This is a genomic window from Ruminococcus sp. AF17-1AC, from assembly GCF_003461385.1.
GTDB classification, from domain to species: Bacteria; Bacillota; Clostridia; order Oscillospirales; family Ruminococcaceae; genus Hominimerdicola; species Hominimerdicola aceti.
In genome coordinates, this window is the sequence record NZ_QTWZ01000010.1 from 1 (window position 1) to 57,671 (window position 57,671).

General features: G+C 45.0%; 50 protein-coding genes and 3 tRNA genes (1 of these 53 running past the window's edge). 26 read left to right on the forward strand and 27 right to left on the reverse strand.

All coding sequences use genetic code 11. The annotated features are described in order from the left end of the window. The first annotated feature begins 163 nt into the window (after nt 1–163). The 4 genes from DWW81_RS07985 (at nt 164) to DWW81_RS08000 (ending at nt 6,105) form a co-directional block, all read left to right on the forward strand. Nucleotides 164–1,264 (forward strand): peptidoglycan bridge formation glycyltransferase FemA/FemB family protein, encoded by a 1,101-nt coding sequence (locus DWW81_RS07985; RefSeq protein ID WP_041337421.1) that lies wholly within the window; start codon nt 164–166, stop codon nt 1,262–1,264. A 94-nt stretch (nt 1,265–1,358) separates the two neighbouring features. Continuing rightward, nucleotides 1,359–2,252, forward strand: coding sequence for a hypothetical protein (locus DWW81_RS07990; protein WP_147339772.1), 894 nt, complete (start codon nt 1,359–1,361; stop codon nt 2,250–2,252). Nucleotides 2,253–2,267: 15 nt separating this feature from the next. Further along, nucleotides 2,268–3,173 carry a DUF368 domain-containing protein gene (locus DWW81_RS07995; protein ID WP_325208510.1) on the forward strand — a complete coding sequence of 302 codons (906 nt, stop codon included), beginning with the start codon at nt 2,268–2,270 and terminating at the stop codon, nt 3,171–3,173. 520 nt (nt 3,174–3,693) lie between these two features. Then, entirely contained in the window at nt 3,694–6,105 is a 2,412-nt protein-coding gene (locus tag DWW81_RS08000) for a glycogen/starch/alpha-glucan phosphorylase (protein ID WP_117897294.1), read from the forward strand. A gap of 374 nt (nt 6,106–6,479) precedes the next feature. Here DWW81_RS08000 and rnr read toward each other — a convergent pair whose 3' ends face one another. The 9 genes from rnr to mscL form a co-directional block, all read right to left on the reverse strand. After that, on the reverse strand, nt 6,480–8,591 hold the full coding sequence (rnr, locus tag DWW81_RS08005; RefSeq protein WP_117897295.1) for a ribonuclease R: 2,112 nt from the start codon (nt 8,589–8,591) through the stop codon (nt 6,480–6,482). Between the two features lie 15 nt (nt 8,592–8,606). Next, nucleotides 8,607–9,368 carry a GNAT family N-acetyltransferase gene (locus tag DWW81_RS08010; RefSeq protein WP_117897296.1) on the reverse strand — a complete coding sequence of 254 codons (762 nt, stop codon included), beginning with the start codon at nt 9,366–9,368 and terminating at the stop codon, nt 8,607–8,609. A gap of 64 nt (nt 9,369–9,432) precedes the next feature. Next, nucleotides 9,433–9,687, reverse strand: a complete 255-nt coding sequence (secG, locus tag DWW81_RS08015) for a preprotein translocase subunit SecG (protein WP_022287545.1) — start codon at nt 9,685–9,687, stop codon at nt 9,433–9,435. An 84-nt stretch (nt 9,688–9,771) separates the two neighbouring features. Continuing rightward, nucleotides 9,772–11,208 carry a DUF389 domain-containing protein gene (locus DWW81_RS08020; protein WP_117897297.1) on the reverse strand — a complete coding sequence of 479 codons (1,437 nt, stop codon included), beginning with the start codon at nt 11,206–11,208 and terminating at the stop codon, nt 9,772–9,774. An 18-nt stretch (nt 11,209–11,226) separates the two neighbouring features. After that, on the reverse strand, nt 11,227–12,393 hold the full coding sequence (locus DWW81_RS08025) for a serine hydrolase domain-containing protein (protein WP_117897298.1): 1,167 nt from the start codon (nt 12,391–12,393) through the stop codon (nt 11,227–11,229). Between the two features lie 136 nt (nt 12,394–12,529). Continuing rightward, nucleotides 12,530–12,621: transfer RNA gene (locus tag DWW81_RS08030), tRNA-Ser, on the reverse strand. A gap of 86 nt (nt 12,622–12,707) precedes the next feature. Beyond that, complete coding sequence (locus DWW81_RS08035; RefSeq protein ID WP_117891525.1) at nt 12,708–13,301, reverse strand: hypothetical protein; 594 nt, start codon at nt 13,299–13,301, stop codon at nt 12,708–12,710. Between the two features lie 22 nt (nt 13,302–13,323). Further along, on the reverse strand, nt 13,324–14,958 hold the full coding sequence (locus tag DWW81_RS08040; protein ID WP_041337415.1) for a class I adenylate-forming enzyme family protein: 1,635 nt from the start codon (nt 14,956–14,958) through the stop codon (nt 13,324–13,326). Between the two features lie 290 nt (nt 14,959–15,248). Further along, on the reverse strand, nt 15,249–15,698 hold the full coding sequence (gene mscL, locus DWW81_RS08045) for a large conductance mechanosensitive channel protein MscL (protein ID WP_117897299.1): 450 nt from the start codon (nt 15,696–15,698) through the stop codon (nt 15,249–15,251). A 228-nt stretch (nt 15,699–15,926) separates the two neighbouring features. Here mscL and DWW81_RS08050 point away from each other — a divergent pair. The 5 genes from DWW81_RS08050 to DWW81_RS08070 all read left to right on the forward strand — a co-directional run bounded on the left by DWW81_RS08050 (nt 15,927) and on the right by DWW81_RS08070 (nt 21,688). Continuing rightward, nucleotides 15,927–16,002, forward strand: a tRNA-Gln gene (locus DWW81_RS08050). Nucleotides 16,003–16,027: 25 nt separating this feature from the next. Further along, nucleotides 16,028–16,103 (forward strand) — tRNA-Gln (locus tag DWW81_RS08055). A gap of 201 nt (nt 16,104–16,304) precedes the next feature. Continuing rightward, nucleotides 16,305–18,065 (forward strand): D-alanyl-D-alanine carboxypeptidase family protein, encoded by a 1,761-nt coding sequence (locus tag DWW81_RS08060; protein ID WP_117897300.1) that lies wholly within the window; start codon nt 16,305–16,307, stop codon nt 18,063–18,065. A 267-nt stretch (nt 18,066–18,332) separates the two neighbouring features. Further along, nucleotides 18,333–19,526, forward strand: a complete 1,194-nt coding sequence (coaBC, locus tag DWW81_RS08065) for a bifunctional phosphopantothenoylcysteine decarboxylase/phosphopantothenate--cysteine ligase CoaBC (protein WP_117897301.1) — start codon at nt 18,333–18,335, stop codon at nt 19,524–19,526. A 50-nt stretch (nt 19,527–19,576) separates the two neighbouring features. Further along, complete coding sequence (locus tag DWW81_RS08070) at nt 19,577–21,688, forward strand: glycoside hydrolase family 36 protein (protein WP_117897302.1); 2,112 nt, start codon at nt 19,577–19,579, stop codon at nt 21,686–21,688. A 281-nt stretch (nt 21,689–21,969) separates the two neighbouring features. On the opposite strand, the gene lnt is transcribed toward DWW81_RS08070, so the two are convergent. After that, nucleotides 21,970–23,397, reverse strand: coding sequence for an apolipoprotein N-acyltransferase (gene lnt, locus DWW81_RS08075; protein WP_181982703.1), 1,428 nt, complete (start codon nt 23,395–23,397; stop codon nt 21,970–21,972). A 60-nt stretch (nt 23,398–23,457) separates the two neighbouring features. On the opposite strand from lnt, the gene DWW81_RS08080 reads away from it, so the two are divergent. Together DWW81_RS08080 and DWW81_RS08085 are read left to right on the forward strand one after the other, a co-directional pair. After that, entirely contained in the window at nt 23,458–24,810 is a 1,353-nt protein-coding gene (locus tag DWW81_RS08080) for an HD domain-containing protein (RefSeq protein WP_117897304.1), read from the forward strand. After that, entirely contained in the window at nt 24,770–25,264 is a 495-nt protein-coding gene (locus DWW81_RS08085) for a VanZ family protein (RefSeq protein WP_117897305.1), read from the forward strand. The genes DWW81_RS08080 and DWW81_RS08085 overlap by 41 nt, the downstream gene beginning before the upstream one ends. Before the next feature lie 122 nt (nt 25,265–25,386). Here DWW81_RS08085 and DWW81_RS08090 read toward each other — a convergent pair whose 3' ends face one another. Together DWW81_RS08090 and sigK are read right to left on the reverse strand one after the other, a co-directional pair. Beyond that, nucleotides 25,387–25,803: an Hsp20/alpha crystallin family protein gene (locus DWW81_RS08090; RefSeq protein WP_117897306.1), complete on the reverse strand. Its 417-nt coding sequence runs from the start codon at nt 25,801–25,803 to the stop codon at nt 25,387–25,389. Nucleotides 25,804–26,077: 274 nt separating this feature from the next. Then, nucleotides 26,078–26,767 carry an RNA polymerase sporulation sigma factor SigK gene (gene sigK / locus DWW81_RS08095; protein WP_117897307.1) on the reverse strand — a complete coding sequence of 230 codons (690 nt, stop codon included), beginning with the start codon at nt 26,765–26,767 and terminating at the stop codon, nt 26,078–26,080. Between the two features lie 256 nt (nt 26,768–27,023). On the opposite strand from sigK, the gene ptsP reads away from it, so the two are divergent. The 5 genes from ptsP to DWW81_RS08120 all read left to right on the forward strand — a co-directional run bounded on the left by ptsP (nt 27,024) and on the right by DWW81_RS08120 (nt 33,004). Beyond that, nucleotides 27,024–28,691: a phosphoenolpyruvate--protein phosphotransferase gene (ptsP, locus tag DWW81_RS08100; protein ID WP_117897308.1), complete on the forward strand. Its 1,668-nt coding sequence runs from the start codon at nt 27,024–27,026 to the stop codon at nt 28,689–28,691. Nucleotides 28,692–28,972: 281 nt separating this feature from the next. After that, nucleotides 28,973–29,704, forward strand: coding sequence for a hypothetical protein (locus DWW81_RS08105; RefSeq protein WP_117897309.1), 732 nt, complete (start codon nt 28,973–28,975; stop codon nt 29,702–29,704). Next, nucleotides 29,697–30,653, forward strand: coding sequence for an ABC transporter ATP-binding protein (locus tag DWW81_RS08110; RefSeq protein ID WP_242989585.1), 957 nt, complete (start codon nt 29,697–29,699; stop codon nt 30,651–30,653). The genes DWW81_RS08105 and DWW81_RS08110 overlap by 8 nt, the downstream gene beginning before the upstream one ends. Next, the gene (locus DWW81_RS08115) at nt 30,646–31,968 is read left to right on the forward strand and encodes an ABC transporter permease (protein WP_117897310.1); all 1,323 of its coding nucleotides are present in this window, start codon (nt 30,646–30,648) and stop codon (nt 31,966–31,968) included. Before DWW81_RS08110 ends, DWW81_RS08115 begins: the two co-directional genes overlap by 8 nt. A gap of 184 nt (nt 31,969–32,152) precedes the next feature. Continuing rightward, nucleotides 32,153–33,004 carry a putative manganese transporter gene (locus DWW81_RS08120; RefSeq protein WP_117897311.1) on the forward strand — a complete coding sequence of 284 codons (852 nt, stop codon included), beginning with the start codon at nt 32,153–32,155 and terminating at the stop codon, nt 33,002–33,004. A 116-nt stretch (nt 33,005–33,120) separates the two neighbouring features. On the opposite strand, the gene DWW81_RS08125 is transcribed toward DWW81_RS08120, so the two are convergent. The 6 genes from DWW81_RS08125 to sfsA form a co-directional block, all read right to left on the reverse strand. Next, complete coding sequence (locus DWW81_RS08125) at nt 33,121–34,452, reverse strand: sensor histidine kinase (protein ID WP_242989586.1); 1,332 nt, start codon at nt 34,450–34,452, stop codon at nt 33,121–33,123. 25 nt (nt 34,453–34,477) lie between these two features. Beyond that, the gene (locus DWW81_RS08130; RefSeq protein ID WP_022287707.1) at nt 34,478–35,155 is read right to left on the reverse strand and encodes a response regulator transcription factor; all 678 of its coding nucleotides are present in this window, start codon (nt 35,153–35,155) and stop codon (nt 34,478–34,480) included. A gap of 430 nt (nt 35,156–35,585) precedes the next feature. Further along, on the reverse strand, nt 35,586–35,852 hold the full coding sequence (locus DWW81_RS08135) for a hypothetical protein (protein WP_022287708.1): 267 nt from the start codon (nt 35,850–35,852) through the stop codon (nt 35,586–35,588). A gap of 215 nt (nt 35,853–36,067) precedes the next feature. Next, on the reverse strand, nt 36,068–37,462 hold the full coding sequence (locus tag DWW81_RS08140) for a C40 family peptidase (RefSeq protein ID WP_117897312.1): 1,395 nt from the start codon (nt 37,460–37,462) through the stop codon (nt 36,068–36,070). 172 nt (nt 37,463–37,634) lie between these two features. Further along, complete coding sequence (locus tag DWW81_RS08145; RefSeq protein ID WP_117897313.1) at nt 37,635–38,798, reverse strand: stage II sporulation protein P; 1,164 nt, start codon at nt 38,796–38,798, stop codon at nt 37,635–37,637. 59 nt (nt 38,799–38,857) lie between these two features. Beyond that, nucleotides 38,858–39,544 (reverse strand): DNA/RNA nuclease SfsA, encoded by a 687-nt coding sequence (gene sfsA, locus DWW81_RS08150; RefSeq protein ID WP_117897314.1) that lies wholly within the window; start codon nt 39,542–39,544, stop codon nt 38,858–38,860. 222 nt (nt 39,545–39,766) lie between these two features. On the opposite strand from sfsA, the gene DWW81_RS08155 reads away from it, so the two are divergent. From DWW81_RS08155 to dnaJ, 6 genes are all read left to right on the forward strand, one after another. Further along, complete coding sequence (locus tag DWW81_RS08155) at nt 39,767–40,591, forward strand: hypothetical protein (RefSeq protein ID WP_117897315.1); 825 nt, start codon at nt 39,767–39,769, stop codon at nt 40,589–40,591. 29 nt (nt 40,592–40,620) lie between these two features. Further along, nucleotides 40,621–41,370, forward strand: a complete 750-nt coding sequence (locus DWW81_RS08160; RefSeq protein WP_117897316.1) for a hypothetical protein — start codon at nt 40,621–40,623, stop codon at nt 41,368–41,370. Between the two features lie 222 nt (nt 41,371–41,592). After that, nucleotides 41,593–42,651 (forward strand): heat-inducible transcriptional repressor HrcA, encoded by a 1,059-nt coding sequence (gene hrcA / locus DWW81_RS08165; protein WP_243004731.1) that lies wholly within the window; start codon nt 41,593–41,595, stop codon nt 42,649–42,651. Next, the gene (grpE, locus tag DWW81_RS08170) at nt 42,644–43,246 is read left to right on the forward strand and encodes a nucleotide exchange factor GrpE (RefSeq protein ID WP_117897317.1); all 603 of its coding nucleotides are present in this window, start codon (nt 42,644–42,646) and stop codon (nt 43,244–43,246) included. The genes hrcA and grpE overlap by 8 nt, the downstream gene beginning before the upstream one ends. Nucleotides 43,247–43,309: 63 nt before the next feature. Beyond that, nucleotides 43,310–45,184 (forward strand): molecular chaperone DnaK, encoded by a 1,875-nt coding sequence (gene dnaK / locus DWW81_RS08175; protein WP_117897318.1) that lies wholly within the window; start codon nt 43,310–43,312, stop codon nt 45,182–45,184. 157 nt (nt 45,185–45,341) lie between these two features. After that, the gene (gene dnaJ / locus DWW81_RS08180; RefSeq protein ID WP_117897356.1) at nt 45,342–46,493 is read left to right on the forward strand and encodes a molecular chaperone DnaJ; all 1,152 of its coding nucleotides are present in this window, start codon (nt 45,342–45,344) and stop codon (nt 46,491–46,493) included. Between the two features lie 86 nt (nt 46,494–46,579). On the opposite strand, the gene DWW81_RS08185 is transcribed toward dnaJ, so the two are convergent. The 5 genes from DWW81_RS08185 to DWW81_RS08205 form a co-directional block, all read right to left on the reverse strand. After that, on the reverse strand, nt 46,580–46,951 hold the full coding sequence (locus DWW81_RS08185) for a metal-dependent transcriptional regulator (RefSeq protein WP_022287718.1): 372 nt from the start codon (nt 46,949–46,951) through the stop codon (nt 46,580–46,582). A 184-nt stretch (nt 46,952–47,135) separates the two neighbouring features. After that, on the reverse strand, nt 47,136–47,288 hold the full coding sequence (locus DWW81_RS08190; RefSeq protein WP_242989409.1) for a hypothetical protein: 153 nt from the start codon (nt 47,286–47,288) through the stop codon (nt 47,136–47,138). Between the two features lie 113 nt (nt 47,289–47,401). Continuing rightward, nucleotides 47,402–47,977: a M15 family metallopeptidase gene (locus tag DWW81_RS08195; RefSeq protein ID WP_117956729.1), complete on the reverse strand. Its 576-nt coding sequence runs from the start codon at nt 47,975–47,977 to the stop codon at nt 47,402–47,404. Nucleotides 47,978–48,421: 444 nt separating this feature from the next. After that, a complete protein-coding gene (gene fabG, locus DWW81_RS08200; RefSeq protein ID WP_117897321.1) occupies nt 48,422–49,153 on the reverse strand; it encodes a 3-oxoacyl-ACP reductase FabG in 732 nt (243 codons plus the stop codon). A 65-nt stretch (nt 49,154–49,218) separates the two neighbouring features. Further along, nucleotides 49,219–49,413 (reverse strand): hypothetical protein, encoded by a 195-nt coding sequence (locus tag DWW81_RS08205; protein ID WP_117897322.1) that lies wholly within the window; start codon nt 49,411–49,413, stop codon nt 49,219–49,221. Nucleotides 49,414–49,550: 137 nt separating this feature from the next. Between DWW81_RS08205 and DWW81_RS08210 the strand changes: the two genes are divergently transcribed. Next, nucleotides 49,551–50,099, forward strand: coding sequence for a hypothetical protein (locus DWW81_RS08210; protein WP_117877304.1), 549 nt, complete (start codon nt 49,551–49,553; stop codon nt 50,097–50,099). A gap of 88 nt (nt 50,100–50,187) precedes the next feature. Here the strand turns inward: DWW81_RS08210 and DWW81_RS08215 are convergent, their stop codons facing one another. The 3 genes from DWW81_RS08215 to DWW81_RS08225 all read right to left on the reverse strand — a co-directional run bounded on the left by DWW81_RS08215 (nt 50,188) and on the right by DWW81_RS08225 (nt 53,392). Then, on the reverse strand, nt 50,188–51,660 hold the full coding sequence (locus DWW81_RS08215; protein ID WP_117897323.1) for a hypothetical protein: 1,473 nt from the start codon (nt 51,658–51,660) through the stop codon (nt 50,188–50,190). Then, on the reverse strand, nt 51,657–52,217 hold the full coding sequence (locus DWW81_RS08220) for an RNA polymerase sigma factor (RefSeq protein WP_117897324.1): 561 nt from the start codon (nt 52,215–52,217) through the stop codon (nt 51,657–51,659). The genes DWW81_RS08215 and DWW81_RS08220 overlap by 4 nt, the downstream gene beginning before the upstream one ends. A gap of 176 nt (nt 52,218–52,393) precedes the next feature. Next, on the reverse strand, nt 52,394–53,392 hold the full coding sequence (locus tag DWW81_RS08225; protein WP_181982704.1) for an aldolase catalytic domain-containing protein: 999 nt from the start codon (nt 53,390–53,392) through the stop codon (nt 52,394–52,396). 366 nt (nt 53,393–53,758) lie between these two features. On the opposite strand from DWW81_RS08225, the gene DWW81_RS08230 reads away from it, so the two are divergent. Genes DWW81_RS08230 through DWW81_RS08240 form a run of 3 tightly spaced genes read left to right on the forward strand, consistent with a single transcriptional unit; the run spans nt 53,759 to nt 56,503 of the window. Further along, nucleotides 53,759–54,136: a GntR family transcriptional regulator gene (locus DWW81_RS08230; protein WP_046439432.1), complete on the forward strand. Its 378-nt coding sequence runs from the start codon at nt 53,759–53,761 to the stop codon at nt 54,134–54,136. Continuing rightward, nucleotides 54,133–55,047, forward strand: a complete 915-nt coding sequence (locus DWW81_RS08235) for an ABC transporter ATP-binding protein (protein ID WP_117897325.1) — start codon at nt 54,133–54,135, stop codon at nt 55,045–55,047. Before DWW81_RS08230 ends, DWW81_RS08235 begins: the two co-directional genes overlap by 4 nt. After that, a complete protein-coding gene (locus tag DWW81_RS08240) occupies nt 55,028–56,503 on the forward strand; it encodes a hypothetical protein (RefSeq protein ID WP_117897326.1) in 1,476 nt (491 codons plus the stop codon). Before DWW81_RS08235 ends, DWW81_RS08240 begins: the two co-directional genes overlap by 20 nt. Nucleotides 56,504–56,572: 69 nt before the next feature. Here the strand turns inward: DWW81_RS08240 and DWW81_RS08245 are convergent, their stop codons facing one another. After that, nucleotides 56,573–57,671, reverse strand: partial view of a 2-hydroxyacyl-CoA dehydratase gene (locus DWW81_RS08245; protein WP_117897327.1) — the 3' portion only. It continues 167 nt past the right edge of the window; the window shows 1,099 of its 1,266 coding nt (coding positions 168–1,266); its start codon lies off the right edge, out of view; the stop codon is at nt 56,573–56,575.

A 57,671-nucleotide genomic window follows, 5' to 3' on the forward strand; every position in this document is an offset into this window, starting at 1 on the left:
TCTCTCTTTTCTTTTTTCTTAATTTTGTCCAATATCTATTGTAGCACTACAACTCCTCACTCCTCACTTAAACTCCCCCCTTGATTTTTCCCGTAATATGTAGTATAATGAATGAGATAGTGCATAATAACAGAAAAAATCTTACAGAGAGGATCTTTATAAAATGGAAATAATCAATAAGTCCGATGAAAAACTCCTTGCAGAATATGAACAGTTCGCAAGCACCAGCAAATACGGCAATTTCATGCAATCCCTCAAATGGCCGAAGGTAAAGGACAACTGGGGCTGGGACGCTGTTATCTCCCGTGACGCTGACGGCAATATCCGTGGAACTTGCCTTATCATAATCAAAAAAGTGCCTATCTTCGGTGTTACTTTTATGTATGCCCCTCATGGCCCTGTTTGCGATTGGTCTGATAAAGAGGTCATGACCGACCTTTTCGAGGGCGTAAAAGTGCTTGCAAAGAAATACAAATGCTACCAGTTTATGTGGGACCCTTGCTTTGAGGAGGGCGACGACAAGTGTACAAAGCTTATCGAGGACATGGGCTTCAAGCACATACACAAGGCGGCTGAGCTGACCACTATTCAGGCTCGTAATAACTATATGCTCAGAAATATCGAGGGCAAGACCCCTGACGAGGTAATGGCGACTTTCAAGCCTGACTGGAGAAACCGTATCAGAAAAGCCCCTAGAAAGGGCGTTTACTGCAAGGCTTGCGGCACTGAGGCTCTTGACGATTTCTACCCTCTTATGCAGGCAACAGGTATCAGAGATGGCTTCTCTATCCGTTCAAAGGAGTATTTTGTAAAAATGCTCAATGGTCTTGGTCCTGAACACTGCCGACTTTTCATGTGCTATGTTGACGAGGACGGCAAGCAGATACCGTTGTCAGGTGCAGTAACAACACAGTATGCAGGTAAGACCTGCTATGTTTACGGTGCTTCAGCAAACCACCACAGAAACCTCTACCCTAACTATCTCATGCAGTGGACGATGATAAACTGGGCTTTGGAGGGCAAAAACTATATCTATGATTTTCAGGGCATACCATTCTACAACGATGAAACAAACCCTAACTACGGCGTATACAAGTTCAAAAAGGGCTTTAACGGCGAGGTCGTTACCTATGAGGGCGAATTTTTCTACATTTTCAAGCCTTTCATGAAGAAAGTCGTAGACTTCTGCGAAAAGATAGTTATGGATAGACACGAACGCAAAAGACAGAAGCTTCTCAAAAACAGAAATAAGGATATGCAGTAGACAGCAATAGATTAAATTTAAAAGTTTATGAACAGTTTATACATTTTTACCCATTCTTTACACAGACAACATTTGATTTTTACTTATATGTGATATGATTTACAAAGAGGTGAGCAAGGTGCATAAAGGCGTTATAAGGACCTTGTGGCTCATTGCCGCATTGAGCCTGATGCTTAGTTATGCTGTGATGTGCATTGCATGGCTTTCAAAGGGCTGTCGCTATGGAGCGCAGTTTTGCATAAACGTTTTTATGAGAGCGCTTCCTCTTTGTCTTATATTCCTGTGCATCATCGAGCTTGCAGGGCTTTTCATATGGGTCTTAAAAATAAAAAAGCTCGAAAGGCTCTACGCTAAAAAGGGCGGCTGTGACGAATATTTTGAGCTTCTTGAAAAATATCTTCTCAGGCAGAACAAAGATAAGGGTCACGGGCTTTTGAAGCTTGCCGCTGTTTACATTTCAGAAAAACGCTTTGAAAACTGTTTTCTCACACTTGACCGTATAGCTTTTGATAAGCTTACCCCCTCAGATCAGAACAAGTATTTTGAACTGCTTCTTTACGGCAGGCTCATGTCAGGTGATATTTCTCAGGCAAACGAGATATTTGTTTCGGCAGAGCATTACTTCAAGCGAGGTCTTCTCGGTAAACGCAATGGACAGATGCTTTTCACCCTTGGTCTGCTGGAGTATTTCAACGAACGCTTTGAAGCGGCGGTGAAGTTTTTTGACAGCGCAGAGAAAAGCCGTGACGCCGACAAGACGCTTAGGTGCAACTGTGAGCTTTACAAGGGCGAGTGTTTTCTCGCTCAGGGTGATGTGAGATCGGCAAAGGCTTCGGCTGAAAAAAGTGCGGCGCTCGTTAGTGACGATAAGCAGGAAGCACAGCTTGGAAAGCTGATGACACAGGTAGAAAAAGCTTACATCAGAACAAAAGAAAAGTCTGCTGATACGAAAGCAGACAACACCACGGAAGGAGGATATGCCTTTTAAGGCATAGAAACAAGTATGATAATAAACGCACTCAGAGGCTTTTGCATGGCTCTTGCGGACAGTGTCCCCGGAGTTTCGGGAGGAACTATAGCGTTTCTGCTAGGCTTTTATGACAGCTTCATAAATTCCCTTAACGACATTATGGGACGTGACAATGCAAAGCGTAAAAAAGCATTTTTCTTTCTTATAAAGCTTGGCGTGGGCTGGGTGATCGGTATGCTTCTTGCAGTAAGCGTGCTTGCTAACGTGTTTGAAAGCGGCATCTACAAGGTAAGCTCGCTGTTTCTGGGCTTTATCATTCTGGCGATACCGGTCATGATAATGGAAGAAAAAGAGAGCATTAAGGGCAAATATTACAACATCGTATGGGCTGTTATCGGCATTGCTATCGTTGTGGGCATTTCCCTTATAAATCCCTCCGGCAGCGGTGCTGACGTTTCTCACATGAATATAGGCACAGTGATATTCGTTGTTCTTGCAGGAATGTGCGCAATATCTGCAATGGTGCTTCCCGGCATTTCAGGCTCCACCATACTTCTCACATTCGGTCTTTATATGCCTGTTATCACGGGAATAAAAGAGTTCCTTCATTTGAATTTCGAGTATTTCGGACTTCTCTGCTCTTTGGGTATCGGCATTATCCTCGGGGTGTTCGTTACTCTCAGGCTTATCAAAAAGGCTCTCGAAAAGTTCAGAAGCCAGACTATCTACTGCGTTATCGGCATGATGATAGGCTCGCTGTACGCCATAGTTATAGGTCCTACAACGCTTAAAGAGCCTAAAGACCCTATGTCATTCGGCACATTCAGCATCGTATTTTTTATTATCGGTGCAGCGATCGTGTTCGGTATTCAGGTAGCAAAGAGCGTGTTTGACAAGAAACAGCTTGCAAAGGCTGAAGAAAAGATAGAAGAAGAATAGAACTTTTGTTATCAGGACGGTTAAGGCTGTCCTGATTTTTTATTCAAACACATATCATATGACCTATATGCCCACCTAGCAAATTCATATTCTTGTGATTATATAAAAACTACCGCCCCTACTGCCCCATTTTGCTGTTCATTCTTCCAAAATCAGCATTTTATACAATTGAACGCCTTGACAATTATGCAACTATACCATATAATAAAATTAGGCAAATACTATATCCTGTATTATATTCCAAACATAATATGACAACTATTGCAGAAATAACATATCAGCGTCTATGATTTCTACAAATCATACGCCTGCCCTATGTAGAAAGTGTTTAAATTTTAGGGGCGTTTGGCATTTTTTCTTGCAAAAATTGTCGGCTTGTGGTATAATTATCAGGAGCAGGGGCGTGCTATTCCCCTCAATGGGTGAAAACTTTCCTTATTTCTTAAACGTTTTCGCCAATACAGTAATAAAGGTGCAGAGCGCAAAGCTCGGCTTGAAAGTATATAGGAGGTAAAGATTTATGGCAAATAATGCTGTAGAAAAAACAATTTCCACGCAGGAACTTAAAGAAAAGCTTCTTGACGTTCTTCACAACGATTTCCAGACAACACCTGAGGATGCTTCCGACCAGCAGGTATACGAGGCTCTTTCTAAGATCGTTGTAGGAATTCTTAAAGCTAAGAGAAGAAAGTTCACCGTTAAAACTCAGTCTGAGGGCAAGAAGAAGGTCTACTATCTTTCAATGGAATTTCTTATGGGAAGAAGCCTTAAAACTTCTCTTTATAACCTTGAAATGCAGAAGCAGGCTACAAAGGTTCTTAAGGACATGGGCATTTCTATAAACGGCATTTACGAGTGCGAGCCTGACGCAGGTCTTGGCAACGGTGGTCTTGGAAGACTTGCTGCCTGCTATCTTGACGCTCTTGCTGCCGACGGCTATCATGCTACAGGCTATTCTATCTGCTATGAATACGGTATCTTCAAGCAGAAGCTGGAGGACGGCTGGCAGACCGAGCTTCCTGACAACTGGCTCCCGGGCGGCTCTGTATGGCTCGTTCCTGTTCCGTCAAAGGCTGTCGAGGTTCGTTTTGACGGCGAGCTTAAGGAATACTGGGACAATCAGTATCACTGCGTAACTCACGAGAACTACACATCAGTTATGGCTGTTCCATACGATCTGTTCGTATCAGGCTACAACAGCGAGGCTGTTTCAAAGCTCAGACTTTGGAAAGCTGAAATGGCTGACTTTGATATGTCAATGTTCAATCAGGGCGACTATCAGAAGGCTCTTAGCAAGAACATCATTTCACAGGCTATCACAAAGGTGCTTTATCCTAACGACAACCACGCAGAGGGCAAGTCACTCAGACTCAGACAGCAGTATTTCCTTTGCGCTGCTTCTATCGGCGATATCGTAAACCAGCACATGAGCGTTTACGGCACACTTGACAATCTCCATGAAAAGGTAGCTATCCACATCAACGATACTCACCCGACACTTGCTATCCCAGAGCTTATGAGAGTTCTTCTTGATGATTGCGGCTATTCATGGGACAAGGCTTGGCACATCGTTACAAACACATTTGCATACACAAACCACACTGTAATGCCTGAGGCTTTGGAGAAGTGGGACTGCAACCTCCTCAAGAGCGTTTGCCCTAGAATCTTCTCTATCATTATCGAGATAAACGAGCGTTACTGCAAGGATCTTTGGGAGAGATACAAGGATCAGGCTAAGGTTTCACATATGTCTATCGTTGAGGACAACAAGGTGAAAATGGCTACTCTTTGCGTACACGCTTGCCACAGCGTAAACGGCGTTGCAAAGATACACTCTGAAATCATCAAGAAAGAAACATTCAAGGACGAGTATCTTGACACACCAACAAAGTTCAAGAACGTTACAAACGGTATCGCATACAGAAGATGGCTTTATCAGTCTAACGAGGGTCTGACAGATCTTCTTTGCGAGAAGATAGGCGACGGCTTCCTCAAGAATGCCGCTGAGCTTTCTAAGCTTGCTGTATTCAAGGACGACAAGGACGTTCTTGACAGACTTGCAAAGATCAAGCTTGACAACAAGAAGAGTTTTGCAAAGTATGTAAAGAATCAGTACGGCGTTGTTCTCAACACTGACTCTATCTTTGACGTTCAGGTAAAGAGACTGCACGAATACAAGAGACAGCAGCTCAACGCTTTGAACATCATAGCACAGTACAATTACCTCAAGGCTAATCCAAACGCTGATTTTGTACCAAAGACATATATCTTTGCTGCAAAGGCTGCTCCTGGCTACTACATGGCAAAGCAGATCATCAAGCTTATCTGGAACATTTCTCAGGAGCTGAAAAAGGACAAGAAGCTCAACGAGAAGCTCAACGTTATCTTCCTCGAGGACTACAACGTATCACTTTCTGAGATACTCATGCCAGCAGCAAACATCTCTGAGCAGATCTCACTTGCTGGTACAGAGGCTTCAGGTACAGGTAACATGAAGCTTATGATAAACGGTGCTATCACACTGGGTACTCTTGACGGAGCAAACGTTGAGATACACGAGCAGGTAGGCGACGACAACATCATCATCTTCGGTATGAACGTTGACGAAGTAAACGCTTGCAAGTCAGGCTACAAGCCTATGGACATCTACAACTCCAACGCAGTTGTTAAGCAGGCTATCGACACACTTCAGTACGGCATCAACGGACAGCAGTTCAACGAGATCGCTGACAGCCTGAAGAACTCTGACCCATACATGGCTCTCAAGGACTTCGATTCTTACCAGAAGGCACAGGCTTACGCTTCTGAGTGCTACAAGGATCAGACAAAGTGGCAGAAGATGAGCCTTGCAAACATTGCAGGCGCAGGAATTTTCTCCGCAGACCGTTCTGTTGAGGACTACGCTAGAGATATTTGGGGTCTTTCAAAGTAATTTATTAATAAAAAAATTATCGGACAGTTGCTTGGTGCGACTGTCCGATTTTTTGTACATATACGCAATTCATGAAACGATAAATTTGTAAGACCAAAAGATGAGCGAAAGGAACGGGACGCCGAGAGCGTCGTCCCCTACATGGTTCGAGCGATGTTTATACAATGTGAAAATCAACATAAATAGTGATGTGCGAGAAAAGCGGGCTGTCGAGGGCGCCAGCACCTACATTGTTTGTGCGATGTTTATTCAATGTGAAAAGCAACATAAATAGTGATGTGCGAGAGAAGCGGGCTGTCGAGGGCGCCAGCCCCTACATTTTTTTAACACACAAAAAAGGACGGCTTTTTTTCACCGTCCTTTTGATTTCTAATTTAGTCCTCGTCAGCAAGTGCAAAATCTATCTTGCCAGAGTTTACATTTGCGTTTATCACCTTTACTCTGATAGCGTCGCCCACACGATATTCCATTCCGTTTGTAAGGTTTTTCAGGCTTACCATATCGTCGCAGACATACTCACCGTCAGGCATATTGTCCGTGTGAAGAAGTCCCTCGCAGGTGTCAGGAAGTGCGATAAAAAGACCGAACTCAACGGCTGAAACCACTGTTCCCTGAAACTCATCACCGATATGAGCGTTCATATACTCAGCCTTGTAGCAATCCTCACAGCTTCGCTCCACCTGCATTGCGGTAAGCTCCGTCTTTGTGGACTGGTCGGCTGAGGCGTAAACGAACTTGTTGAACTTTGTGGCGCACTCCTCTGCACTGCTGCCGCTGAGAAAAGCTGACATTATTCTATGGATAGTCAGGTCAGGGTAACGTCTGATAGGAGAAGTGAAGTGAGCGTAATCTTCCAGCGCAAGTCCGAAGTGACCTACAGGCTCGGTGGAATATCTTGCCTTTGACATACTTCTCAGAACGATATTGTTCATGATAAGGTCGATATCAGTACCCTTTGCGGCTTTGAGTATCTCCGACATATCCCCAGGGCAAGCCTTTTCGCCCAGCTTATACTGGACGTTGAGCTTGACAAGCGCTTCTCTCAGGGATTCAAGCTTCTCATCTGACGGCTCTTCGTGGATACGATAAACGAACGGCAGGTTATTATCCATGCCAAATCTTGCGGCACACTCATTCGCCACCAACATGAAGTCCTCGATAATCTCTTCACTTCTTCCACGAGTACGCTGCTCAACGCCAACGCAGATATCCTCGTCATTGATGATGAGCTTGCTTTCAGAAGTTTCAAGTTCAGGACAGCCACGGTTTTTCTTGTTTTTATACAAAATATCCGCAAGCTCTTTTATCAGCGGCAGCTGGTCGGAGACCTCGGCATACTTTTCTTTAAGCTCAGGGTCGTCACTGCCTGCCAAAAGTGAATTTATCTCAGAATACACGCCCTTTACACGGGAGCGGATAACGGTTTTTGCAAACTTATACTCGGTGATATTGCCCTGCTTGTCAAGCTCACAAAGACAGGAAAACGCCAATCTGTCCTCCTGCGGATTGAGGGAGCAGATACCGTTTGAAAGCTCTTTCGGGAGCATTGGTATAACACGGTTTGCGTAATAGACGCTTGTGCCACGCTTGAAAGCCTCGTTATCAAGCTGTGACTTAGGCTGAACATAATGGGAAACGTCAGCGATATGAACGCCAAGCAGGTAGCCGGTTTTGGTACGCTCTACGGAAATTGCGTCGTCGATATCCTTTGTATCTGCGCCGTCAATGGTGAATATCGGCTTGTCACGGAGGTCAAGGCGGCTCGGTATCTCATCTTTTATCCTTGAATAATCGGACACTTCCCTAGCTTCATAAATGACCTCGCTTGGGAAAACAGGGGTCAGACCATTGACCTCCAGAACGCTCATTGCGCAGGCTGAGGCTTTCATGGAGCTTCCATAGCTTGAAACTATCTCGCAGACGTGTTCAGAGTGCCTGTTTCCACGCTTTGTGACCTGTGCCACCACCTTATCGCCCTCGTGAAGCTCAAGCCTCATAGGGTTCTCAAAGGTCATTGCATATTTTGACAGCATATCAGGAACGATTTTCAGCACTCCGAACTCGCTCACAAGCTCCCCTGTGAACTTAGCAAAATTCTCCTCCACAATGCTCATGACCTCGCCCTCGGTGCAAGCTCCCTCGCCCTTGAAGGTTCTCACAAGGACGATATCGTGTGGCATTGCGCCTTTGAGGTACTTGCCCACAACAAAAATTTCCTCGTCAGTGTCAAGATTTTTCACGAATCCATAGGTCTTGTTGAGCCTTACCACCTCGCACTTGACGAATTTCTTAGGGTCAACGAGCCTTATGCCGAATTTATCTTCCATTATCTCGCCGTTTTTCTTCATTTTGTCAACGGCTTTTGTGAATTTTTCAAACTCAAAGCCCTTTCCTCTGCATGATCTCAGCAGTTCTTTGAAAGTCAGCGGCTTTTTGCCTGCTTTTTTTAACTTTGAATATATTATTTTTCTGTAATCTAACTTCATAAATTTCCTTTCTTTTTACTTATATTCCAACGCTATGTATTCATCTCTGAACACAAAGCCCATTTTCTGTGCTATTGAAAGCGAGGTGAGATTTCGTGCGTCCCAGTGAGGTGTAAGCCCACGGCGTACACATTCCAGCAAAAACGCCGCCGCAGTTATCTGTGCAAGACCTTTCAGACGGTATTCTTTACGGGTTGAAACTTCTATCTCAACGCCTTTATCGTAGTATGAGAACGCAGAAGTTCCGCTGACTATCCTGCCATTATCAGTGAGCACATATCCGAAGCCATGGGCTGAAAAGTCCGCAAAGTCTTTAAAATTGCACACAAAGGACTCCGACCACTGCTCTGCCAAGGCTTTCTTATAAAGTTCTTCATCTATCATTGACAGTTTAAGCTGTCCCATATTTTGTACTCTTGATAATGTTTCACGCAGTTTGTCGGTATCAAAGTCGTTTTCAGGCGGACAGGTGTGATATCTTTTGACTATTTTAAGCTGTCCGTCGCAGGCACACAAGGCTTTTGCAAGCTCCTCGCTGTCAGGAACTATGACTGCGTTTTTGTTATCGCTGCAAAATTTGAGCATATCAGCCCCAAAGCTTTTGTCACCTGCGGCAAAATAAAAGTCGCCGCAGCATATGACCGCCGCAGTTGGTGCGGTGGTATCGTCGCAAAAGGCATTGCCGAAAATGCCGTCAAAATATGAAAACATCAGCGAGTCATAAAGATCCGCAAAAAGCGGTCTTATCTTATTCTTTACACCGTCTGCACATTTCATTACATTCTTTTCCCCATTCTTACTTTCTGCAAAGAAAAAGCCCTGCACGGAGCAGGGCGGGTAATTATTTCTTGATCTGATAAATAATATTTACAGCAAGAGTTATCACGAATATCAGTATCGCACTTATCCTTGTCAGTCTGTTAAGCTTAGCGTCCTTGGTGTTTGAACCGTTCTTTCCATAGAAAGAATCGTTATATCCACCGCCGATAGCAGATGTAAGACCCTGCTCTTTGGTGTCCTGCGCAAGAACTACAAGTATGATAACGAGGCTGGCTACGATCAGCAGTGCGCCTGCAACGATCTCAATTACGCTCATTTTTGTTCCTCCAAAACATAATTATACATTTTAATATATTATAGCACACATCTTCTCAGATTGCAAGGGGTTTTCAGAATTTTTTCAATTCTTTTTCTTTTTGTCGGTGCTTTCAGCCTTTGAGGTGGTATCTTTCTGCTTCTCCACCTGCTGGATAACTGTGACGTTTGACACGTCAAGACGTTTTTTCAGAAGCTCTGTGACAGTTTTGAGCTGTTCATCGGTAAGAGCCTTGTTCTCATATAGCACCACTGTTACGCCATTAACTGTTGTGGGCGAGCCTACTGAATGACTGCTCATGTGACCGCCTGCCGCACCTGTTATGTTTGGATAAACGATAGCAAGCTCCTCGGCGATATCGCTCATGTCTATATCATAGCTCTGATAGCTGTCAAGCTGTGCTTTCAGATTTTCATTCTCAGCTTTAAGGTCGTCGTTTTCTTTCTGTGCAAGCACCTGTGCCACCTTGTTCTGTGTTTCCTCATCGTCGGCATTCTTTTCAAGCATCTTTTCGACCTCGTCAGCGGTAACACCGCTTTCCACCTCGGTCTGTGTTATCACAAGCTTATAATCTCCCAATCCGAAAGCTTTCAGCTCGCTTTGAAGCGCCTTTGTATCGGCAGTGCTTATCTTCTTGCCAAGAAGTGCCACTTCTATCATACGTTTATCGGTATCTATTGTTTTCTGCACTATCTGAGTGCCGTCAAAGTCAAAATTCTCGGTGATAAACTTCTCTGCACTGCTGTTATCCATTGTCTTTTTCACAATATCATAGCCAAGATAAATACTAGGCAGCATGGTAATAACTGTGATAAAAGCGATATTTCTGTGTATCTTTTTCAAAGCCTTCGGGGAAATATCGTTGCCGTGAGGCAGCCTTAAAAGCTTCAGTACAACGATAGCCGCAAGGCAGATGAAAAAGCTGTTTATGAAAAAGAGATACAATGCACCGCCGAAATAGTCAAGGCGGTGTCTTGCCAAGCCGTAGCCTGCAGTACAAAGCGGAGGCATGAGTGCTGTTGCGATAGCCACGCCTGGGATAACGTTGCTTTTCTCCTTACGGGTCTGACCTATTATGCCGGCAAGTCCGCCAAAAAGGGCAATAAGAACGTCCCACGCTGTAGGTGTGGTTCGGGCGAGAAGCTCGGAAGAGGCTGTGGTGATAGGTGAGATAGTAAAGTAAATAGTCGAGGTGATAAGGCAAATAACCACCTGTATGCAAAGTCTTATCGCCGCACCCTTTGAAAGAGTCAGGTCATTTGTGGCGATTCCGTAGCCTATGGCTGTTATACCGCCCATAAGAGGCGAGATGAGCATAGCACCGATTATAACGGCGGTGGAGTTCATATTAAGACCTATGGAGGCTATAAGTATGGCAAGCATAAGGATACACATATTAGTACCCTGAAGTTTCGCACCGGATATTATGGTGTTATGTATCTCATCAGGGTCAGCCATATCCCAGCGCAGACTGAACATATTTCTAAGCCCTTGTATAAATCTGCCTTCCTGTAATTTCAAATCTCAGACCTCCTCTGCTTATTTTACTGCACCCCATGCGATGTTCTGCAAACGCCTTGCAGAATCGGTAGTGCCTGCGCCTGTCTGCTGGATAAAATAGAGTATGCAGAGCTGTTCTTTTGGGTCAAGGCTGAAATAGCAGCCCATCCAGCCGTCCCAGCCGAAAGAGCCTTCTGACTGGATAAGTCCTGCGGCGGAAGGGTCTTCAAGGATACGCATGAAGCTGCCGTAGCCGTGACCCTTTGTGCTATCCCAGTTAAGGGTCTTGCGCTGTTCAGGTGTAAGACCGTTTCTTGTCATGAAATCGACCGTGTTTCTGCCGAGTATCCTCACGCCGTCAAGCTCGCCCTTGTTCATAAGCATTTTAGCAAACTTTGCATAGTCCTCTGCAGTGGAAACAAGACCTGCTCCGCCCGACTCAAAGGCAGGAGGTACAGTGTAATCAGTAAGGCAAAGGTGGAAGTGAGTGAAAGGCTCGTTTCCGCCATTTTTGTATTCATAGCACTGGGCAAGTCGGCTGTACTTTTCCGCTGGGATATAGAAGCCTGTATCGTTCATACCGAGGGGTTCAAAGATCTCTTTTCTAAGAAAATCTCCGAACTTCATGCCGGAAACCACCTCGATAACAGCACCCATGATGTCAGCAGACGCACCGTACATCCACTTTTCCCCGGGGGAGAACATAAGAGGACGCTTGCCCATTTCCTTGGCAAAGCTTACGGTATCCAGAAGCTTTTCGCCCTTGAGATATTTTTCAGACTGCTCGCCCCAAAGCGCACCCATTTTCTGACCTGCGGGAGTGCCGTCAGGATAAGGGATACCGGAAGTCATGGTGAGCAGGTCGCCTATGGTTATATCTCTGTCGGCAGGACGCTCACCGTTCTCATCAAGAACCACAGGGTCGGAAAACTCAGGGATAAACCACTTGAGCGGGTGACGAGTGTCGAGCAAGCCACGCTCGATAAGTATCATTGTGGCAGCGGCTGTAACAGGCTTTGACATAGAAAAAAGTCTGAAAATGCTGTCAGTTTTCATAGGGATATTTTTCTCCTTGTCAGCAAGACCAAAGCTTTTGAGATAGACAGTTTCACCTTTATGGATAACGCTGAGAACTGAGCCTGAGAAAACACCGTTGGTTATCTCTTTTTGTGCAACAGCGTCGAGATATTTAAAATTTTCGTACATGATAGACCTCCGTGTTATGATGTTTGATATATAGGATTATAACACAGTTCGGGTGGAAATGCAAGATTTTGTGTGGCAACAAAAAAATCCGCCCTACCACAGTAAGGCGGAATTAAGTGCAGGGGCAAGCCCCTGCTGGCGGAGATGGAGAGATTTGAACTCTCGCTACGGTTTTGCCGTACTACCGCATTTCGAGTGCGGACCCTTCAGCCACTTGGGTACATCTCCTTGTGTCAACTATACTATTATACAAGTAATCACAAAAAAAGTCAAGCCCTTTGTGCAAATTTAAGCACAAAGAGCTTGTCCATCATCTATTGCTGAGCACGCCTCTGCATTTCCTTAACATATGCAAGCGTTTCAGGCGTGTAGCCTACCATTGCGTTGGGACAACATTGGGAAAGCAATTGCATAAGCCCCATGGCGGTATCCTTGCCCTTGGCATATACGTTAAAACGCAGTATATTCTTCTTGTGCTTCGTGCAGACGATTATCTCGTTGGTGTAGCTAATGAAATTCATACTCGCTGTGTGCTGGTAAATGCCGTAGGCTTCCTCTCGCCAGCACATCTGAAATGGCGCTTTCTTGTTGGCAAGCACCCTGTCGGATACGATAATATGATCGTCCTGATATTGTATATTGGCGTAAAGCTCGTCAGCCTGCTGTAAAAGATCGGGATTGGCTTTGAATATGCCGCTCTTTTCAGGGTGCGTCCTCCGTGACGTACCAAATATAAGAAATATAACACCAGGCGTAAGCGCAAAAAGTCCAAGTATCAATACGCCGTATTCACCGGCTACTACCGCCGCAAATGAGATAAATCCACCCATTAGCGTGAGTATCACACCGCCAGCTATCATTGCTATCATTCTTTTTCGTATGTTGGCAAATACTACTTCTCGTCCCATTTTCGTTACCCCTCTTTACTTTTTATCCGTGATTCTGCTTTGCCACAAGGCTCTCTCCGCAGTATATCTTCCTGAGCTTCGGCTTCTCTATCTTGCCCGTCGGGTTTCTCGGTATGTCTGCAAAAATTATCTTGTGCGGACGCTTGTATCTCGGAAGCTTCTGACAGAACGCCATTATCTCTTCCTCTGTGCATGGGTGGTCTGGCTTTAGTTCGATTATTGCCGCCGCTATCTCGCCCAAACGCTGGTCAGGCAATCCAATTACTGCCACGTCCCTGATAGCGTCGTGACTTCTCAAAAAGTCTTCTATCTGTACAGGGTAAAGATTTTCTCCACCACTTATAATAACGTCCTTTTTGCGGTCAACAAGGTAAATAAAGCCGTCCTCGTCCTCCTGAGCCATGTCGCCCGTGAAAAGCCAGCCGTCTTTAAGAGTTTCAGCTGTCGCCTTTGGATCTCTGTAGTAGCAGGTCATAACGCCGGGACCTTTTACGCAAAGCTCGCCCACTTCGCCACGCTTTACAGTGTTGCCCTTATCATCAACTATCTTGACCTTCCAGCCAAAGCCTGCCTTGCCTATTGCGCCTACCTTGTCAATGTTATCCACACCAAGGTGTACACAGCCTGGACCTATAGATTCGCTAAGACCATAGTTAGTGTCATATTTGTGGTTAGGGAAAACCTTTTTCCAGCGTGCAATAAGTGACGGCGGAACAGGCTGTGCGCCTATGTGCATAAGCCTCCACTGTGAAAGCTCATACTTTGAAAGTGTCACCTCGCCACTGTCGATAGCGTCAAGGATATCCTGCGCCCAAGGCACAAGAAGCCATACTATAGTACACTTTTCCCTTGATACAGTATCAAGTATAAATTCGGGCTTCACGCCCTTGAGAAGCACCGCCTTGCCCCCTGAGATAAGGCTTCCGAACCAGTGCATCTTCGCACCTGTGTGATAAAGCGGAGGGATACAAAGGAAAACGTCCTCCTTTGTCTGACCATGATGATTCTGCTCAACTCTTGCGGCGTGCATAAGGCTCTCGTGATTGTGCAGGATAGCCTTCGGGAAGCCTGTTGTGCCTGACGAGAAGTAGATAGCCGCATCGTCCTCATCAGTAAGCTCTATGTACGGAGTAGTGCTTGCACAGTTTGCAGTGAGCCTGTCATAATGCTCTGCAAATGACGGACAGTTCTCGCCAACATAGAAAAGAAGTCTGTTCTTGCTTATCTCATCAGCTATCTCCTCAACTCTGCCGATAAATTCAGGGCCAAATACAAGAATATCCACCTCGGCAAGGTCAAGACAGTATTTTATCTCTTCAGGAGTGTATCTGAAATTCAGCGGCACTGCAAGCGCACCCGTCTTGAGGATACCAAAATAAATAGGCAGCCATTCAAGACAGTTCATAAGCAGAATACCCACCTTGTCACCCTTTTTTACCCCACGGGATAAAAGCAGATTGGCAAAGCGGTTAGCCTTTTCGTTGAAAACGCTCCAGGTTATCTCACGGCGATAATGACAGACTGGGTTAGGCTCGATAAGCTCATATTCCTTCCAAGTCACACGTCTGGTTTCTCTGATCTCAGGATTGACCTCTACCAGAGCAACATCGTTTCCGAACTCTCGTGCGTTACGCTCCAGTATCTCGGTTATAGGCATACAAAAACTTCCTTTCATAATTAAAAGCTTGAAAGCTAGAAAACTTAAAAGCTTAAAAGTATTCACAAACATATATGTTATTATTTTATCATATGATGACAAAAAAGTAAAGAGATTTAAAACAGAATAAGTGACAAAGTGAAAGATAAATAATTGTGGAGTTTTTACAGAAGAAAAGTGTTTGCCCCTACCTGAATTTGAGCGAATACCGTCAAAAAAGATAACCGCAAAAAAAAGACAGCCCCACATGGGAGCTGCTCCTTAACTTAAAAAGTGTACCGTTTCAGATCTTATTCTTCTGCCTTTTCTTCCTCTTTGCTCGCCTCAGCCGCCTGCTGTGCCTTGAGAAGATCCCTGATCTCTGTAAGAAGCACTATGTTCACCGGTGGCTCTGCAGGCTTTTCAGGCTCTTCATGCTTGCCAAGTGACGCAAGCTTGTTTATGACCTTCATTATTACAAAAATAACGAACGCCATGATTATGAAGTTGATGACTGCCGTCAGAAATGCGCCGTAGTTTATGTACTGATTTCCAAGCAAATGTATCTTGCCCTCTACGTCAGCGCCGCCTATACAGCCTATTATCGGGTTGATAAAATTTTCCGTAAACGACGTCACGATATTCTGAAACGCAGCGCCTATGATAACGCCCACTGCCAAGTCCATGACGTTTCCTTTGAGAGCAAACGCCTTGAACTCATTTACAAACTTCTTGATAAAACCTTTTTTCTTCTCTTCCATAACGGTTACGACCTTTCGTTTTTTGTTCCGAGCCACGCTCTTATGGTCATTTTATCACATATTTTGACCATTTTCAATAGTTTTTCTACAAAATCGTACGGTTTTACGTCGTTTCGCACATATATGTTAATACACTGTAAATGCTTTGTAAACAAATATGAAAAGGTATTGCATTTCCCGAAATGGTGTGCTATAATGATTAAGCTGTTTGAGTGAGGGACATGACGATGGGATATAGCCAAGAGGTAAGGCAGCGGACTTTGACTCCGTCATTCCGATGGTTCGAATCCATCTATCCCAACCAAAAACAAGCTAAATCGAACAAACATTGGGGTGTCGCCAAGTGGTAAGGCAACGGACTCTGACTCCGTCATTCCGAAGGTTCGAATCCTTCCACCCCAGCCACAAAAGACCGTAGATTTTTTCTGCGGTCTTTGTTTTTTTATACATTCTTTCAGCAACCAAAAGAGAGGTTTTGCAACTGAGTATAAGTAAACATAAAAAACAAAATGTGAACAAAAATAATTTGGGATTGCGTGTTTACAAACTGGTAAAAATGTGTTATACTTAAAGTGCAAAAGAATTTCATCAAAGGAGGTCTGAAAAATGAAAAAGATAATAAACAGAAAAAATGCAGCGGCATTGGCTTGCGCCGCTATGATGATATGTGCGGCAGGTGCTGTGCCTGACAGCGTGCTAAGTGTGAGTATGCCTGTGCAGGCGGCTGAAGCTGCGGTGCAGACAAGTCTGCCTCAGGTCACAGGGCTGACATCTAAAACGCCTGATATAAGCTCCATAAGACTTAGCTGGAACGCCGTGAATGGTGCGGACGGCTATTCTGTTGGAATGCGTTCAAAGGGTCAGTATCCTGAGATAGCAGACGTTACGGACACTACATATCTTGTTACAGGTCTGCCTGCGGCAACAAGGGAGAACTTCAAGGTAAGAGCCTATAAGATAGTGAACGGTCAAAAGGTCTACGGCGACTATTCAGTAAACTACAATTCCGCCACAAATCCCCGCCCTATAAGCGGTCTTAAAGCTCAGACGGGCAATGCTTCTGTTAGCCTTTCATGGAAAAAAGTGGGCTGTTCAAACTATCGTGTCTTTATGCTGAAAAACGGCAAATGGAAGCAGATAGCGCAGACGAATACAAACAGCTACACTGTCAAAGGACTTGACGCAGGAAGCTATACATTTAAAGTAAGAGCCTGCAAGCGTGACGATAAGGGTGCAAATCACTACGGCAAATATTCGCAGGAGATAACGGCACAGGCTGTCAAGGTGGACAAGGTCACTGGTCTGACATCTAAGACACCTAACACAAGCTCTATAAAGCTTAGCTGGAACGCTGTGAACGGTGCGGACGGCTATTCTGTTGGAATGCGTTCAAAGGGTAAATATCCTGAGATAGCTGACGTGAAAGGCACGACCTACACTGTCAAGGGTCTGCCTGCGGCAACAAGGGAGAATTTCAAGGTAAGAGCATATAAGATAGTAGACGGAGTTAAGATATACAGCGACTATTGTGAAAACTACAATTCCGCCACAAATCCAAGGAAGGTAACAGGAGTAAAAGCTTCTGACATCACCGCTTCTACACTTGACCTTAACTGGAAGTCTGTAGGCTGCACAAGCTACAAGGTGTTTATATACACAAACGGCAAGTGGAAGAACATAGCTTCATCTACGGTAAATTCCTGCGCAATAAACGGACTTTACGCAAAGACTACATACAGATTCAAGGTAAGAGCCTGCAAGACGGACGATAAAGGTTCAAATCACTATGGAGCATATTCCGAGGAGATAACCGTCAAGACCCCAGACCACACTGTCGAGGTCATAAACGGCATGAGCTATGTTGACGGAGTTCTTTTGGCGAACAAAACATATTCCCTTCCTGCAAGCTACGACCCAAAGGGTCTGACCAAAGAAACATCTGCGGCATTCAAAAAGATGCAGACCGCTGCATATAAAGACGGCATAAGCCTGTGGGTATGCTCAGGCTACCGCTCTTATTACGATCAGAGGTACCTTTATAATATGTACTGCAACCGTGACGGCAAGGCTGCGGCAGACAAATACCCCGCAAGACCCGGCTACAGCGACCATCAGACGGGCATGGCAATAGACGTAAACAACGCCAGCGACTCATTTAATGGTACAAGAGAAGCCAAGTGGCTTGCCAACAACTGTGCAAAATATGGTTTTATAATTCGTTATCCAAAGGGCAAAGAGGCTTACACCGGTTATCAGTATGAGTCTTGGCACATAAGATATGTAGGCACGCCTTTAGCACAAAACATAACCAACAGCGGACTTTCTCTTGAAGAATACTTCGGGATAACTTCGCAATACAAGGATTGACATATGGTTCAGACCGCTGTTCACGGGCATCTGTGAACAGCGGTCTTTTGTTATTATCCATGCTCACTTATCACTTGAAATCTTGCATTTCACCATGATCTGTGTTATACTATATTTAAGGTAATACCGCACAAAGATCGTGCGTCAGATGCGTAGTCAGATTTTTTGTCAGATCGCATAAAAATTCCGCAGGCAGATGGCGTGCAAAGCCGTCAGGCGGGCTTTGTGCGGTGTTGCCTTATATATTCCACTAAGGAGGTCATCTCTATGCTTCTTTCAGGTAAGACGGTCGTTCTCGGCGTCAGCGGCAGTATTGCGGCTTACAAGATCCCAACTTTAGCAAGGCTGCTCAAAAAGCAAGGCTGCAATGTTCAGGTACTCATGACACAGAACGCCACTCAATTTATAAACCCTATCACTTTTGAATCCCTCACAGGCAACAAGTGCCTTATAGATACTTTTGACAGAAATTTTCAATACAGTGTTGAACACGTTGCTCTTGCAAAGCAGGCTGACCTTGTTATGGTCGCTCCTGCTTCCGCTAATGTTATCGGCAAGATAGCATACGGCATTGCTGACGATATGCTCACTACCACTGTCATGGCTTGCCCTTGCAAGAAAATGATATCCCCTGCCATGAACCACAATATGTATCACAATCCTATTGTGCAGGACAATATCCGGAAGCTTGAGCGTTTCGGCTACGAGATGATCGCTCCTGACAGAGGTATGCTTGCAAACGGTGATGACGGCGACGGCAGAATGCCTGAGCCTGAGGTGTTGTTTGAATACATTCTTCGGGAGCTTGCTTTTGAGAAGGATCTTGCAGGCAAAAAGGTGCTTGTTACGGCTGGTGCGACCATGGAGGCTATCGACCCTGTGAGGTACATCACTAATCATTCAAGCGGAAAAATGGGCTGTGCGGTGGCTAAGGCGGCTATGCAAAGAGGCGCAAAGGTGACGTTGGTGGCAGGTCACATGGAGGTTTTGCCGCCTATGTTCGTGGACGTTGTGAACGTAAAGTCTGCGGCGGATATGTTTGAAGCTGTCACAAATCTTGCTCCTGAGCAGGATATTATCGTAAAGGCGGCGGCTGTGGCTGACTACACGCCTGTTGCGGTGGCTGACAACAAGATCAAGAAGTCTGACGATGACATGAAGATAGAGCTAAAACGCACGCAGGATATCCTCGGCTATCTCGGTCAGCACAAGCGTGACGGTCAGGTCATATGCGGTTTTTCCATGGAAACGCAGGACGTTATCAAGAACTCTGAGAAAAAGCTCACCAACAAAAACTGCGATATGATATGCGCAAACTCACTAAAGACCGCTGGCGCAGGCTTCAAGACGGACACTAACGTTATCACCCTTATCACTGAGGGCGGTGCTGTGGAGCTGCCTATTATGACCAAAGAGCAAGCCGCTCACAGGATACTTGACGAGCTTGCGGCAATGATATAAGTATACGATAATATGTACAGATAAATAGATCACGAAGGGAAATACCCAATATGAAACGTATTGAGATATATGAAAACGGCATTAATATAGTATTTGAGATAACAGACGACAACGAGGCGAAGCTTCTGCACTTCTCTGCTCTGCCTTTTGATGAAGCCAAGACGGCTTCATACATGGGGTTGAAAGCTTTCAGACCTGTAGAGATACAGGCGAGCGGTATCGACCGCCCTGACGAGCGTCACGGCAACAAATATATTGTGACCGCTCCGGGCTGGAGAATGAAGTTCAAAGACTTCCGTGATGTGAACAATGACCATGGCAGAAAGCTTGAGCTTGTGACATTTGATGAGGACACAGGTCTTGAAGCTGTGTCCCACTATCAGTTTTACACCGGCACGTCTGTTGTACGCTGTTGGACTACCCTTACAAACAAGGGCAGCGAGGTACAGACCATTGAATATATGTCCTCCTTTGCGCTGACGGGCGTAGAAAAAGAGGGTCTTAAAAAGCCTGAGGACAAGATGAAGATATGGGTATGCCACAACTCATGGCAGCGTGAATTGCAGTGGCAGGACTACACCCTTGAACAGGTGGGGCTTGCTTCATCTGCTAAGCCTACGGAACAGCGTTCGTCAAAGGTATTTGCCTGCACAAACGTTGGAAACTGGTCGGCAAAAGAATACATACCAATGGGTGTGCTTGAAAACACAGAAGCAGGCTCGGTGCTGTTTTGGCAGATAGAGCAAAACGGCTCTTGGCACTGGGAGCTTTCGGACGTGGGCGGACACTTCTATTTGCAGCTTTCTGGTCCGTCGGAGATAGAGTCCCACTGGTATAAAAACCTTGTGCCTAATGAGAGCATAGAAAGCGTGAAATGTGCAGTAGGCTCGGTGACAGGAAGCTTTGACAAGGCTATGGGCGAGCTGACGAAATACCGCAGAAAAATACGTCGTCGCAACAAGGATAATCAGAGGCTTGCGGTAATATTCAACGACTACATGAATTGTCTGTGGGGCGACCCAACGGCTGAAAAGGAGTTTCCACTTGTGGACGCTGCGGCAGAGGCAGGCTGTGAATATTTCTGCATTGACGCAGGCTGGTATGCTGACGGCTTTTGGTGGGACGAGGTCGGCGAATGGAAAGAGAGCAGAAAGCGTTTTCCTAACGGCGTAAAGGAAGTTGCCGACTATATTCGCAAAAAGGGCATGATACCCGGACTTTGGCTTGAAATAGAGGTCATGGGAATAAAGTGTCCGCTTGTGGACAGCGTTTGTGATGACAGTTGGTTCTTCACACGTCACGGCAAGAGGGTCTATGACAGAAGCCGTTATCAGCTCGATTTCAGGAATCCGAAAGTCCGTGCTCACGCTGACGAGGTAATAGACAGGCTCGTTTCTGAATACGGCATAGGCTATATAAAAATGGATTACAACATAGAGCCTGGCATCGGCACTGAGCAGAACTGCGACAGCGTTGGCGAGGGTCTGTGGGGTCATGAAAAGGCTTACCTTGAATGGCTTGACGGTGTTTTTGCTCGTCACCCTGACCTTATTATAGAAAACTGCTCCAGCGGCGGACTCAGAATGGACTATGCGATGCTTTCAAGATACTCCATTCAGTCCACCTCAGATCAGGACGATTACAAAAAATACTGCACCATTGCAGCGAACTCCCCTACTGCCCTTTGCCCTGAGCAATCGGCTATCTGGGCTTATCCTATCACATCAGGTGACAGGGAGGAAGTTGTTTTCAACATGATTAACGCAATGCTTTTGAGAATACATCAGAGCGGTCATCTTGGCAACATCGACCCTGAACGCAAGGCACTCGTTAAAGAGGCTATCAGCGTTTACAAGAAGATAAGGGCGGACATAAAGGAAGCAGTGCCGTTCTGGAGCTTGGGACTGTCCAAATTTTCGGACGACTGGGTATCTCTCGGTCTGAGAAACGGCAACAAGGCTTATCTTGCCGTATGGAGGAGAGAGGGTAAGAGCGACACCTGCGCTCTGCCTATCGACTTCCTCAAGGGTGTTGACGCAAGGGTGAAGTGCATTTATCCTGATTTCAGCGAAACCCCTGTGGAGTTTTCAAAGACAACGGGCAATGTTTCCGTTAAGTTTGACAGACCTTATATGGCTAGACTTTTTGAGATAGAGTGGTAAAAATACGAGCTTGGTAGGGTTTCTGTAGTTTGTGCAAAAAAATGCGGGCGAACAATGTTCGCCCCTACATATGAATTTGTGCTTTGGCACGATCTTGTAGGGGAGCGGCGCAATTTCTGTTCGCAAGCTCACAGAAATACGACGTCCCGCTCCTCGAGGTTTCGCCTTATAATTTATCGCACAAACCCTGAAACCCGACAAAGGGCGGTAGGGGCGAACACTGTTCGCCCGTCGGATATCGGAGTTGTCTGATACACCTAATAAGATTGTGTTGCTCAAAGTTACCTGCCAATAAGGGTAACTTTTCCCCACACCGCACCTTTTGATTTGTCCGATTTTACGGACAGCTGCTCGCCTGTGGGAGATATTATCGCTGATATTCCGCAGTTTCCTGCACGGAGGACATATCTTCTGTTCTCAACGGCTCGCATTATGCAGTGGCGGTAATGCTGTTCACGGGCGGAGCTTTTGCCGAACCATGAATCGTTGGTGGAAACGCAAATTATCTGTGCGCCCTGCTCTTTCTGTCGGCTCACAAGGCTTGGAAAAATGGACTCTATGCAGATAACAGAGCCTATGGTCATGCCGTCTGAGGCGAGGGGCTTGGTGTGTCTTTCGTCTGCACATTCGCTCATAGTGTCAAGGTGGAAAATGCCTGCAAAAGGTGTCTTTTCACCGAAAGGCACAAGCACTTGTTTCAGGTAGGGCGAAGACGCAATGCCGTTTTTATCATAGGCGAAAAGGGCGTTGTAATCCTTGCCGTTTTCAAGATAGAACGAGCCTGTCACAAGGGTACACCCATGGGTGTCGGCAAAGTCTGATATAAGGGAAAATTCTTTTAGCTGTTCGTCATAGTCTTTCGACACGGCAGTTTCAGGAAGCAGAACAAGGTCAGTACCCCACCGCCAACAGCTTTCCATTATAGAAAGATAGGAGCGTGCTGAGTCAAGGGCTTTACGGTGTGATTTTTCCCTGCCCTCCAGACTATCCTGTGCGCAGATAACGTCTATCTGAGGGTAGATGTTATCAAGCTTTTTGTCGAGGTTTATGGAATAAAGTCCGTAGCTTAAATTTGCCCCCTGCAAAAGCAGTGCAAAGGCGGTGTAGGCAAAACGCTTTTTGCCGGTATATATCTCCCCATGCAGACCGTTGAGCAGGAAAATTATAAAGCTTGTAAGGCGGCAGCTTATAAGCGTGGCGGATTGCAAAAGCAGTGGCGAACTTGTTACAGCTAGCCATGCCGCAGACCACGGAAACGCCAAAATCGGAACTTTCTCTTGAAGCCACTCCCCTGCTGTCAAAAGCAGGCAGAGCAAAACTATCTCAGACAAACGGTGTTTGAGATGCGGTCGCAGGGGCAGGAAAAGGCTCAGTGGAAGATACATAAGGATACACTCCCACAAGGTCAGACCTAACCACGCTAAAGTGGCAAGAGGTATAGAGACAAAGGACGGCAGAGGACATATTTTCCATATGGTGAGCATAAAAGTGAGCTGAAAAAGATAATATGGTACAAAAAAGCACAGAAAATCAAGCCTGAAAGCCCTTCTTTCATGGCAGACTGACAGGCAATGCACCATTGGCGCAAAGATAAAAAACGCAAGCCACGGCAAATTCAAGATAGATTGCATAAGTGCGCTCACTATACCCGTGAGGGCGAGGAACGCTCTCCGTGAGATTTTAGGGTCAATTATTTTCGAGATATTCATGTAAATATTATGACCCGAAAGTCGCACATAATTCACAAAACTATAAAGGGAGGCAGTAAATTGGAGATCTTTATTCCGCAGTTTGTCAGAACGGCTCTTGACAGGCTGAATGAGTGCGGCTACGAGGGTTATATAGTCGGTGGCTGTGTAAGAGATAGTTTGCTTGGCAAAAAGCCTCATGATTACGATGTCTGCACAAACTGCACCCCTGACAAAATGCTTGAAGTTTTCGCAAATTTCCGCACTATTGAAACCGGGCTGAAGCATGGCACGCTCACTGTTTTGATAGAGGGCGAACCGGTGGAGATAACCTGTTATCGCAGTGACGGAGAGTATATAGGGCATAGAAAGCCTGCTCAGGTGACATTTGAAAGCTCACTGGAAGAGGACTTAAAACGTCGTGACTTTACTGTGAACGCTATGGCATACTCACCGAAAGAGGGGCTTATTGACCTTTACGGTGGACAAGGCGACCTTGAAAAGGGCATTATAAAATGCGTTGGCGAGCCTGAAAAGCGTTTTGACGAGGACGCTTTGAGGATATTAAGAGGGCTGAGATTTTCTTCATGCCTTGGGTTTGAGATCGAGGAAAAGACCTCAAAGGCTATCCTTGAACAACGTGAGCTTTTAAAAAGCATTTCCGCCGAACGCATTGCGTCGGAGCTTAAAAAGCTTCTCTGTGGAAAGGGTGCAAGGAAGATATTGCTTGACTATCGTGAGGTCATAGCGGTGTTCATACCTGAACTTCGGGAAAGCTTTGATTTCAGGCAGAACAATCCCCACCATTTTCTTGATGTTTACGGTCACATTTGTTTGAGCGTTGAGAACGTCAGACCACAGTGGCAGATGAGGCTTACTATGCTTCTTCACGATATCGGCAAGCCGAGAATGCACACTGTTGACGAGAACGGCATTTCGCACTTTAAAAAGCACCAGTTCCAGGGGGCTTACATGGCGGAGAAGATATTAAAAAGGCTCAGGATAGACAATGCGTCGGCGAAATATATTTATGAGCTTATATGGGAGCATGACAACAGGATAGCTGCCACGAAAAAATCGGTGCGAAGATTTATGGCTCAGCATGACTTTGACTTTGTTATGGATTATCTGGAGGTGCGCAGGGCTGACACATATGCCCAGTCTGACTACAAACGGCAGGAAAAGCTTGCAGAACTTGACCATATCGCAGAGCTTGCAATAGAGATAAAAGAGGACAACGAGTGTATCCACATTTGCGACCTTGACATAAACGGCAAGGATCTTATACAAATGGGCTTGGGCGGAAAGGATATCGGCATTGGACTTGAGCTTGCATTGAATGGTGTTATAGACGAAAAGGTGGAAAACAAAAAAGAGGAGCTGAAAGGCTACATTGAAAACAACTTCAAAAGGCAGGATAAAGATAATACTTAAAGGGTCGGCACTTGTGCTGTGGTGCGTGGTGATATTCATGTTTTCGGCAAACAATGCTGACGAGTCCAACAAGCAATCAAATGCGGTGTTTAACACAGTGATAGAATTTGTCAACCCTGTATATGACAGCCTTGACACTACAGCGCAGGCGGAATACAAGGACACCGCAACGTTCATCATAAGAAAGCTTGCGCATTTCAGCGAATACGCCTTGCTTGGAATATTGGCGTTCATCAATTTTTCAAAGGTGAAAAAGCTTGTATACAGAGGGCTTTTTGCGGCGTTGTTCTCTTGCATCTACGCTTCAAGCGATGAGATACATCAGCTTTTCGTGCCGGGGCGTGCAGGGCAGGTGCGTGATGTTCTTATCGACACAAGCGGTGCAGTGGCAGGAATTTTACTTGCCATACTAATACGAAAAATATGGCTCAAAAGCCGTGAGAAAAAATCGTGATAACAAAAAAATATCCGTGGGGGCATTTCGCTCTCACGGATATTTTATTCTAGCAAAACCTATTGCAAATCATATCGTGACCCATTGGTATCACCTCATTCAAAGCCTTGGCTTTACCTAAATCACTTTATCTCAAGTCTTTTGGTTTCAGGCTTTACCTCCTGCATCTTTGGCAGGTCAAGGGTCAGGATACCATTCTTGTACTCTGCGGAGATATTGCCCGTATCAATGCCTGTAAGGTCAAAGCTTCTCTGATAAGAACCGTATGTCCTCTCACGGCGGATATACTTGTCTTTCTTATCCTCTGTCTCTGCCTTATGCTCAGCGGTAAGAACAAGATCGTTGCCTGAGATGTCAAGCTTGATATCGTCCTTATCAAAGCCCGGAAGCTCTGCTTCCATTACATATTTGTCGCCCTCGTCCTTGATATCGGTCTTGAAGCTCTGGAGTGCATTTTCTCCAAAGAAATCATTCTCAAAATCATGGAATGCGTTAAACAGGTCGTAGCTCTTTCTTTCAAATGGTGTAAGTCCAAACATATAAATTCCTCCTTGATGTGTTATATCTTAATTTATCTTGTAAGCTTTTATAATTTATTCTGCTCTTCCATTGGTATCATTTCCTTTCTTCATTGTCTTTATGATACCCCTGCTATGTGTTCATTGTGTGAAGATATTGTGAACATTAGCTGAATTTTAGCACTCTCGCTATGTGAGTGCTAGCATAATAGCTTTATGAGTGCTAAAACAATGTCATGACATGATATGATAATCAGCGGGCGAACGCTGTTCGCCCCTACTGCGTCAACGCCTATCACTGCTTATCGAAGCGGTCTTTAAGAAGCTTCAAGGCTTTCTTTTCTATCCTTGAAACATAGGAACGTGAGATACCAAGGCGTTTTGCGACTTCTCGCTGCGGCAGCTGCGGCTGACCGAAAAGACCATAGCGCAGAGTGACTATCTGTCTTTCACGCTCATCAAGAGCGCTTTCGATATAGCGGTAGAGCTGTTCACTGCGAATGGAAAGCTCTATTTTGTCGGCAACGTCCTCTCCGTCCGGGATTATGTCGATAAGGCAAAGCTGATTGCCGTCCTTGTCCGAGTCAACAGGCTCGTCAAAGTGGATATCGTTGGCAGACTTTTTCTGGGAGCGGAAGTGCATTAGTATCTCGTTCTCCACGCACCTGCTCCCATAGGTGGCGAAGCGACAGCCTTTCTTGTGGTCAAATGTTGACACAGCTTTTATTAGACCGATAGTGCCGATAGAGATAAGATCCTCCTGATCTGTGGAATTTGAATAATACTTTTTTATAATGTGTGCCACAAGACGGAGATTGTGTTCGATAAGCTTATCCTTTGCCGCCTTGTCACCCTGCGCCATTCTCTCAAAACACTCACGCTCCTCCTTTGCTGAAAGCGGTTTTGGAAACACGCTGCGGCTGTCAAAATGCAGTGCAAAAAACAGAAAATTCCCCGTAAGCAGTTCAAACAGTGCTGAAAACATATTTGTCCCTCCTTATATAAAGTATCGCTCATACGCTTTTTAATCATATGATTTTTAGGGATTGTACTATTCTGATTTTGACATAAGGTTGCAAAATGTTTCTGATTTGTTAAATTTGCTGAAATATTGATTGTCTTGTTTGCTAAAATCACGAATATTGTTAATAATCTGTAAACAGACGATATTTTACTTTTATCGTTAATCAAATGGTGATATAATTGTATTAGATAGGTATGTTTTTTGGGGGTGAGCGCTCATGACAAGCATAAAAGGACGATCGGTATTCGGAAGCATTGCAAGAGGAAAGCTGACCTTTTATCATCGTGACGAATTTATCATCAACAAGATAAAAGTGTCCGACCCTGAACTTGAATACAAAAAATATGTCAAGGCTAAAAACGCTGCTCTTGTGGAGCTTGGGGAGCTTTATGACCGTGCAAGGTTAAGCGTTGGGGAAGGCGACGCTCAAATATTTGTGATACACCAAATGCTTATCACCGACGAGCAATACGACAGCAGTATTCGCACAAAGATACTTGACGAGCATTTCAATGCCGATTATGCAGTCGCAAGCACTTCAAGAAGCTTTGCGGAAATGTTGGCACAAATGGACAGCGAATATATGCAAAGCAGAGCGGCTGACGTCAAGGACGTTTCAAACAGACTTTTAAGACACATATTAAACTGCGCCGACAAGCTTCCCATACTCAGAGAGAACGCAATTATCTGTACCGGCGACCTCATGCCCTCAGAAACCCTGCTCATGGACAAGGCGAAGATAAAGGGCTTCTGCACAAGGTCCGGTTCTGTGAACTCTCATACTGCGATACTTGCGAAAAATCTTGGCATACCTGCCATTGTGAACGTTGGAACGGAGCTTTCTGACGAATATGAGGGCAAGGAAGCCGTCCTTGACGGCTACAGCGGAACGCTTTACATAGAGCCTGACGAGCATACTCTCAGACAGCTTGAATACAAGGAAGCCGTTGAGGGCAGGAAAAAGGAACTTCTCACAAGGCTCAAAGGAAGAAAAAACATCACTCGTGACGGACATGAGATAAAGATATATGCGAATATACTCAACTCTGAGGAGCTTGAATCGGCGGTAAAAAACGACGCAGGTGGGATAGGTCTTTTCAGAACGGAGTTTATGTGCTTTGACAGACCTGCTTTTCCTGACGAGGATTTTCAGTTTTACACCTACCGCAAGGCATTGGAGGCAATGGAGGGTAAAGAGGTCATAATAGGCACTTATGATATAGGTGCAGACAAGATACCAGATTGTGCAGACATGAGTGCTGAGAGAAATCCCTCTATGGGCTGTAGAGGCATACGATTTTGTCTTGAAAGAGAAAGCATATTCAAAACACAGCTAAGGGCGTTATACAGAGCGTCTGTTTACGGACAGCTTTCAATACTTCTGCCTATGGTCATAGACGTGAGCGAGATACTGAGAGTGAAAGAGCTTATCGTGCAGGTCAAGGCAGAGCTTATAAAAGAGGGCAGGAAATTTGCCGACAATGTTAAGCTCGGGGCAATGATAGAGACCCCTGCGGCGGTGATGACAAGCGATATCATTGCTAAAGAGGTGGACTTTTTCAACATTGGCACTAACGACCTTGAACAGTTTGCTTTCGGTCTTGACAGGCAGAACCCATGCTATGACAGGGTATCACCGAAAAATCACAGGGCACTGCTGAGAATGATAAAAATGGTGTGCGACAACGCACATGCAAACGGCATAAAAGCAGGCATCTGCGGTGAGATAGCAGGCGACCCAACGCTCACAGAGATATTTCTGGAGCTTGATGTGGATATGCTGTCGGTAGTTCCGTCAAGGGTACTGCCGCTGAGGAAGGCGGTAAGGAGCATAAGTCTTAAAGACCCGAAAAAGGCAGAGAATGACCTGAAGCTGTTTTTATAAAAAGGATAATTTTCCTCATTTCATATAGGCGGTGGGATACGTTATCGTGCGTGTTCCACCGCCTTTTTGCTTTGCTTGCAAATACGCTAATAAGGAGAGCGAACTGTTCGCCACTACAGATATTTAAACAAAAAACGTATTTTATCTTATGGTCTGTATGGTTGTCTTATGAAAATCTTAAGCGTTTCTTAAAGCGGTTGACAGTTGGAAAGGGCTATGATAAACTTATATACGACACCAATAATACGTCTGAAAAAGGTAAAACACAAGGAGGAGAAACAGTGAAACTAAGAAACATAAACAGAGGTTTGGTTCTTGGCGGTGTACTTGCGCTGGGCGTTGTATGCTACTCAGTGTATGATAACAACCAGTTCAAGACTTCCAAGCCTGAGATAGAACAGACCATGAGGGATTATATCGCAGACTTGACAAGTGCAAACGTTGGAAGCAGTGATAAGTTAAAAAGTCAACTGACAGATTTTGTGAATAAGCATTATACTGACTACACCACTTCTGACAATGAGTACGCTTCGTCAAAGTCTGGACTTCTGGACGAAATAAACCAAGCTGAAGTTGCAACGCAGGGAGGAGATATCACCTCGGCTGAGTATGACATAAAAGAGATGTCAATAAACAAGAGTGGAGCTGACGGAGCTAAGGTCATTATGATATACAATGTGTGCTATGACGTATCAAAGGGCGACCCAACTTTTCTCACAACCAACGGCATAAACACCATGACAAGCGGTAACTACACAAATTCCGACAACTATGAGCCTAGCAAATCTTCATACAAGGCGATTTTCAGTTATGAATATGCTGAATTTTATCTTTTGCGTACCTCTGACGGCTGGAAGATAGCAACGTCCAGCGACTATGGATATGGCGAGGATTACAACTTTGATGATAACAACAGTGACAGCGTGGCTGATGAAAGCAAGGCTGAGTCTGAGATAGTTTCGGACAGCAGTGCAGAAAATACCGACAGCGAGGGGGCAGACAGCGTTGAGTGATATTATTCTGAAGATAAAGGGACTTAACAAGACCCTTGGCAAAAAGCAGATACTTCACAGTATCGACATGGAATGTTACGGCGGCGAGGTCTACGGCTTTCTCGGTCCTAACGGTGCAGGAAAGACCACGACTATAAAGATAGCCGTAGGGCTTTTACAGCTTGACGAGGGGGAGATATCCATTGACGGAAAGGATATCAGAAAAGACTTTGAGGGCGCAATGGCGAACGTTGGAGGCATTGTTGAAAACCCTGAGATGTATAAGTATCTTTCTGGAATGGAAAATCTCCGTCAGTATGCAAGAATGAGAGATGGAGTAACTGAGGAGCGTATCAAAGAGGTGGTGGAGCTTGTAAGGCTTTCAAACCGCATTAATGACAAGGTGTCGAAATACTCTCTGGGTATGCGTCAGCGTCTTGGCGTTGCGCAGGCTATCCTCCACAGACCAAAGCTTCTTATCCTTGACGAGCCTACAAATGGTCTTGACCCGCAGGGCATAAAGGAGCTTCGTGACATACTCAAAGAGCTTGCTCACAAGGAAGGTACTTGCGTTGTGGTATCGTCACATCTCATGAGCGAAATGGAAATGATGTGCGACAGAGTGGGCATTATCGCAAACGGAAAAATGATAGGCTCATACACAATGGAGGAGCTTATCTCACAGTCTGACAGCTCAATTGCTGAATATGTACTTGAAGTTGACGACCCGCAAAAGGCTATGAGTCTTATAAAGCTCGCAGACGAGGGCAAGCGTATCGACAAGGAAACAGGTGCAGTTGTCCTTTCTATCCCTGTGGAGATAGAGAAGAAAAAGATAGCCTCGGTGAGCAAGACGCTTATCGAGGGCGGAGTTTCACTTTACACTGTTCACCGCAGAGAGAACAAGAAGCTTGAGGACGTATTCATCGAGCTTACAGGAGGAAAGGAAGGGGGCGTACAGATTGGCTAGATTTTTCAGACTTGTGAAAAACGAGTACATAAAGGTTTTCAAAAAGCTATCCACAAAAATAATGATCGTGCTTATAATAATATGTGCGCTTGGACTTTCAGGCATTGCACTTTTTGCAAAGCACAACATGGAGAGCAACAACTATTCAAGCTATGACGCAACTGGTGATTATCAGCAAACCATAGATTGGCTCAAAGACACAAACGGCGACCCTAACGAGATCGCAATGTGGCAGTATCTGATCGACAACGATATCGACAGCGATGATTGGAGATATGATGTACTGTCAGCCATGTTTGCAGACGGCACCGGTGATATGTCAGGAATAAAGAAGTATCTTGACGACAACGATTGGCGTGGCTTCTGTCAATACAGGCTGGATAATGACATACTCACAGAGGGCGAAAAGTGGGAATATCAATACAGGTTGGACAAGGATATTTCCTTTGACAAGTCAAACGAGAAGAAAAACGATCTTATCATGACAGTTGCAAACGCAAAAAACACCATTGCGACCATGGGCGACGCAAAGTCTGACGGTCAGAACAGCAGAGCAAAGCTGGAGGATAATATAAAACTTGCACTCTATCAGCTTGACAATGATAAGCTCGACAACACTGCAAACCAAATGACGCTGTTTGAAACAAGCGAGCCTGAGCAGATAACATTCTGGACAGTGTTCCTCACAAGCACTTCCCTTGTAACAGTAGTCGCACTGCTTGCTATCGTTATCGCAGGCGGTATTGTATCCTCTGAATTTTCACAGGGAACTGTCAAGTTCCTGCTTATAAACCCTGTTAAACGCTGGAAGATACTCATGTCAAAATACTTCACTGTCATCACAGTGGGTTACATAATGCTTTGCATACTTTTCGTTGTGATGATACCTATTACAGGGCTTATGCTCGGCTTTGACGGCTTCTCAACGCCTTATATCTATGTAAGCGGCGGCGAGGTAAAGGAAATGCCTACACTGCTTTATGCGGCAGAGCAATATCTGATGAAAAGCGTTGAAATGGTGGTAATGTCAACACTGGCGTTCGCTATCTCGTCACTTGTAAGAAGCACAGCTCTTGCTATCGGCGTCAGCGTATTCACAATGTGCATAGGCTCAACGGTCACACAGCTTTTGGGTCAGCTTGGACAGGATTGGGCAAGATTCCTTGTGTTCGCAAACACAGACCTTGCTTCTATCTCAAAGGGCTACTCAATATTTGCTCAGCACAGCGTGACATTTGCCGTAGGCGTTCTTATAGCACACATGGTGGTGTTCCTACTCACTGCATGGGACGGCTTTACAAAGCGTTCTGTATAAAACAGAATAAAAACATCAAACGGGCGGAGAAACTTCGCTCGTTTTTTTGTTGCTGAAAAGGGTAAACAAATGAACAGATTATCATATAAACATAAGATTGACAAGGCTGAATAAATATTGTATAATAGTCGAGTTGACATAAAGACCGTTTTAAAACCATAGATAATTTACAGGAGATAGATATATGTTTGAAACTTTAGTTGACGTTTTTCTTGACGCATTAATAGACAGCCTTAAGATCCTGCCTTTTCTGTTCGGAGTTTATCTGCTTATAGAGTATATAGAGCATCGTTCTGCCGACAAGCTTGGAAAGGCTCTTAGAAAAATGGGACCTTTTGGTGCGATAGGAGGAAGCATACTTGGAGCAGTGCCCCAGTGCGGATTTTCCGTTGTGGCTTCCAACCTTTATTCAGGCAGGCTCATCACTATGGGAACTCTCATTTCGGTATACCTTGCCACAAGCGACGAGGCAATACCAATGATGATAGCAAACCCTGCATTTGCCGGCAAGCTTTGGCAGCTTATTCTCATAAAGGTAGCTGTGGCTATAATAGTAGGTGTGCTTGTTGACCTTATCTTAAAGCTTATGGGCAAAAAGCAGGACGAAGAGCCTTTCAAGGAGATATGCGAGGACTGCGACTGCGAACACCACAGTATTTTGCACTCGGCACTTCACCACACTGTAAGCATAATACTTTTTATATTTGCGGTAAACCTTATTCTCGGTGCGGTAATGGAGTTTGCAGGAGAGGACACAGTAAAGACCCTGCTTATGTCTGACAGCATAGTTCAGCCGTTCATAGCAGGAATAATAGGCTTTATCCCGAACTGTGCGGCTTCTGTTGTTCTCACTCAGCTTTATATCGAGGGCGTTGTGAGCTTCGGCTCGCTTATCGCAGGACTTTGCACAGGAGCAGGAGTGGGACTTCTGGTGCTTTTCAAGACCAACAAGCACAACATGAAAGAGAATTTCGCCATAATGGGAATACTTTATGTTTTCGGTGTGGCAGCAGGCTTTGTGGCAAGTCTGTTCTAAAATATGATAGACAGATAAAAGGAGCAATTCGCAATGAACTGCTCCTTTTTGTTTGCAAAAATTCTTCGTATGTATAATGGGTTGTGATAGGCGGGCGACCCACGGTCGCACCTACACTACATCATATCCTCAATAAGATAAGGCAGGCTTATGCGGAAGCAAACGCCGCCTTTTTTCATATCGTTTTCTACCTCTATGCTGCCCTCGGAAAGCTCGATTATCCTTTTTACAAGTGCAAGTCCAAGACCGTTGCCCTCTGTTGCACGGGAGCGGTCGCCCTGATAGAACTTATCAAATATCTTCGCCTTTACGTCAGGGGCTATAGACGGACCGTTGTCCCATATCTCCGCCGAAATATTCTTCTCGCTGCGGAAAAGCTTCACGCTTATCTTTCCGCCCTCCGGGGTGAACTTGATAGCGTTGTTGATGATATTCTGCCATATCTGCGCCATAAGCTCCTCACTGCCCACATACATGATATCCTCAAGGTCGATATCAAGGTCGATTTTTTTCTTCGACCACTCAGGTTCAAGCACAAGAAGTATTTTTCTTATCTGCTCGTCAAGAGAAAATCTTGTCTTTTTGCCCACTGTTTTCTGATTTTCAAGCTTTGTGAGCCTCAAAATATTTGACGAAAGCTTTGAAAGCCGTGATGTTTCGTCGATTATTATCTGCGTGTATTCCTCACGCTCCTGCTCGGTTATATCGTCAGATTGCAGAAGCTTTGCAAAGCCCTGTATGGAAGCCAGAGGCGTTTTGAACTCGTGGGAAACGTTTGAGATAAAATCGCCTCTCAGCGTTTCCGTACCTGCAAGCTCCTCAGCCATTTTGTTAAAGTTCTGCGCAAGTATGCTGTATTCAGGATCAGACGGCTCTCTTACTCTTACCTTAAAATTGCCCTTTGCTATCTCAGCCGCCGCCGCACTAAGATCTCGTATAGGCTGTATAATGCTTCGGCTCATGAACGCTGTTATAATAGTACCGATAACGATACAGACCATAAAAGCTATGATGACAACAAGGTTTACTACCCAGTAAACGCTGTCGCTTGAAAAGCTGTCTATGATAACGAACTTATCATAGACCTGGGAGATTATAGTTGCGTTAGGCACAACACCCTCTGAGGACACATAATATCCCTTATGCACGATATCCGCAAAATGGTCGTGTACTCTTGAATCGTTTTTATCCACCACTGACAGACTATAGGCTGAATTGTTCACAATGGAAACTATCTCGTCAACAGTAAAACCGCCCTTTTCTTCAAGCTGATCCATTGCCATGGAAAGCTCCACCAACTGCTGTTCGGCATTGCTTTTCATTACAGGACTGCACACCATTACAAGCACTGACACCGATATAGAAGCCGACACCAGCATCACAAAGAAAAACATAAGAGTCAGCTTAAACTGCAAACTTGTTTTATTTTTGGTCTTTTTCTTATCCAAACCCCTCACCCCTCAGGCTTATCTATCACTGCTTTTTCACAGCCTTATAGCCAAGTCCACGAACCGTGACAATATCGAATGACTCACAGCTTCCGTAACGCTCTCTCAGCCTTTTAACGTGAACGTCAACAGTACGCTCGTCAACGTCCTTATCCATACCCCAAAGCTCGTCAAGGAGCTGGCGGCGTGTGAATATCTTGTCAGGGTAGCTGAGCAGTTTAAAAAGCAGTTTAAACTCCATTTGCGGTATAGTTTCCGCCGCTCCGCCGTCAACCGCCACGCTCATAGCGTCATAATCAAGCACGCAGTTTCCCACAGTAAGAGAATGTTCCGACGCCATTTTTGAACGCCTTAAAAGCGCACCCACACGGAGTATCATCTCATTTATATCAATAGGCTTTACCATATAATCGTCTGTGCCGGCAGAAAAGCCCTCCTGCTTGTCCTCGAAGGTCTCCTTTGCGGTGACCATAAGTATAGGCAGATTGAAATCAGCCTTTCTGAGCTGTCTTGTAAGCTCATAGCCGTCCATATTCGGCATCATTATATCTGAAATTATAAGGTCTATATTCGTTTTTTCAAGAACGTCCAAAGCCTCCAGACCGTCATTTGCAAGAAAAGTCACATAGCCATGCTGTTTAAGTGCGGCAGACATGAGCTTTCTAAGGCTTGCGTCGTCCTCCACCACAAGTATCTGAAACATAAAATATCCTCCCTCGTAAAAAAGAATTCCCCAATAATGACATTATAGCTTATAATTGTGAACTGGTGATTAACATTTATTTTTTTCAAAAAACTCTCCGAAATCTCCTGAAAATTCATATTCGGTTCACACAGAACTGGTATTATATAATCACAGCAGAAGATACAAAAAAAGCTTTGGTAATTGGTAAAACTTAAAGTCAGGTTTTTATCTTCTTTCCCTCTGCGATTCCCCAAGTCGCTGATACATTTCCTCGTCTTTAGGTTTTACCAAATACCAAAGAATCCCTTTCATAATTCTATAAAAAATTAATGCTCATTTCAGCCGATGGAAGTGGGTATTAATTTTTTTTGCTCTTTTAGATACGACAAAAAAACCGCAGAAGCCATATAAAATGACCTCTGCGGATATTTTTTGCCTTTATTAGCCGTTAGCTGCAAAGCTTTTCACGAAGCTCAGCCGCCTTTCCCAGAAGCGCACAGATGTAGCTGTCCACATCAGGCTTTGCAAATCCACCGAGCGCTGAACCTTTAAGCTTTCGCTGACCTGTTTCTCCGGGGATAACAAAGTTATCACCGTTCTTTTTCTTTTCGATAGCCGACTCCAGCATATAGATCTCGCTGGTTATGGTGTCGATATATTTTAATGTATCAAGCTTATCATAGCCGCCAAAAAAACACGTTTTCAGACTATCCATTTTTCTTCCCCCTGCCTTACTGCTGTTTTGTACAGCAATTGTTATCAAAGCCTACAATCTTTATTTGATTTAATTATATCACAAATACGTAGCTTTGTCAATAGGTTTGAAAATGAATGTTCACATTTAAGTAATTTTATATGAATTTTCGTGGCGTTTTCTGTTGAATCATTATAGATATAAAAAACGCAGCCCTTGCAGACTGCGTTTTTACGTTATAAAAGTCTTTTGATTATAGTGATATTGTTGTATCTTGAAAAATACTCAACATTTGAAATAACGATACCAGTGGCAGTGTTCTGGGCGTGTACCATTTTGCCGTCGCCGATATAGATAGCAACGTGGTAAATGCTCGAGATCGACGCTCCGCCAAAGAAGATAACGTCGCCCTTCTTCATGTTGTTATATGAAACTGTAGTACCGTATAAAGCCTGCGAAGCCGCATAGTGCGGAAGATTTATTCCCACCTGTGCGAACGAGAGCATCACAAGACCCGAACAATCCGTTGCACCAAACTGTGAACCGCCCCATACATACGCTCCGCCCACCATGCTTTTGGCATATGAAACAACAGTGTCTATCTTAGAACTGCTTGAATAATCAGGCTTAGGTGCAGGCGCTGCTGTTGTTGTGGTAGTGGTCTTTTTGCTTGTTTCAGGCTTTGGCTTAGCTGTTTCCTGCGGAGTTGTAGTAGTCTGAGCCGTAGTTTCGTCAGGCTTTTCCGTCTGAGCCGGCTTCTTCGTGGTAGTGGTCTTTTCACCGCTGTTACCACTCTTTTTGGTGGTGGTAGTCTTTTTCTTGGTGGTGGTCGTAGTCGTGGTGGTATTCGCCTTTGAGGACACCTCCGAATACTTATTGTCCACCTGCTGTGACTTATCTTCAAGGTCGCTCTTATCGTTCTTTATCTGCTCGATAAGCTTGCCCGACTCCTGCTCCATTTTCAGAAGCTCCGCCTGCTCGCTCGCCAAAGTTTTCTGCTCCTTGGCATATTCCTCAGCCTTTGCTTTGAGCTGTTTTATCTGCTCATCAAGCTCCGCCTTGGTCTTTTCAAGCTTTTTATACTGATCCAAAAGCTCGTTAAGCTCGTCATTATCGTGCTTTGCAACTCTCGTCACAAGCTCTATCCTCATAAGAACGTCATAAAAATCAGATGAATTTATCAGCACATTTGTGTACGAATTTGCTCCGCCTGCAACATACATTGCACGAATACGCTCCATAAAATCGTCCTTGCCCTCGTTTATTGCAGTTTCCTGCAAGTCAAGGCTGTGCTGAGTGTCAAGCTGTTTGCCGTCAAGCTCTGCCATTTGATCTTCAAGCTCAGAGGAATATTTCTCTGAATTTGCTATTTTTTTCTGTATGGACTTATATTTTTTCTTTATAGCCTCAAGGTTGTCCTGCTCGTCGACAAGCTTTTTGTCAGCGTCAGCTATCTGCTTATCAAGCTCCTGCTGTTGCTTTTTCAGCTCTTCAAGCTGACTGCTGTATGTATCGTTATCCGCCAATGCGATATCACTTACGCTTCCGTCAGAAAAACCAAAGGCGGCAAAAGCTATGCACAGAGCCATACAGCCTGCGGCTATTCTTTTCATGGGGTAAAATTTTTTCATAATATCAGTTCTCCAAAATATAAGCGTATTATATATTTCTCACGCTGTAACGTTTATGTAGTCCCTTTTATTATAACGCAAAACCCCGTTCTTGTCAAGAAACCAGCCGCTAAAAGCCGTATTTTCGGCATTTTAAGACAATTCGCCACACATATTTTGTGCGTTATTGCACCTATTCTCCTCCGAACATCTCACCCAAGGTCTTTCCTATAAGCTCGCCTGTATACTGTGCCTGAGTGATAGAATTGCCGTGGCTTCCCACCTCTATAAGAAGCGAGCCGGTGGTCAAGTCCTGATTATAGTGGCGATAGTCGAAAAGTACAGGCCTTGTAAGCCCCTGCCAATCGCTCTCCAAAGCCGACTGCAGGGCACAAGCGAAGTGAAAATTCTTCATATAGTCAGGCATACCCATAGTGCCGTCATCACACCCTGATATTATCATAAGCTGAGCCGCTTCCCTGCCCTCTATCTCCGCCACAGGTGCGAGCCTTGTGCCGTCCTCACGCTCTATGCCGTCACGGTGAACGTCAAGACATACCTTTATAGAGGGGTACTCCTCCAATATCTGCTTTACCGCCATACGGCTTGAATCGTAAGAGCCGTCATAGCTGGGATAATCATGCACAAGGGTATCGTGGATATACGCAACGCCTGCTTTGTCAAGCTGTTCACATATCTTGTCCCCTACCGACAGCATATTCATTTCAGGGTCGGTGGTCTTACAGGAAAAGGAGCTGTCATAGTGGTCTTTGTCTGTGGGCTCAAAGCTTTCCGTGGCGTGGGTATGATAAATAAGTATCTGCGGCTCAGAGGAATTTCCGTCTATTTGAAAATCATATGGCTTTGAGCTTTCCTCATAAAGCTCATCATTTGAAAGCTCAGTGCAGTTTCTCACCTGACCGCCGCCGTCAAGGTCGAAATACTGTTCGCCGTCATATCTGCCGTAGGTGTATTTTTCTATAACACCGTCATTTCCCTCCATGCTTGCAGGATATGGTATCTTGTCAGTCACGTCCTGAGCAGGCAAAGGACTTGGCACTTCCGAGCTTACAGAGGGCGTTTGCTTTTCCTGTGGCGCCATATCCATATCCCATATACTGTGCTTTGACACCACTGCCGCTTCAAGCTTGTTTGATACCACAGGCTTTGATGCCGTGTCCGTTTCACTTTCCATAGCGAAACAAGGCTTGTATTCTCCCATAGCCACCCCTGCCGCCACAGCCGCCACCCTGCCGAACCTGCTTGCAGATCTTGCATAAAGCCATATCCCCGTGGGCATAACGAACGCCACAATTATAACTGCAACACAACGCAGGCAGACTTTCTTTATATCCAATGCCGTCACTCCCGTATACATCTTAGTATTATAATGTATATGCAGGACGAGCCGTCATATTACCTGCCCAGCTTCACCTTAACAGGCTTGCCCACTGTCATAGAGTCATGGGTCACGTTGCAGTCATAGCATAGTATCTTCACGCCCTTTCGTGAAGCTTTCTCCAAAGCCTCTCCGAACTCAGGGTGAGTGTCATAATTTGGAGTGAAATATTTCACATCGCTCATCTGAACGAGTATCATTATATAAGACTCATACCCCTCATCAAGACAGTGAGAAAGCTCCTCTATATGCTTCACCCCACGGAGGGTAGGAGCGTCAGGGAAAAGCACAACGCCGTCTTTCTCCAGCGTACAGCCCTTTACCTCCATGAAAATTTTTCTGTCCTGCGACTCTAAGTAAAAATCAAAGCGTGAATTGCCGTATTTCTTTTCGGGATAGACCGAGAAGCCCTCGCCAAAGGGTCTGTTCTCTCTCAGCCACTCCCCTACCGCCTTATTCGGGGCTTGGCTGTCCATGTTTATGAGCCTGTCACCTTTTTCCACTGCAACAAGGTCAAAAGCGGTCTTTCTTGACGCACTGTCTGAATGCTCAAGCCAAACAGTACACCCCTCGATCAAAAGCTCTTTGCATCTGCCCGTATTTTTCACATGGCAGACCTCAGACTTGCCGTCTATCTCAACGTTTGCGATAAACCTGTTCGGTCTTGATAGAAATTTGCCTTTATGTATATTATCGTATCTCATAATTCGCTCCTTGTATTCTTACTATTCACATTATACCACAAATATGTTTGATTATAAATACCTAAATCATGCATTCTTAGCTTTGCTGATTTGTGGTTCGATACAAAAAGGGAAAAATATTTCACAAAATCTATTGACGTTATTTGTGAAATATGTTATAGTTTTGAGTATAGGTTATATAACAATAATAATTTATTAAAATTTTAGAAAGAGGTATTTATAATGAAAAAAATAACTGCACTTCTCGTTTCACTTATAATGTCATGCGCAGTAATGGCAGGCTGTTCTGACAGCAGTTCTTCAAGCTCATCAAAAGCAGACAGCACATCAAAGGCAGAAACAAGCGCAGCCGCTGACGAGTCAACTGCTTCAGAAGCAGGCACAGCCACAGATCTCGAGGATACTCTCACAGCGCAGTATACAAAGAAGATACAGGGCGAGAGCCTTGCTATCGACATGACAGTGGCAAGCGAATATGACAATTCATCAGCCGTTGTTGAGATAGCAGGCGGCAATATGCACATGAAAATGAACTTTATGGGCGTGGATATGGATATCTATAGTATCGACGGAGTTATGTACACACTTGACAGCGAGTCAAAAACGTATTACACTGTTGATATGGAAGAATCTATCGACGACTTCAAGAGCGAAATAGGCTACGGCATTAACGACAGCTACAAGTTCATAAGCTCTGAAACAACTGACGACGGTCTTATCTGCGAAACTTTTGAAAACACAGAAGATCCTGATATCGAGCTTGAATCAGGCGTAACTCTCGACACAAGCGATTCTGACGATCATTCTTTCACAACAACATTCAAGTATTACTTCAATGCTGACACAAAGGATATTGTTAAGATAGAAACTATCTCTGACGGCTCAACGACTACTGTTACAGTAAACTCATTCACAACTGAAAACGTTGAAGTCAAACTCCCTGACGATTTTGACAGTTGGACAGAGCAGTCTTTCGATATGAGCACTGACGATATCCCTTATGACGCTGAACTCGATGTTGAGTCAGGCGCTGAGTCAGCCGAGTAATTCTTGTCATTTTTCGGAGGCAAAATATTATGAACAAGAAAATGGTAACTATTATTGCAGCTTTGGCAATGTGTACAGCAATGGCAGGCTGCTCGGAGAGCGATACTGCAAGCTCTTCAAAGGCTGAAACAACTACTACAACGACGGCTGCCGCAGAATCGGCTGCTCCTGTTGAAAGCACAGCAGACGAAAGCTCCGCTGACAGCACTTCCACAAGCGCAGGCACAACAGATTATGACGTTGACGGTGATTTCAGAGCTTTCGAGCAGATGAAAGACAAGTATGAGGGCAACTATCTTGCGAACCTTACAGGTCAGATGTCAAACAACGGCACAAAGTATGCTATCTGCATAAAGGACGGCAAGGCTTATCAGGCACTCACAGTTCAGGGCATGAAGTCATACACAGTTTGCCCTGGCGACGGAAAGCTTTACAACGTTTCAGAAGGCACGACCACCTACAGCATTGAGAACGACGACGGAAATCAGTGGAAGTCAGCCGACATTCTTTTCGGCGCGACCCTCGATTTTGACCACGCATATATTGACACAACAACAAACGTTGTTCAAGAGTATTATAACCTCGACAGCAGTGTTTCAGGCGGTGAGGGTCAGATAGTTTACGGCTTTGACGGTGCTACATATGACCTTAAGCAGGTAGTTCTGCTCCCAGAGGGTGCTGACGAATCAAGTGCAGTTTACTTCACTGTAGATTCCATAGGCGAAGCGGACGACAGCCTACTTGCTGTTCCTGATCTTTCTGCTTATACAAAAGAATAATTTTATCTGATCTTTTTCCAACATCGGGCGGACAGACCACTGCGGTCTGCCCGCTTTTTTTGCATTTTCAGCAAAGCGTTGTGCAATATGACGGAAAAGAAGTTCAAATATTTTTGAAATTTGTGAGAAAAATAGTCTTAAACCCCTTGACAAAATCGTCAAAAGGGTATAAACTATACTTAGCACTCGAGAAGAAAGAGTGCTAACACTTAAATACAATAAGTGCTAACAAGAAGAACGGGTGGTGAGCAAATGGACGACCGCAAGCTGAAAATACTTTCAGCGGTAGTCAATGAATATATCGTAACAGGCGAGCCTGTAGGCTCAAAGGCGATAATGGCTCACGTCAAAGCGTCCTCAGCGACCATAAGAAATGAAATGGCAGAGCTTGAGAAGCAAGGCTATCTCGAGCAGCCACACACCTCCGCAGGCAGAATACCAACATATAAGGGCTACAGGCTTTATGTTGACCAGCTCATGGAGCAAAACCAGCTTACAGCAAATGAAAAGAAGATGCTGGATTCAATGATACCGCAGGAATATGTCACAGAGGAAGACCTTGTGAACAAGGCTTCAATGGCATTGGCGGATCTTACGAAATGTGCGGCGGTGGTCGCAAACGCAACGCCAAAGTTCTCGCTTATCTCAAAGGTAGAGGTAATACCTACAGGAAAGAGAATGTACGTTATTTTGATGATAACGTCCAACGGCTCTATTAAGAATAAGGTTTGCCGATTGGAGTTCGACCTCAGTCAGGATCAGCTTGAGTTTTTTGATAACTTCGTAAAGGAAAATCTCAACGGCGTGCCTATCGACAGTCTTTCGGACGCTTATCTTGAAAAGCTCACAGAAGCAATGGGAACGTACATGATGACCCTTTCACCGCTTGTTTCCGAGATAATGAAGATGACAAAGGAAATGAGCAGCGTGTCTATCAAAGGTCAGAGTAATCTTCTCACCTGCAAGGATTTCAACCAAAATGAGATAATAAGCTTTCTCGATAATCAGAAGGAGCTTAAAGGATTTATTGACGATACGTTCTCAGGGCTTCACGTTATGTTCTCCCCTGAGCGTGACGGGTTTGTTATCCACAACTCCTCTATTATAACAGCTCCGTTCTCAAAGGACGGCAAAACAGCAGGTGCGCTGGGGCTTATAGGTCCTATGAGGCTCGACTATGCGAAGTTTATCCCATATCTCGAGTATTTCACAGGAAAGATATCGGAAATGATATCCGAAAAGCCACAAGAGCAAAACAAAGAAGATGACGAAAATGAATAAAAAGGAAGGCAGGCGGCGTAAATTGAGTAAGGAAACTGAAAAGGACACCGAGCTTGAAAAAGAGGAAAACACCTCTGCTGAAAGCGAAGAAGTAAAAGAAGCGGCGGATACCGCAGAGAATGCCACTGAGGATACAGAGAAAAAGGCGGAGGAGAGCGAAACAGAAAAGCTGAAAAAAGAGCTTGCCGAAGCAAATGACAAGTATCTCAGACTTATGGCTGAATATGATAACTTCAGAAAAAGAAGCGCAAAAGAAAGACTGGAGCTTACAGACACAGCAAAGGGAAATGTGATAAACGGCTTCCTGCCGGTGTTTGATAACTTTGAAAGAGCGTTAGGCACAGAAACTCAGGACGCAGTTTATAAACAGGGCGTTGAAATGATATTCAATCAGTTCAGCGACGCTCTGAAAAAGCTCAACGTTGAGGTCATGGAGCTTGCAGGCAAGGAATTTGACCCGAACGTTGCAACGGCGGTCAGCACAGTTGACGACCCTGACCTCGGTGAAAATATTGTGGCGCAGGTGCTTCAAAACGGCTACACCATAGGCGGCAAGGTCATAAGACACGCAATGGTAATAGTAGCAAACCCATAAACAAAGACATCGGGACTTAAGGTCTTGATATAAATTAAGTAAATTTTGAAAGGACTTGATCTTATGAGCAAAATCATCGGTATAGATTTAGGTACAACAAACTCTTGTGTAGCAGTTATGGAGGGCGGCGAAGCCGTTGTTATCCCTAACAGTGAGGGTGCAAGAACAACTCCGTCAGTAGTTGGCGTTTCAAAGAACGGCGACAGACTTATCGGTCAGGTAGCAAAAAGACAGGCTGTTACAAACTATGACAACACTGTAATTTCTATCAAAAGACATATGGGCTCTGACTACAAGGCTCACATGGGCGGCAAGGATTACACTCCACAGGAGATCTCAGCTATGATACTCCAGAAGCTGAAAGCTGACGCTGAGGCTTATCTGGGTGAAAAGGTAACAGAGGCTGTTATCACAGTTCCTGCTTACTTCACAGACGCACAAAGACAGGCTACTAAGGACGCAGGTCAGATCTCAGGTTTGACAGTAAAGAGAATCATCAATGAGCCAACAGCCGCTGCACTTTCTTACGGTATCGATAAGGAAGATGATCAGAAGGTAATGGTTTATGACCTTGGCGGCGGTACGTTCGATGTATCTATCATCGAAATGGGCGACGGTGTTACAGAAGTTCTTGCTACAGCAGGTAACAACCACCTGGGCGGCGACGACTTCGACCAGAGAATTATCGACTGGATGATCGCAGAGTTCAAGAAGACTGAGGGCGTTGACCTCTCAGGAGATAAAATGGCAATGCAGAGACTCAAGGAAGCTGCTGAAAAGGCTAAGATAGAGCTTTCTTCTACTGCTTCATCAACTATCTCTCTCCCATTCATCACAGCAGACGCTACAGGTCCAAAGCATCTTGAAATGACACTTACACAGGCTAAGTTCAACGAAATGACAGCAGACCTTGTTGAGTCAACAATGGGACCAGTTCGTCAGGCACTTTCAGACTCAGGTCTGTCAGCTAACGACCTCCAGAAAGTCCTTATGGTCGGCGGTTCTTCAAGAATACCAGCCGTTCAGGAAGCTGTTAAGAAATTCCTTGGCAAAGAGCCATTCAAGGGCATCAACCCGGATGAGTGCGTAGCACTTGGCGCTGCATATCAGGGCGGTGTACTTGCAGGCGACGTTAAGGACGGTCTGCTCCTCCTCGATGTAACTCCACTGTCACTTGGTCTTGAAACAATGGGCGGTATCTGCACAAAGATCATCGAGAGAAACACAACTATACCTACAAAGAAGTCACAGATATTCTCAACTGCCGCTGATAATCAGTCAGCTGTTGATATCAACGTACTTCAGGGTGAGCGTGAGTTCGCTAAGGACAACAAACAGCTCGGTATGTTCAGACTTGACGGAATCGCTCCTGCTCCAAGAGGCGTTCCACAGATCGAGGTAACATTCGATATCGACGCTAACGGTATCGTACACGTTTCTGCTAAGGATCTTGGCACAGGCAAGGAGCAGAACATCACTATCACTTCTTCAACAAATATGTCTAAGGACGATATAGATAAGGCTGTCAAGGAAGCTGAGGCATTCGCAGCAGAGGACGCTAAGAAGAAAGAGGACGTTGACGCTAGAAACGCTGCTGACCAGCTTTGCTTCCAGGCTGAAAAGTCACTGGGCGAGTTCGGCGACAAGGTAGACGCTGCTGACAAGTCAGCTTGTCAGGCTAAGATAGACGCTCTTAAGGAAGCCCTCAAGGGTACTGATATCGAGACTATCAAGGCTAAGCACAAGGAGCTTGAGGAAACATTCCAGGGCGTTGCAACTAAGGTATATCAGCAGGCTGCACAGGCACAGCAGGCAGCAGGCGGTGCCGCAGGCTTTGACCCTAACAACATGGGCGGAGCAAATGGCGGCAGCAACGGCGGCGCTTCAAACAACGGCGGCGACGACGTTATAGACGCTGAATTTACTGACGCAGAATAAATCATAACGGCTGCCTCTGCTCCGATTTTCCGAGCAGGGGCTATTGCCGTATTAAAAGGCTGTGTGAAAAGCGTGAAAGGACTATACTTACAAAAAGGAGGCAAGCCCATGCCCCAAGACTTTCACGATCTGCAGCTTACAGAGCATGGGCGTTTATATGGCTGAAAAAAGAGATTACTATGAAGTGCTTGGCGTTTCTAAAACTGCCACAGACGATGAATTAAAAAAGGCATTCCGTAAGCTTGCAAAGCAGTATCACCCTGACCTTCACCCCGGCGACAAAGCGTGCGAGGAAAAGTTCAAGGAAGTAAATGAAGCTTATGAGGTGCTTTCAGATAAAGATAAAAGAGCAAGATATGACCAGTTTGGTCACGCAGGCGTAGACCCGAACTACGGTGCAGGCGGCGGAGCAGGTGCAGGAGGCTTCGGCGGATTTGGCGATATGGGCGATATTTTCGATTCCATTTTCGGTGGATTTGGCGGAGGCTTCGGTGGCGGACGTTCTGCTAACCCTAACGCACCAAGACGTGGCGAGGATATAAGAGCGAACGTTGTTCTTGACTTCATGGAAGCCTGCAAGGGCAAGACCGTGAAAATTCGCATAAACAGAGCCGAAAAATGTCCTGACTGTCACGGCACAGGCGCAGCCGCCGGCTCTTCACCTAAGACCTGTCCTGACTGCCACGGCACCGGTACAGTAAGGATAACACAGAGAACGCCTTTCGGAAACATCGCTCAGACCACGACTTGCAGTCGCTGTGGCGGTAAGGGTCAGATAATCGACAACCCTTGTCATACCTGCAACGGTCAGGGCAGAGTAAAGAAGGTATCTGAAAAGGAGATAAACGTTCCTGCTGGCATCGACGATGGTCAGACACTTAGAGTAGGCGGTGAGGGCAACTGCGGTATAAACGGAGGTCCTAACGGCGACCTGCACATCAACATTACAGTTCGACCTGACCCTATTTTCGAACGTGACGGCTATGACGTATGGACAGAGATACCGCTTACTTATGCACAGGCTACTCTCGGTGACGAGATAACAGTTCCTACAGTTGACGGCAAGGTAAAATACACAGTGCCGGAGGGTACACAGACAGGCACAGTGTTCCGCCTGAGAGGCAAGGGCATAAAGAAGGTAAACAGAAACGACCACGGCGACCACTACGTTCGTGTAACAGTTGAAGTTCCACGCAATCTGACCAAAGAGCAGAAAGAAAAGCTCCGTGACTACGAAAAGTCCCTCGGTGAAAAGAACTACGCAAAGCGCAAAACATTCTTTGACAAGCTCAAAGACAAATTCAAATAACAAAAAGGAGAACGGCACAAAGCTGTTCTCCCTTTTTGTTTGCAATAAAAAATGCCGCAGGAAGACCCACGGCAATTATCATCTTATCAAGCCATACCTGTGTGCTTTTTGATAGCCGCAAAGGACTCCGCACTGATAACGTGTTCCATACGGCAAGCGTCCTCTACTGCAACTTTCTCGTCAACACCAAGCTTTATGAGCCACTGTGAAAGCAACGTATGACGCTCATACATTTTCTCGGCTATCTCCAAGCCCTTGTCTGTCAAACGAATATAACCGTCCTTGTCAACAGTTATATAGCCGTTCTCACGGAGATTTTTCATTGCCACACTTACGCTCGGCTTTGAAAACTCAAGTTCGTTTACTATATCTATGCTTCTTACCTCGCCTTTGCCCTTGCGCTGGCTGAGAATAAGTATCGTTTCGAGATAATTTTCAGCTGATTCTCTTATCTGCATTATAACGTCCCTCCCTAGAACAAGTTTGTCATCAGGTCATTACGACTATTATATCACATTTCAAACCGCATTTCAAGTGCAAGCACGCTTTTTCAGCGATTTCGATAAACTTTACATCAATGAATTGTGTTGATATACAAAGGCACTGCTCACAAAAAGCAGTGCCTTTAAAGCTGTCTGTTATTTACTGTATACCGCACTCGTCATAGTCTTTCCACTTTTCGGCGTGCTCCTTATCCTCAAAATATTTGTATACAAAAAGCGCAGTTGACGCAACAACAAGTATCATCGCACCCATTAAAGTCCAGAACGACTTTTTTCTTGAATAGTTTGACATAACAAAACTTCCTTTCTTTCGCAATAGCATACAAAAACTTGCGGCTATCGCTCATAGCTTTGTTATAATTATACTACACAATGCTCTTTCTGTCAATTATTTTCACAGGATTTTCAGATATATTTTTCCGAGTAAAAGTGCAGAAATTCCTCAAGGCAAAGCCCGCCTTCTGCAATGATACGAGCGGCTTCAACGCCCACATAACGATAATGCCACGGCTCAAAATCAATGCCGGTCATCTGCTCTTTAAGGCGAGGATAGCGAAGGATAAAGCCGAAATCTGCGGCATTTGCACAAAGCCACCGTGATTCAGGCGTCTTGTAAAAATCCTCGCTCACATCATTGTCACCCTCTCTGCCGAGATCCACAGCAAGCCCGGTGTTGTGTTCGCTTGACCCGGGGAGAGCGAGAGTTCTGCCCACCTTTTCCACAGCCTTTTCATAACTCAGACCGCCCCACATTTCGTGAGATACTTCACGCTCCCAAAGCATCTGCTGATATTCAAAAGAGCGATAGGCGGAAATAATTTTCAGCTTTATGCCGTCAGCTTCCGCCTTTTTGAGCAGAAGCCTGAGCCTGTTTCCTGCCTGAGATTCCATAAACTTGCCGTTCACCTCTGTCAACTCCACACGATCGTAAAATCCCATATCTATGGGATTGAATTTATCCACAAGCATAAGATAATCCATATACTGACCTCCTTGTCCTGTTGGGGAGAAATGTTTTAACTTAGTATATGCAGATGTGTATGGAGAGTATACACGCTGAATGAGGAGTGAGGAGTGAGGAATTGGCATAGCAGACCAAAGTTGTACACAAGCACCGAGCGCAGCGATTTTGCGACACAACAAACTTGCCCGTTCTCAGAACTTGTAGAAATTCAGAATTGTAGGGGCTGGCGCCCTCGACAGCTCGCTCGGAGGAGTAATGCTGTGGTTGCCATATCCTTGATGCCAAATTATTTTGTGGTGACATTGTGTGATATTTTTCAACAATTCAACGGGCGAGAAATATCGGCCTGTCGCATTTCTGCAAAGCAGAAATTGCATCGCTCCCCTACACATTTCAAAAAGCGGTGCAAAATTACATCATATCACAAATTGCAGCGTAAAATGCCCGTCACGGCCAGTGACCTATATCCAGCACCCGTCAACTCTGACGACCTGCCCGTGAATGTAATCTGCTCCCTCTCCACTGAGAAAACGCACAACATTCGCCACATCTCTCGGCTTGCCTATCCTGCCTGCCGGTATGTCATCAACTATCACACGAACATCTTCCTCCGTCAGCTCGCCGTTCATTTTCGTGTCTATCATTCCGCAGGATACGCAGTTCACCCTTATGCCGCTTATGGCAACTTCCCTCGCCAACGCCTTCGTAAATCCTATAAGCCCAGCCTTTGCCGCCGAGTACGCAACCTCGCAGGAAGCTCCCTTTTCGCCCCATACTGAGGTTATATTTATCACATTTCCGCTGTGTTCTCTTATCATCCCGGGAAGCACCGCCCTGCTCATACGCATTGCGCCAAGAAGATTCACGTTCATCATCTCCCATAGCTTCTCGTCAGTCATGTCAGTGAAAAGCTCTATGTCTGCTGTGCCTGCGTTGTTTACAAGAAGCGTAACAAAGCCCAAACTGTCCCTGACTTCCGCCACGCATTTATCTATACAGTCCTTGTCGCCAATGTCGCAGTAAAAAACCTCTGCACATAAGCCACGCTCTTTAAGCTCAGATACCAAAGCTTCCGCCGCCGCCCTGCCATTCTTGTAGCATACAGCCACCTGCCAGCCGTCTTCAGCAAGCGCCCTGCATATCTCCGAACCTATCCCACCGGAGCCACCTGTTACCAATGCTGTCTTTTTCATAAAAATACCCCCCGCAGATCATGATATACTGTAATTATATCACACCTGCGGAGGTTTTTCAACGGCTACTTTTCGTTCTCGTCTACCCATTTTCTCGCCCAGCCTGCATTCTGCTCCTGACGATTGTATACTCTGCCGTTTGGCGCAGTGTAATTGTCCGTCACAACATATTCCTGACCTGCCGAGATAACATCATGGGGCTTGTATACCTTTGTGCCGTCTGTCGCCTGTGGGAAACGGCTCTTGTCACGCTTTTTCATGTCTATCACTCTCCTTTTTATGTTATTATCCTGCCCGAAGCTTTTGTGATTATCAGATGAAAAATCTGCATAACAGTTGAAAATATCACGATAACGTGGTATAATCATCTTATACTATTTTTATCGGGAGTATTAAAATGGAAAAATACAACAAACAAAAAGCTATACTCACCGCACTGCTGAAATGGGTGGAAACAGAGTTCTTCGGAATTTTCGTATTTCTCTTTTTTATCGCAGTTGCAAAGCCTTTCGGTGCATTGGCAAATATAATTTTCGGTCTTACAGGACTTCTTACAGTTGTCTGCCTTATGGCTGACTTTGGTCTGAAACAGGGAGAGGAAGCCAGAAATAAGGTCACATTCCACGGTGAAAAGGATTGCCCTGACTATGGCTTCACACTTGGCCTTATTGCAAGCATACCATGCTATATCACAATGATACTGCTGATGATATCAAAATTCAGCGGCTCGTTCAACTTCATGCCTGCCTACAAGCTTCTTGACGCCTGCTTCTATCCTCTTATAGACTGGGCTGCCCACTCTGCCGACGTAAAAGATATGTCCCCATTTGTTTTCATCATGACCGCCATATTCCCACTACTCTATCCGTTTGCCACATGGATAGGCTTCAAAATATCCTACAAGCAGATAGACGTAAAAGAGCGTGTGGTCTACAAACACAAATAAAACAAGCCTGCCGTATCGATTTGATACGACAGGCTTTTATCTTTTATCGAAAAAAACTCAGTTCTCCACTATACATTAAACTATTTCATTACTGAAAATCTATCTCTATATCTTTTAGCGTCACATAGTTTACTCCATTGCAGTTTTTATCGCTTGCAGTGTTTGCGATAAGCGTTATCTTTGCCGTGCCTTTCACGTAGTCGGCACCAATATCCGTCTTGTTGTCATACGTGTAGCTCTCTCCGGCTTTGAGCAAAGTGTTCATGGTGTTTCTGTCGCCATTTTCGCCATAGCTCGTGGAATTGCCCTTACTGTCCTCTGTGGTGATATACTGGTCAGTCGTGAAGTCAAGCACCATGTCTTTGTCCCAGTTGTTTGTGTAGGTAATATGGCTTATGAACTCGCCTCCGCTTACCTCATAGGAGTATTTCGCCGTGAGCCTGCCGTCCTTTGTTGTAAAGGTATTGTCCCCAACGTCCTCAAAATAGTCGATATATCCAATATCAACTTCGTCGGCCATATCAGAATCGTCCTTGGCGACAGAAGTCACTGCTTTCTCACTAGGGTCAACATCGCCAGCGACCTCAGCGTTTTTCTTTTCGTCAGTGTATTCGCAGTTCTCATTGAGCCAGTTTTCAAGCTTTTCTGCCTTTTCACCGCCTATATCAAATTTTAATATATCTCCTGCAAAAAGCTGAACATACAGATCTCCGTTAGCAGTAAAATAAGCCGTACCGTTGACGTCAAGTCTTTCTACATAGAAACTTATTGTTATTCCGCCCTCAATGTAATATTCATCATCATTTGTTACCGACAAATTAATATCAGGGTCGCTCTCATAAGCATCTCCCTCATAGACCGCATTGTATGAACCATTATCGTCCTTTAACAGGTCAAGCAGATTTGAGAGGTCAATATTAGTATACTTTCTGAGCCCGCCCATTCCTGCATCATTGTAAGCATAGTCCACATGAGCCGTTTTTTCAAGACTTACGTCATTTATTATGTCATCAAGGGTCATATCGACTTTGTAATCAGGTGAGTATTTCCAATCATCATACCACGCCACAGAGCCGTCATCAAAGACCACCGCCAGATAAACGCTTGGTGACAAGTCCTTTATTGAATAAATATCCGCTTTTGTTGTTTCCTTTTTGTTTGTCTCATAGTTTTCCGTTTCAAGAGTCATGGTGGTGAGCTTGCTGTCAAGAAAAGACTTATCAACATGTCCCATTGAAACATATTCCACATCGTTATATTCAAACGTCTCATATTTTGCATTCATTGCATATTCGTCCCAAGGAACTCTATATGACACTGTTGCTTCCTCGTCTGCCATCTGCTGGTCAGCCGCAGACTTTGCCTTTATATCTTTGTCCGACCTGCCTGCAAACATCATAACACCCGTCGCCGCAGCGATAACACCACAGGCCGCCACAGCCACCCACTTTTTCCACACGGTTTTTATCTTTACTCCGCTTCCGCTCTGCCGACACTCCTCGATAAAATGCTCGTCAGCATTTTCCAAAGCTTTGAAAATATCCTCTCCTGTTGTTTTCATAAAAGAACTCCCTCCTTTTCAAGCAAAGCCTTTAACTTATTTCTGCTTCTGAAAAGGCTCGCCTTAACTGTGTTCAGGTTCATAGCATACTTTTTTGATATCTCTTTTATAGGTACTGCAAACCAATATCGCTGGAGAAATATATTTCTGTCTCTCTCCTGCAACTCACCAAGAAATTCGTTTATAAGCCCCTCAAGATGTCTGCCGTCGCAAAGACTCTCGGTGGTGTCATTGTCAGGTATGCACTCGTCAAGCTCCTCCAGGACCGCCGCTATCTCACCCTTACCACGCTTTGCGGCCTTTGACGCACGATATCTGTCAAATGCGATATTTCTTGTTATCCGCCCGAAAAATGCCGACAGCATTCTGGGTTTCTGTGGCGGAATGGAGTTCCATGCCCTGAGCCAAGTTTCGTTCACGCACTCCTCCGTGTCCTCCCTGACTCCAAGAATATTGTAGCCCACAGAATAACAGTATCCGCCGTATTTCATATCCGATTGTGAAATAGCCTGCTGATCTCTGCTTTCATAAAGCTCGATTATCTTGCTGTCTTCCATTTTCCGCCCCCCTATACAATATACTTCATTGAAAGTCCTTTCACCTATAATGACGAGATGTCCGCCAAAAGGTTTTATGAAAACGCAAAATAATTATAACATAAGATAAAAAATTTTGCAACACAAAAACGACGTCCCACATCACTATGGAAACGCCGTTTATATGAAGAATGATTTTATGACAACTCGTTAAGAAGATCCATATACAATTCGTTGTAATCTGTTCTGTTATCCTTCAGGAATGCGATAGCCGCACGAGGGTGGCGGTTGAGCGCACCTGTGAGCATATAAGGCACGTCATAGCCCCACTGTGAACCCTTTGCCCTCTCCTCAGCAACGTACTTTTCAACAAATTTCAGTGTAGGAGTAAGCTTGTAGTTAGGGTTTCTCAGGAAGCTGAGCATCTGCTCCATGAAGCAGTTTCCTGCACCTCTGCCCATTCCGCTCATTGTAGCGTCAGCAAAGCTTGCACCGTGAGAAATGCTCTCGATAGTGTTTGCAAAAGCGAGCTGCTGATTGTTGTGCATATGAACGCCCACCTTTTTGCCACTTGCCTCAGCCACCTCGCAATACTGAGCCGTGAGTCTTCTCACCTGCTCAGGGAAAAGAGAGCCGTAGCTGTCAACAAGATAGATAACGTCAACAGGGCTTTTTGCCACAAGGTCAAGAGCCTGTGCGATATCGTCCTCACGGCTTGCAGAAACAGCCATGATGTTGATAGTAGTTTCATAGCCCATATCGTGGCAGTAGTTTATCATCTCCAGCGCACCAGGCATCTGATGAGTGTACGTTGCGATCCTTATCATGTCGATAACGCTCTCGCTCTTTGGCAGGATATCCTTCTTGAAATCACATCTGCCAACGTCAGCCATAACAGAAAGCTTCAGAGGGCTGTCATTCTCGCCCACGATAGCTCTGATATCTTCCTCATCACAGAACTTCCACTTACCGAACACCTTGACGTCAAAAAGCTCCTTAGAAGCCTTGTAGCCGAACTCCATGTATTCAACGCCTGATTTTATGTTAGTTTTATAGAGTTCTTTTACAAACTCGTCTGAAAATCCAAAATTATTTACAAGTCCTCCGTCACGGATAGTTGCGTCCAGAAGCTTTATATCAGGACGATATGACATAAGGTCACCTTTCTGATTTATTGTCTTTGCCTGATTTGCCATTGTGATTACTTCCTTTCCAAAAGCAGACCCTTACCATGTCTGTATAAGTTCATCGCTTTAAAGATTTTATGCTTTTAAGCTTTTATGTATTAAAGTATAGCACCATTTTTCATCCCTGTCAATAGTCCCAAAGCCCTTTAAACACATTTTTTACATTTTAATAATATTTCTCTCCCCAAAGCCTGAACTTTTGTACATTTCCAACTATCAAAACGACGCAGTATTGTGATAAGTACTGAAAAATATCCACGCTCCTTGACAAATCAGACTTATAGTTGTATACTCTAAGTGTACTACAACAGATAATACAGTTAGTACAGCAGAACAAATGAAACGAAACAACAAAATCGAAAGGAGGTATTCAAGGTGATAACGCTTGATCTTACAGGAAGAGCACCTATCTACGAACAGATATGCAGCCAGTTCTCAAGCCTTATATCAAAAGGCGTGCTGAAAGAAAACGATAAGCTACCAAGCTCAAGAATGTTGGCAAAGGAACTGGGTCTGAATCCAAACACAGTCGCCAAAGCCTATAGCAGACTTGAGCATGACGAGATAATATATTCCGTAGCAGGAAAAGGCTGTTTTGTGGCAAAGCAGAAAGGCTCTATAGAGAAAAAATTGCTGGAAGAATTTAAGCTCCATGCCGCCGCCGCAATGCAGGCAGGCATAAGCCTTGGATCGCTTACCTCCGTCCTTGAAGAACTGGCGGAGGAACAGAAAGAAAGGAGTGACAAAGAATGATAGAAATAAAAGACCTGTCACTTACATTCAAAAACGCAGACGAAGATCACGAGGCACTGAAAGCCGTCACCCTGGATATCCCCGAGGGCTGCATATACGGCTTTGTAGGCTCGAACGGAGCAGGCAAATCCACCCTGCTGCGTGTTATAAGCGGGATCTACCGCCCCGACAGCGGCAGCGTCACCATTGACAAAACAGAGGTCTATGACCGGCCGCAGGCTAAAGAGAACATCTTCTTTGTGAGCGACGAAACGGTGCAGTTTTCAAGACTGACAGTGAATGACCTGAAAAGCTTTTACCAAAGCAGCTACCCGACCTTTGACGACAAGGTGTTCGATGACCTTATCTCAAAGCTTGACCTGCCACGGAAGAAACCGCTGTCCCAGTTTTCAAAGGGCATGAAAAGACAGGCTATCGTTGTGGCTGCACTTGCCTGCCGAACAAAGTATATCCTCCTTGACGAGGCTTTTGACGGCCTTGACCCTGCCATGCGAAAGCTTATCCGCACAATGATAGTTGACGATATTTTCGACCGTGGTGCGACCCTTGTGGTGTCCTCACACAACATCACCGAGATAGGCGAGCTTTGCGACAAAGCAATGCTCCTGCACAAAGGCGAAGTCATTTTTGCCAAGGATATCGATGATGTAAGAGAGGGCTTTGAAAAGGTGCAGATAGCCTTGCCTGAGGGCGAGCTTGACCGCTCCGCCATAGAAAACGCAGGCGTCGAAGTGCTCAGTTTCAAAAAACTCGGAAGAGTTTCCACCGTTGTGGCAAAGGGCGAAAAAGCGGATATCACCGCAAAGCTTTCTGCTCTCTCCCCTGCCGTTCTGGAGCTTGTCCCTCTCACACTTGAAGAGATTTTCATTTACGAAATGGAGGTGCGTGGATATGCTGTCAGTGAAGAATAGAATAATAAAGACCTCACGCCGTGACTTCAGAGTAAACAAACTGCTTTTCATCATCACAAACCTTGTGCTGTTCATAAACTTCATCATGCAGATGTCCATGCGGAAGTTCATCACCTACTACAGTGAGAGCGTGACGAACAGTTACACAGGCTATGGTCTTGCCCAGGCAGGCTCTGTGGCGATAGCGTTGTGTGCAGTATTTACAGTTTTTACCCTTTTCCATGAGCTTTACAGCAAGCCACACGCAGACCTTGCGTATTCTCTCCCAGCCAGTGCAAAAGAACGCTTCTTCTCAAAGCTTCTCACCCTGCTGAAACTGCATATCCTGCCGGTCATATTCTGGAACATCATTCAGTTTATCGCCATATTCCTCACAACGGATATCACCTTGTACATGGTAGCAAGATATTCCGCAGTGCTGATGTTCACAGAACTTGCCACGAGCCTTTTCGTGATACTTGCGGTGCTTTTGTGTATGATATGCTGTGGCAGGCTTGCAGAAATGATATACACAGCGGTGATAATAACAGTCTGCGAAGCGGCTCTCCCTGCTTGCATATACTATTCCACAATTAGTCCATTTACAGTTCAGTACCCATACGATATTGAAAATTTCGTTACCTATTGTCCTGCATGGAGCGCCATTTCCGCCAAGCTTATGGAATTTGGCTACTCCACAAAAGTCCTGCTTCTTCTCATTGGAAGCACAATTTTCTCAGCTCTGCTTATCACACTTTTGTATTTCCTCTACAAAAAGCGTGACGGCAAGGACACGGGCAAGCCGTTCATATTCAGTGCCTATCGTGAAATTATACTTATCCTAGCCGTAGTCACTGTAACGACTTACGTCCTCTCCGACACAAGCAACCTGATACTTCTTCCTGCACTTCTCTTGGGCTATCTCCTTGTGAGAATACTATCATCAAACAGCAAGCTTACAATAATCCGCTTTGTGAAATGGGTAGGCATTTTCGCAGTGTATATGGTAATCATTTTCGGAGTGAACATTCTGGCATACTTCTGCAATGGCTTTACAGGCAAGATAGATGAAGCAAAGCTTACTGAATACAATCATGTGTGGGCGTTGAACACAACAACAGATGACATAACAGCTTCCTATATTTCAAGCCACCAAAATCCGCAGGACAAAAACACCCTCACAAAAGACGAGACCATGCAGATAATAGATATCTACAACAGCGCCTTTGACAGCCGCAAAAAGAGTATCAGCGACTATATACACCACTTTAAAAGAACACAGAACCAAGTAAATATAGTAAGCATAATAATAAGGACTTACGATACAGACGATATATATAACAACGATGATATCGACTATATCGACTTTGATTTCAACGTATCAAAAGCCGAGGCGGATAAAGTCACCGAGAAACTTAAAGCCCTGAGCTTTATCGCACCCGAACAGATACATGAACAGAAAAGCTACAATTATTAAGCCTGCTTTTTGCACAAAACAACCCCCTCCGAGCCACGCTCCAAGGGGGTTTTATCTTTCTGTTCTCTATTAATCCATGACCGCATTAGCAAGCATAAGCTTGATACGGTTCTCCTGATTGACCTTTGTCGCACCAGGGTCATAGTCGATAGCGACTATATTTGCGTCCGGATAAGCCTGCTTGATAGTTCTTGACATACCCTTTGCAACAATATGGTTAGGCAGACAGCCGAATGGCTGAGTGCAGATTATGTTCTTTGTACCTGTTTCTGCAAGAGCTGCCATTTCAGCAGTGATAAGCCAGCCCTCGCCCATTTTAACACCCTGACTGATGTACTTATCAGCACACTTTCTAAGGTGTTCAAAATCATGAGGCGGCTGGAAAATGCCCTGCTCGTTGATGATCTTTATCTGCTGCTTCTGGAACTTGTAAAGCACGTCATAACCAATGCCGTACATAAGAGTGCGGCTGGTTTTCTTGTCATAAAGCTTCTCGTCATTGATAGCGTCAGACGCACAGTAAAGCACGAAGTCCAACAGTCCAGGCACGTTAGGCTCACAGCCCTCAGACAGCAGAAAATCGTTAAGGTGATTGTTTGCCAGAGGCGAATACTTTACATATATCTCTCCCACAATACCGACCTTAGGCTTCTTCTCCTTTGTCCTCGGCAGTGCCGCAAAGTCTTTGAGCATAGCATTGTAAATGCTCTTTGTGTGCATATATCTGCTCGGGGTAGCAAACAGCTTTCCAAGCCTGTGCTGCCACCTTGCCAAAAGCTCGTCCGTAGAATTTTTCTCTATCTCGTAAGGCTTGCACTGATTGTACAAAAGCATGAGCATATCGCCGTAAAGCACAGCATAAATAAGCTTCATTGCAATGGCAGGGGTGATATCTATAGAAGCGTCCTTTTCAAGTCCGCTGAAATTCAGCGACAGAACAGGCACTTCAGGAAACTGCGTTGACAGCGCCTTTCTTATAAGGTGGATATAGTTTGAAGCACGACAGCCGCCGCCCGTCTGCGACATAAGCAGAGCCGTGTGTTCAAGGTCGTACTTGCCGCTTTTGAGAGCGTCCATAAACTGTCCGATAACAAGAAGCGCAGGATAGCAGGCGTCATTATGTGTGTTTTTAAGTCCCTCGTCTATAACGTTTCGTGAGCAGTTTTGC

What these genes read in the sequence shown, in the direction of transcription:
- DWW81_RS07985 (WP_041337421.1), top strand. Translation starts at nt 164, where the DNA reads ATGGAAATAATCAATAAGTCCGATGAAAAACTCCTTGCAGAATATGAA.
- DWW81_RS07990 (WP_147339772.1), top strand. Translation starts at nt 1,359, where the DNA reads ATGATTTACAAAGAGGTGAGCAAGGTGCATAAAGGCGTTATAAGGACC.
- DWW81_RS07995 (WP_325208510.1), top strand. Translation starts at nt 2,268, where the DNA reads ATGATAATAAACGCACTCAGAGGCTTTTGCATGGCTCTTGCGGACAGT.
- DWW81_RS08000 (WP_117897294.1), top strand. Translation starts at nt 3,694, where the DNA reads ATGGCAAATAATGCTGTAGAAAAAACAATTTCCACGCAGGAACTTAAA.
- rnr (WP_117897295.1), bottom strand. Translation starts at nt 8,591, where the DNA reads ATGAAGTTAGATTACAGAAAAATAATATATTCAAAGTTAAAAAAAGCA.
- DWW81_RS08010 (WP_117897296.1), bottom strand. Translation starts at nt 9,368, where the DNA reads ATGAAATGTGCAGACGGTGTAAAGAATAAGATAAGACCGCTTTTTGCG.
- secG (WP_022287545.1), bottom strand. Translation starts at nt 9,687, where the DNA reads ATGAGCGTAATTGAGATCGTTGCAGGCGCACTGCTGATCGTAGCCAGC.
- DWW81_RS08025 (WP_117897298.1), bottom strand. Translation starts at nt 12,393, where the DNA reads ATGTACGAAAATTTTAAATATCTCGACGCTGTTGCACAAAAAGAGATA.
- DWW81_RS08035 (WP_117891525.1), bottom strand. Translation starts at nt 13,301, where the DNA reads ATGGGACGAGAAGTAGTATTTGCCAACATACGAAAAAGAATGATAGCA.
- DWW81_RS08040 (WP_041337415.1), bottom strand. Translation starts at nt 14,958, where the DNA reads ATGCCTATAACCGAGATACTGGAGCGTAACGCACGAGAGTTCGGAAAC.
- mscL (WP_117897299.1), bottom strand. Translation starts at nt 15,698, where the DNA reads ATGGAAGAGAAGAAAAAAGGTTTTATCAAGAAGTTTGTAAATGAGTTC.
- DWW81_RS08060 (WP_117897300.1), top strand. Translation starts at nt 16,305, where the DNA reads ATGAAAAAGATAATAAACAGAAAAAATGCAGCGGCATTGGCTTGCGCC.
- coaBC (WP_117897301.1), top strand. Translation starts at nt 18,333, where the DNA reads ATGCTTCTTTCAGGTAAGACGGTCGTTCTCGGCGTCAGCGGCAGTATT.
- DWW81_RS08070 (WP_117897302.1), top strand. Translation starts at nt 19,577, where the DNA reads ATGAAACGTATTGAGATATATGAAAACGGCATTAATATAGTATTTGAG.
- lnt (WP_181982703.1), bottom strand. Translation starts at nt 23,397, where the DNA reads ATGAATATCTCGAAAATAATTGACCCTAAAATCTCACGGAGAGCGTTC.
- DWW81_RS08090 (WP_117897306.1), bottom strand. Translation starts at nt 25,803, where the DNA reads ATGTTTGGACTTACACCATTTGAAAGAAAGAGCTACGACCTGTTTAAC.
- sigK (WP_117897307.1), bottom strand. Translation starts at nt 26,767, where the DNA reads ATGTTTTCAGCACTGTTTGAACTGCTTACGGGGAATTTTCTGTTTTTT.
- ptsP (WP_117897308.1), top strand. Translation starts at nt 27,024, where the DNA reads ATGACAAGCATAAAAGGACGATCGGTATTCGGAAGCATTGCAAGAGGA.
- DWW81_RS08120 (WP_117897311.1), top strand. Translation starts at nt 32,153, where the DNA reads ATGTTTGAAACTTTAGTTGACGTTTTTCTTGACGCATTAATAGACAGC.
- DWW81_RS08130 (WP_022287707.1), bottom strand. Translation starts at nt 35,155, where the DNA reads ATGTTTCAGATACTTGTGGTGGAGGACGACGCAAGCCTTAGAAAGCTC.
- DWW81_RS08135 (WP_022287708.1), bottom strand. Translation starts at nt 35,852, where the DNA reads ATGGATAGTCTGAAAACGTGTTTTTTTGGCGGCTATGATAAGCTTGAT.
- DWW81_RS08140 (WP_117897312.1), bottom strand. Translation starts at nt 37,462, where the DNA reads ATGAAAAAATTTTACCCCATGAAAAGAATAGCCGCAGGCTGTATGGCT.
- sfsA (WP_117897314.1), bottom strand. Translation starts at nt 39,544, where the DNA reads ATGAGATACGATAATATACATAAAGGCAAATTTCTATCAAGACCGAAC.
- DWW81_RS08155 (WP_117897315.1), top strand. Translation starts at nt 39,767, where the DNA reads ATGAAAAAAATAACTGCACTTCTCGTTTCACTTATAATGTCATGCGCA.
- DWW81_RS08160 (WP_117897316.1), top strand. Translation starts at nt 40,621, where the DNA reads ATGAACAAGAAAATGGTAACTATTATTGCAGCTTTGGCAATGTGTACA.
- grpE (WP_117897317.1), top strand. Translation starts at nt 42,644, where the DNA reads ATGAATAAAAAGGAAGGCAGGCGGCGTAAATTGAGTAAGGAAACTGAA.
- dnaK (WP_117897318.1), top strand. Translation starts at nt 43,310, where the DNA reads ATGAGCAAAATCATCGGTATAGATTTAGGTACAACAAACTCTTGTGTA.
- dnaJ (WP_117897356.1), top strand. Translation starts at nt 45,342, where the DNA reads ATGGCTGAAAAAAGAGATTACTATGAAGTGCTTGGCGTTTCTAAAACT.
- DWW81_RS08185 (WP_022287718.1), bottom strand. Translation starts at nt 46,951, where the DNA reads ATGCAGATAAGAGAATCAGCTGAAAATTATCTCGAAACGATACTTATT.
- DWW81_RS08190 (WP_242989409.1), bottom strand. Translation starts at nt 47,288, where the DNA reads ATGTCAAACTATTCAAGAAAAAAGTCGTTCTGGACTTTAATGGGTGCG.
- DWW81_RS08195 (WP_117956729.1), bottom strand. Translation starts at nt 47,977, where the DNA reads ATGGATTATCTTATGCTTGTGGATAAATTCAATCCCATAGATATGGGA.
- fabG (WP_117897321.1), bottom strand. Translation starts at nt 49,153, where the DNA reads ATGAAAAAGACAGCATTGGTAACAGGTGGCTCCGGTGGGATAGGTTCG.
- DWW81_RS08205 (WP_117897322.1), bottom strand. Translation starts at nt 49,413, where the DNA reads ATGAAAAAGCGTGACAAGAGCCGTTTCCCACAGGCGACAGACGGCACA.
- DWW81_RS08210 (WP_117877304.1), top strand. Translation starts at nt 49,551, where the DNA reads ATGGAAAAATACAACAAACAAAAAGCTATACTCACCGCACTGCTGAAA.
- DWW81_RS08215 (WP_117897323.1), bottom strand. Translation starts at nt 51,660, where the DNA reads ATGAAAACAACAGGAGAGGATATTTTCAAAGCTTTGGAAAATGCTGAC.
- DWW81_RS08220 (WP_117897324.1), bottom strand. Translation starts at nt 52,217, where the DNA reads ATGGAAGACAGCAAGATAATCGAGCTTTATGAAAGCAGAGATCAGCAG.
- DWW81_RS08225 (WP_181982704.1), bottom strand. Translation starts at nt 53,392, where the DNA reads ATGGCAAATCAGGCAAAGACAATAAATCAGAAAGGTGACCTTATGTCA.
- DWW81_RS08235 (WP_117897325.1), top strand. Translation starts at nt 54,133, where the DNA reads ATGATAGAAATAAAAGACCTGTCACTTACATTCAAAAACGCAGACGAA.
- DWW81_RS08240 (WP_117897326.1), top strand. Translation starts at nt 55,028, where the DNA reads ATGCTGTCAGTGAAGAATAGAATAATAAAGACCTCACGCCGTGACTTC.